Origin of the sequence: uncultured Planococcus sp. (genome assembly GCF_947501725.1) — a bacterium.
GTDB classification, from domain to species: Bacteria; Bacillota; Bacilli; order Bacillales_A; family Planococcaceae; genus Planococcus; species Planococcus donghaensis_C.
This window is the reverse complement of the sequence record NZ_CANMXD010000013.1, coordinates 57672-114508: the sequence shown is the minus strand read 5'-3', so window position 1 is coordinate 114508 and position 56837 is coordinate 57672. Positions and strand designations below refer to the sequence as shown.

The following is a 56837-nucleotide window of genomic DNA, read 5'->3' as shown; positions in this document are numbered from 1 at the left end:
AGGTATGGGGCCGGGTCAATTGCCACCAGACGCGCCATCCGCTGTCTGCCTGTAGTGAATGTGTCATAATCTATCTCTCCTTTAATTCTTTCCACTCTTCATTGTACTTCAAAATAGATGGGAATACAGCAAATGATGTGCTGATTTTAGCAGAAAAGAGTATGATAGAGGGTAGAGATTAAAAAGTAAAACAGTTACTGGAATAAACGAGACTATGGTCTTAAAACGGAGGTAATCAGGTGAATTCAGAATCGTCTTCATCGACCCAGCAATTTGCGGCAGGCCCATACGAAGGCTACCGCTTTTATACTGAAACAATTGAAGTGACACGCATGTCGGCATTGGCATTTTTTGAAGCCGGTGGAGAGGGCTACGCAGGAAAGCGCATGTTTTGGCAAAATCGTGAAAAGACTTTTACATTGGTCGGAATTGGGCATGCCCATGTTCTTTCTACAGACAAAGCGGCAGGCCGCTTTGACAAGATAAAAAATGACTGGAAGAGCTTGTGCAATCAAATCGTCAACGAAGAACATTCAGTTCAGCCTGTCCTATTCGGCGGATTTTCATTTGATCCGTTAAATGACAAACCGAGTGAGTGGACAAGGTTTCCGCAGGCTTATTTTGCGGTGCCGACTTTCCAGTTGATTTTAAAAGGGGAGCAGGCTTTTGTCAGCATCCACTTAATTACGGAGCAGCAAGAGAGTTTTGCGGAATTTGACGCCATGCGAAAAGAACGGGACAAATTGATTCACGCGGCCCAAGTAACCGAAGTGGATAAATACGATAAACCGCGGACAATCGGCCGTGCAGAATTGAGAAAAGAAGAGTACTTGGATTCGATCCAGCGGGTCACCGATATCATTAAAGCAAAAGAAGTGGAAAAAGTCGTCATTGCCCGGGCATTGGAGTTGGAATTTGAGGACAAATTATCCCCATCTTCTGCATTGTACCAAGTATCCAATGAACAGCCTGAGAGCTTCTTGTTCGGCTTAGAGGCGGAAGAGCAGTTTTTCTTTGGGGCGACTCCGGAACGGCTGGTAAAAGTCGAAAGTCAGAAAGCTTTATCCACTTGTTTAGCGGGATCTACTCCACGCGGAAAAACTGTGGAGAAGGATACGGAACTTGGCGAGGCTTTGCTGAAAGATCCGAAAAACCGGGCTGAGCATCAATACGTAGTCAAGATGATCAGTGAAGTGTTTGAAAACTATTGCAGCGGGACAGTGGTGCCCAAATTGCCGAAACTACTGAAAATCAGGGATATCCAGCATTTGTATACTCCTGTTGAAGGGAAATTGAATCCAGGCGCTACTTTATTTGACCTGGTGGAAGTTCTCCACCCGACGCCGGCCCTTGGCGGAGAGCCGAAACTGGAAGCCTTGCATATGATCCGCGAACATGAAGCGATGAACCGTGGCTATTATGCGGCTCCTATCGGCTGGATTGATGCAAAAGGCGACGGCGAATTTGCGGTCGCGATCCGTTCGGCTTTATTGGACGGGGAGAAAGCTTATTTATATGCAGGCGGTGGAATTGTAGCAGATTCCACGCCGGAATCAGAGTATGACGAAACATGGGTTAAATTCAGACCGATGCTTCGGGCATTGGGAGGTCAATTGAGTGACGAGTCGTGAAGCGTTAACAGAATATGTATCTGCATTTACCCATTCGCTTGTGGAACTTGGAGTTGCGGATGCAGTCATCAGTCCGGGATCCCGTTCCACACCGCTTGCCTATGCCTGCATGAAGCAGGAAGGGCTGTCGGTCTACCGGCAGATCGATGAACGCTCAGCGGCTTATTTTGCACTGGGCATGGCGAAGGCTTCCGGCAAACCGGTAATGCTGTTATGTACATCGGGAACGGCGGCAGCCAATTATTTTCCGGCAATTGTCGAAGCATATTATGCACGGGTGCCGCTGATCGTAGTGACGGCAGACCGTCCGCATGAGCTGCGGGAAGTGGGAGCGCCGCAAGCGATCAACCAAGTCAATTTGTTTGGATCACATGTCAAGTGGGCGACGGATCTGCCGATGCCGGAAACGGAAAACCAATTGGCGTTCCTGTCCCGCCATCTGCATCGTTCTGTCCGAAGCGCCAGCAGTGAACCAAAAGGGCCGGTGCATGTCAATGTGCCATTCCGTGAACCACTGCGTATCGATTTTGAACAGGCTTATGAATCGCTTGGGGAAATTGCTCATTTTGGCGGAGAAATGGCATTGTCACCCGCCAGCCGTGAATTTCTGCAGGATCTGTTGAAAAAAGAAAAGGGTTTGCTGATTGTCGGGGAGATGACTTCACCGATGCCAGTTGAATTCTGGGATTTTATCCAGCAACTTGATTGGCCGGTACTGGCAGATCCTTTATCGAATCTGCGGGGCAATGTCCCCCCGGAAGCGCAGCACCTGATCATCGATTCCTATGATGCTTTACTGAAAAATGAAGCATTCAAGGAAGGTGTAATGCCTGAAGCGGTCATTCGGATCGGGCCACAGCCGGTTTCTAAGCCGTTGACTTTGTTTCTGGCTGCAGTGAAGCCGGAAATCTATGCAGTTTTTGATGAAAGTCCGATGCTGCGGGATGCCCAGTCTTTGGCTACGCATCATATTCAGTCATCGGCTAATGCATTATGGCAGTTGCCGTTAGAAATGAAAAAAGTGAATTCCTACCGTGAAAAATGGACGGCAGCTTCAGCCCTCTACTGGGAAGTCGTAAGCCTCCATTGTGAGGAAGAGCTGGATGAAGGCGTCCTGGCGAAAGTGTTTTTCGATAGATTGGAAAACTGCGATTTGATTGTCGGCAGCAGTATGCCGATCCGTGATGTCGATACCTTCTTTAAGGCTGCAGAGCGGGATGTGGTGATCTATGCGAATCGCGGGGCAAACGGTATTGATGGTGTCGTTTCGACAGCATTCGGAGTTCAGGCTGCAAACCAGCGTCCGGCTTATCTGTTTATCGGTGATTTGTCCTTCCTGCATGATATGAACGGGCTGATCGTGTCTAAGATGCAGGCGACGGATTTGACGATTGTCATCATGAATAACGATGGCGGAGGAATATTCTCCTACCTGCCTCAGTCTCAGGAAGAGCGTCATTTTGAAGACTTGTTCGGCACGCCGACAGGGCTGACGTTCGGAGATGCGGCGAAAATGTATGATGCGCAATATGCAGCGGTGGAAACGGCTGAACAATTGGCGGAAGCATTGGATCAGCCGAAAGATAAAGCAGTAAAAATTATTGAAGTGTTCACGGATCGCCAGAACAATGTTACGACACACCGCAAATTATGGAGCCGTTTTAATGAGGAGCTGGCGAAGCAATGAAGCTGGATGTTGATGGAGTGGGTTACCATGTGGAAGTGTTCAACAGCGATAAAGAAGAGACGATTGTCTTTCTGCACGGTTTTACCGGCAGCACGAAAACATGGCAGCCGGTCATTCAATCATGGGATGATTCAAAAATCGTTCTCATCGATTTGATTGGCCATGGCGAAACGGATTGTCCGGAAGCGGTCGAGTGCTATTCGATGGAACGGCAGTTGAAGGATTTGGATGCGTTGTTCGGTCAATTGGATTTAGAAAATATGACGCTTGTCGGCTATTCGATGGGCGGACGCACAGCGCTGGCTTATGCCTGCCGTTTTCCAGGTCGGCTTAAAGGGCTGGTGCTGGAAAGCGCTTCTCCCGGCCTCCAGAGTGAAGCGGAGCGGCAGGAACGCCGTACGCGCGATGAAGGGCTGGCAGACCGGATTATTGCTGGCGGGATAAAAAATTTTGTTGACCGATGGGAAAACATCCCTTTGTTCGACAGCCAGAAATCCATGCCGGAGCCGGTGAAACGGGCTGTGCGTGAAGAACGGCTGTCACAGGATCCGATCGGCCTTGCGAACAGCCTGAAAGGCATGGGCACGGGTGCGCAGGGCTCCTATTGGGAGCGGCTGAAGGACTTGGACGTGCCGGTTTTATTGGTGACGGGGCAGTCGGATTTGAAGTTTGAGGCAATCGCTAAAGAGATGGTGGAGCTGATGCCGGACGCAGTTCACAAAACTATCGAAGGCGGACATGCGATACATGTGGAAAAACCTGTTGAATTTGCTACAATAGTAAGAGAGTATTCTAGTTTGAACTATCAAGGAGGAAAATCATGACACGCGAGTGGATTACAGAACGTACATATGAAGACATCAAGTATGAAATTTTTAACGGTATTGCCAAAATCACCATCAACCGTCCGGAAGTGCGCAACGCATTCCGTCCGAAAACGGTTCACGAATTGATCGATGCATTTTCCCGTGCACGCGATAATGCAGATGTAGGCGTCATCGTTTTGACTGGAGAAGGCGAAAAGGCTTTCTGTTCAGGTGGAGACCAGTCCGTACGCGGACATGGCGGCTATGTTGGGGAAGATGAGATTCCGCGTTTGAATGTCCTGGACCTTCAGCGTTTGATCCGCGTCATTCCAAAACCGGTCGTTGCAATGGTTGCAGGCTATGCAATCGGCGGCGGACACGTCCTTCACGTAGTATGTGATTTGACGATCGCTGCAGACAACGCACGTTTCGGCCAAACTGGTCCACGCGTCGGTTCGTTTGATGCAGGCTACGGTTCTGGTTATCTGGCACGCATCATCGGACACAAGAAAGCGCGTGAAATCTGGTACCTATGCCGTCAATATGATGCACAGGAAGCATTGGATATGGGCTTAGTCAACACAGTGGTTCCTCTTGAACAGCTGGAAGACGAGACTGTTCAATGGTGCCAGGAAATGCTTGAAATGAGCCCGACTGCACTTCGTTTCGTTAAAGCGGCAATGAATGCTGATACAGATGGCCTTGCTGGATTGCAGCAGATGGCTGGAGACGCAACGCTATTGTATTACACAACGGATGAAGCAAAAGAAGGCCGCGATGCGTTCAAAGAAAAACGCAAACCGGACTTTGGCCAATTTCCACGTTTCCCGTGATCATCGAATAATTGAAAGCTGTCCTCTCAGGGGACAGCTTTTTTTGAAGAAAGGATTTTTTACATGATGTATCCGAACTGGTTGAGCCAGCGGAGTTATTTGAGTGGGGACCGAATGGCCTTATCGTTTGAGGAGCAGCAATGGACATTTTCAGAAATCAATGACTTGGCCCTTGTCTATGCCGGAAAGCTGACAGAGCTTGGTGTAAAGGCGGATTCACGCGTAGCAATCCTTGCCAAATCCAATCCTGAGTCCATCTTTGTGATGTATGGCTGCCTCCATTTAGGGTGCGAGATGGTCATGCTGAACGAACGTTTAGCGAAAGCTGAATTGGCGTATCAAATCGACGATTCCGAAGTGGATCATATCTTGGTGGCTGATGTACTAAAGGGAAAACTGGATTCTTCCAATAGGATTCTGTTCAGTGAAATAGAAAGTGTGGCTCCTGCTGAATTCGAACCGCAAAAGCAGTGGCGGCAGGATCGCACCATTTCAATCATGTATACATCCGGAACCACAGGAAATCCGAAAGGGGTGCGGCAGACAGCGGAAAACCATTTTTCGAGTGCTGTTTCTTCCGCCCTCAATATCGGCATTTCACCGGATGATGTCTGGCTTTGTTCGGTGCCCTTGTTCCATATCAGCGGATTTTCGATTTTGATGCGTTCGCTAATCTATGGCATGGGGGTACGGCTCTATGAGAAATTTGATGCCGAGCGCAGTGCAGAGGAAATCTGCAGCGGGAAGGTGACACATATGTCGATGGTAGGTGTGATGCTGGAGCGGGTTTTGACCAATGTGGAAGAAACTTCCATGCAGGCTTCCCCACGATTTAAGGCCGTTTTGGCAGGAGGCGGCCCCATTCCAGTTGCTTATATCAAGCGCGCAGAAGATTGTGGCATTCCGGTGCTGCAGACTTATGGCATGACAGAAACGTCCTCACAGACCACCACTCTGCAGTCGGCGGACGCAGAACGGAAAATCGGTTCTTCCGGCAAGCCGCTGTTTTTGTACCAGGTGAAAATAGACGGGACTGAAAAGCCCGGAGAAAATGGGGAAATCCTTATCCATGGGCCACAAGTGACGCCAGGTTATATTGGGGCATTTGCAGAGCGCAGCGTTCAGGAAGACGGCTGGCTCCATACGGGAGACGTCGGTTATTTGGATGACGAAGGGTTTTTATTCGTCGTGGACCGCCGTTCAGACTTGATCGTTTCCGGCGGGGAAAATATTTACCCCGCTGAAATCGAGAAGGTCTTGCTGGCCCATCCGGCAGTTCGTGAAGCGGGTGTCTGCGGTGCAGCCAGCGACAAATGGGGCGAGGTTCCCGTTGCGTTCGTGGTGTTGAACAAAGAGGCAGCGGCGGATGAATTGCTGGCGTACTGCCGCGAACAGATTGCATCCTATAAGGTGCCGAAGCAGCTATTTTTTGTCGAGGAGCTGCCGCGAAACGCATCGAACAAGCTGTTGAGAAGAGAGCTGAGAACATGGCTGTGAAGGTCAGGGGCATCCAATTGACAACGGTCCGGCAGCCGCTGAAGAATCCATTCAAGACGGTGCTGCAGCAGGTAGAAGAACGTGAAGTGATTGTAGTTGCGGTCACAGGTGACACTGGACTTATCGGCTACGGGGAATGTGTGGCATTCGAGACGCCGTGGTACACGGAAGAAACCATTACAGGCTGCCGTTTTGTACTGGAACAGGTATTAGTGCCTTTGCTTGCGAATAAAACCATCGAAAATCCACAAGACGTCTGGGAACTGTTCGGAGCTGTCAAAGGCAATCGGATGGCCAAAGCCGCTGTTGAGATGGCAGTATGGGATTTGTTTGCTAAGCAGCAAGAAATGCCGTTGTGGAAGTTTGTCGGGGGTTCAGGAGATCAGATTCCAGCAGGCGTCGTCGTAGCGGCAGCCCCTTCAAAAATTGCAGAACAAGTGTCGTGGGCCGCTGAATCCGGCTACCGGCGCGTCAAAATAAAAATACAGCCGGATATGGAGATCGCCTTGCTGAAATCAGTGGTGGCTGCCTATCCCGGACTGCAGTTTTTTGCTGACGCCAACGGCAGCTTTCAGGCATATGGTGTTGAACGCTTAAAGGCATTTGATGAAGTCGGCTTCACGCTGATTGAACAGCCTTTCAGTGAACGGCAATGGACTTTGCATACGCAGGCCACAAAAGAGCTGAGCACCAAAATCTGCCTGGACGAAAGCATCGCCTGTGTGGAAGATGTGCAGCAGATGATCGACTCACGGGCAGGTGATATCATCGTGTTGAAAATGAGCCGGTTAGGTGGATGGACCGAAACCTTGAAAGTGGTTGAACTGTGCCAGGCGCATTCCATTGGCATGTGGGTCGGCGGGATGATTGAATTCGGCGTTTCCAAAGCCCATAATCTGGCCTTGGCTTCCTTGCCTGGTATTGTGTATCCCGGCGATCTTTCAGCTTCCCGGCATTTCTGGGAAAAAGACATCATTGAGCCTGAAATCATCGTGGAAAGCGGCGAAATCGTTTTGAGCGACCGATCGGGAATTGGATATAGAGTGGTCTGAATCGATCAGGATTCAGGCTTTTTTCGTAAAATGAAATAAAATTGGAGTTTATGTTTTCAGTTGAGAGATATTGTGAGACAATGAATAAAAATTAACTATTATGAATAACTATAAATTTATATATATGTTTCATTTAAATTGGATAGAGTACAGCCGTATACTGTTTGTTCCGATAAAGTACGAATGAATGCGAAGGAGGTGAGCCGGTGTTTTTGAATCGAATCAGTTTATTGAAAGAGGATATTGAGGATTTCGGGGAGTATCCATTTTCTGTTCCTTCGATCGGCAATATGGAACAAGTGGATTTGACCAATCCAATCACTTTTTTCGTTGGGGAAAACGGCTCCGGCAAGTCTACGCTCCTTGAAGCGATCGCGGATAAATGCGGTTTCAATACAGCCGGCGGCGGCCGCAACAACACGTATGAAGTGCATGCGGCACAAGCGGTATTGGGCGATTACATCCGTCTTTCCTGGATGCCGAAAGTGACGAATGGGTTCTTCATGCGGGCAGAATCGTTTTACCATTTCGCCACTCATCTCGAAGATGTCGACGAAGATGGGTTTCGGTCTTATGGAGGCCGTTCCCTGCATGAACAATCGCATGGGGAGTCGTTCCTATCCTTGTTCCTGAACCGCTTTAACGGCCGTGCCTTGTACCTGTTGGATGAGCCGGAGGCGGCGTTGTCTCCACAGCGGCAATTGACGTTTCTCAGGATATTGAAGGACTTGACAACCGAGGAGAATTGCCAGTTCATCATCGCGACCCATTCGCCTATTCTCCTGGGCTATCCGGACGCCAAAATCTTAAGTTTCGATGGAGGCTCCATCGAAGAAATCGATTATGAAATGACAGACCATTACCGGATCACCAAATATTTTCTGGATCACCGGGAAAAGTTTTTGAAAGAGATACTGGAAGATTGACGTGGAGCTGTATACTAAAGAAAACGGAATCAGCGGTTTTATTCTGACTGAAAATAAGGTGGGGTGGCATGTGAAGAATTCCGAGAAGGCGATCATAAAAAACTTTGCTGTCGGTTTGCCGGAAAAGTTGGCTTATGGAAACGGCAAGGAAATGGAATCAGCTATTCGAAAACAACCGGTGCAGGAAGCGTATTTAACCAAGGACGGATTTGAAGGGGATGGCGTTGCGGATCTAAAACACCACGGAGGGCCGGAAAGAGCCGTGTGCATCTATCCTTATGAACATTATGCTTATTGGAATGATTTATTTGATACCCAATTGCCCCGTGCTGCTTTTGGGGAGAATCTGACGGTGACGAATATGCTGGAGCGGGAAATATGCATCGGCGACATTTTCCAAATAGGTGAGGCGGTCATCCAGGTTACACAGGGAAGAGTGCCTTGCAACGTCATCGATAGAAGGCTTGATATGAAGCCGTTGTTGAAGGAAATGGTCAAGACCGGTTATACAGGCTATCTTTGCCGGGTGTTGGAAGAAGGGATGGTCCGGGCGGATTCGACCATCCGTACTGTAGCGAAAGATTCTCAGCAAGTATCGGTTCTCTATGCCAATGAAGTGAATTACCACCGTCCGAAAGATATAGATGGAATCGTCAAAGTATTGGAAGCGGAAGAATTGGCCGATGAATGGCGGCAGTTTTTGACTAAGCGGTTAATCAAATTGACAGCCGGTGGCTAAACCGGTTATTTTCTTTTCAAAAAAAAGCACTGCAGCGAACGCTCGCTGCAGTGCTTTTCTCATGCTTTTCTTACTTCAAGATCGTTTCCAGCACCTGAAGGTTTTTTTCCATCAATGTGAAGTAGGTTTCTTCATTGTCGATGTTTTCCTGCGTTAACACACCAAGGTTATGCATCTCAATCGCTTCAGCACCCACTTCGTTCTGGATGACTTCCGTCAGATTCGACGAAACGTTCTGCTCAAAGACGATATACTGAATCTCTTTTTCTTTTGCCAAATCAACGATTTCCGTCAACTCTTTTTGGGAAGGCTCGTCCTGGCTGTTCAACCCTGCAATGGCCACTTGTTCAAAGCCGTATGGCTCAGAAAGGTAGCTGAAAGCAGCGTGGGATACGAAGAACGTATCTTTGCTGACGCGTTCAGACAAGTCTTCGAACGACCGATCCAGCATTTCCAGCTCCACAACCAATTCCGTGTAATTGCTTTCGTAGGTTTCCGCATTTTCAGGATCGGCTTCCGTCAATGAAACCTTGATGGACTCTGCCAGTTTTTCACTTAGAACCGGAGACATCCAGACATGCGGATCGGTTGAACCATGGTCATGGCCATCGTGGCTCCCGGCTTCCTCAGCGTGTGTTTCTTCTTCATGAGCATCTTCACTGTGGCCTTCCTCATCATGAGCATCTTCTTCATGACCAAGTTCTTCTTCATGTCCAAGTGCTTCTTCCAATTCTTCGTCTGAAATGTTATCAGCAGTGGCGGTAAATTTGACATTTTCGTCCTGCAAAGTCTTTTTGGCACTGTCAATGAATCCTTCCAGGCCGAGGCCGATGGAGAACATCAAATCTGCGTCTGCCAGCTTGATCATCTCTTGCTGCGTCGGTTCAAAGGTATGTTCGTTTGAACCGGCAGGATAGATCGATTGCACATCAACCAAATCACCGGCGATGCGTTCAGTGAAATAAGTCAATGGATAAACCGTCGTGTAGACCTGTAATTTTTCCGGGTCTTGATCGATACTTTGTGCTTCTTCACTGGATTGTCCGCAGGCGGCTAATAGTAATAAGGGCATCAATAATAGAATCTTCTTCATGTTCAACCTCCAAAATGTAACGATTACGTTTTAATAACTATTAGAATACTACAGGATGCTCTTAAAAAACACAAGAAAAACCACCAATTATTTTTTTGGTGGCCATTCTTCCGGAACAAAATCGATTCCGCCTTTATGGAAAGGATGACAGCTTAAGATGCGCTTTGCCGCTAGATATCCGCCTTTCAATGCGCCATGCTTCTCGACCGCTTCGATGCCGTAATGGGAACAGGTCGGATAGAAACGGCAGCTCGGCGGAGATAAAGGCGAGATGAACCGCTGGTAAAAGCGGAAAATCTTCAGTAAAACGGTCTTCATGGTCATTCAGCTCTTTTCGGGGAAATACTTCATATGTTTATTGTAGGGGCATTAGAGGTATAAATAAAGTATAAGAACTTATCAAACTAATTGGAGAGTGATTGGAAATGTCTAACGAACTAAATCAGGAACTAAACGTGCAAGTGGCTACATGGTCTGTAGCTTATACGAAATTACATAATTTTCATTGGTACGTAAAAGGGCCTTCGTTCTTTACATTACATGTAAAATTCGAAGAGTTATACAACGAAGCAACCCTCCATATGGATGAAATCGCAGAACGCTTGCTTGCATTGGGTGGAAAACCTGTCGCTACAATGAAAGAGCAGCTGGAGCTGTCAGTGATTGAAGAAGCGAGCAGCAAAGAATCGGCTGAAGAAATGGTCGATACAGTTGTCAGCGATTATGACAAAATCATGAAATCCTTGAAAAAAGGCATGGAATTGGCTGCTAAAGACGGCGATGACATGACAGAAGACATGTTGAACGCCATCCACCAGAACCTTGAAAAACATTCTTGGATGTTATCAGCATTCTTGGGCGAAAAGAAGTAAAATAGGATTATACAAGCGTACACTGAATTCTAGTGTACGCTTTTCTTATGGCATCGAGGTGGAGAAATGCAGTATCAGGATCTGAACGGATATCCATGTGAACTATCATTCGAAAAAAATACATTTACTTATACAAGCAGACACGTACTGGTGATTTGCCGATACCAGGGGAAATGGGTTCTGACCCTGCATACTGAGCGGGGCCTTGAATTTCCAGGCGGGAAAGTGGAAGCCGGTGAAAGTTTACAGGAGGCTGCAAAGCGGGAAGTCTATGAAGAAACAGGTGCTCACGCCAAAGAGTTGGAATGGTTTGCTGAATATGTAGTTTATTCGGAAAAGCCATTCTGCAAAACGGTTTTTATCGGGACAGTGGACAGGGTGGATCCGATTCCGCTTCTTGAAACACGAGGAATCGTTTTGCGGAAGGAATTGGAGTTGGGCGATGGTTTCAGTTTTTTGATGAAGGACGCTGGAATGCGTAAAATAATAGAGAAGGTGAAGCAGCTTGGAAAATGGGACGATTGAAACGAAAAAACCTTATCCTTCACCGAATCCCCATGTCCAATTAACGGAAATCGTTTATTGGTCGGAGGGATTGCGGGTGAAAGGCATGCTGGCGGAACCGAAAAAGCCAGGCACCTATAGCGGCATCCTGTATTTAAGGGGAGGCATCCAGTCGATCGGGATGGTGCGCCCTGCACGGATCGCTCAATTTGCAGCACAGGGCTTTGTGGTATTCGCACCTTATTACAGGGGAAATCGAGGCGGAGAAGGCCGGGACGAATTTGCCGGAGCGGACCGCTGGGATGCAGTCAATGCGGTAGACGTGCTGAAGAAATTCAGCAATGGGAAAGTGCACCTGCTGGCGTTTTCAAGAGGAGGCATCATGGCCTTGTGGACAGCTATTCTGCGGAGTGATGTCACGTCGCTCGTTACGTGGGCAGGGGTTACGGATACGGTGCTGACCTATAAAGAGCGCCCTGATATGCGGCGCATGATGAAACGGCTCTACGGAGGTACACCGAATACCGCTTTGACGGAATACGAAGAACGCAATCCGTTGCTGCGGATCGAAGAAAGCAGTGCGCCTATTCTGATTATCCATGGGTTGAAAGATGAAAATGTCTATCCGGCACAAGCTTATTTGCTGGAAGAGGCACTGAAGCTGAATGGCCAGAGGCACGAAACCTGGTACTTCCCAGAATATACACATTTTTTTCCTCCTGCAGCCAACCGCAATACAGTTAAAGCGGTCTGCAACTGGATGAGAGATCAGGAAGAAGGATAGCGAGCTCTGAAGATCAGCATATTATGCTGAAATATGGCTGGTTAAGTTTGATCATCATATACAAAAAAACCCGTTCGGATTCTACTCCGAACGGGTTTTAACGAATGCTTATTTTTGAAGCGGACCGCCAAGTGTCGTGATTTCAGGTGCGACAGTGCCGAACTTCTGGAAGTTTTTCTGGAATTCCTGTGCCAATTCCAATGCTTTTTGATCGTAGGCTTCTTTGTCTGCCCATGCGTTGCGCGGGTTCAACACTTCTGTTGGAACTCCTGGTACTTCCACCGGAATCTCAAGGCCGAAGAATGCTTCTTTTTCAGTCGGAACATCGTTCAATTCACCTTTGATGGCAGCGCGAACCATTGTCCGTGTGTAAGAAAGCTTCATGCGGCTTCCGACTCCGTATACGCCGCCAGTCCAGCCAGTGTTGACAAGGAAAACTTGAACGCCGTGCTCATCGATTTTATTGCCGAGCATTTCAGCGTACACCGTTGCATGCAATGGAAGGAACGGTGATCCGAAGCAAGTCGAGAACGTTGCTTCAGGAGACGTGATGCCGCGTTCTGTACCAGCCAATTTCGATGTGTAGCCACTTAGGAAATGGTACATTGCCTGCTCTTTTGTCAGTTTGCTGATAGGAGGCAGGACGCCGAAAGCATCAGCTGTCAGGAAGACGATCGTTTTCGGATGTCCCGCAACTGAAGGATCGACGATATTGTCGATTGCCTGCATCGGGTATGCAGCACGTGTGTTTTCCGTCAATGAATCATCATCGTAATTCGGGATGCGTGTATCAGGATCGACTACGACGTTTTCAAGAACCGAACCGAAACGGATGGCGTCATAGATTTGTGGTTCGTTTTCACGCGACAGGTTGATGGTTTTTGCGTAGCAGCCGCCTTCGATATTGAAGACGCCGTTATCGGACCAGCCGTGCTCGTCATCACCGACCAGTTTACGGTCACCATCAGCCGACAACGTCGTTTTGCCAGTACCGGATAAACCGAAGAACAAGGTGACATCGCCATCTTGTCCAACGTTAGCTGAACAGTGCATCGGAAGGATGCCTCTTTCAGGCAATAGGTAGTTCATGATTGAGAAGATGGATTTCTTCATCTCGCCGGCGTATTCAGTTCCGCCGATCAAAATGATGCGTTGTTCCATCGACACGATGATGAAGGTTTCAGAAGCCGTGCCGTCCACTGCAGGGTCTGCCTTGAATGTAGGTGCGTAGACCACGGTGAATTCAGCATCATGTGTTTTCAATTCTTCAGCCGTCGGGCGGATGAACAATTGGTGGGCGAACAGGTTATGCCACGCGTATTCATTGATTGTTTGGATCGGCACACGTGATTCGTGGTCTGCTCCGGCAAATCCTTTGAATACGAAAAGCGCATCTTTGTCTTTTAGGTGCTTGATGACTTTAGCGTATAGTTTTTCAAACACTTCGCTGGAAATCGGACGGTTCACATTGCCCCAGTCGACTTTGTTTTTAGAACTTTCTTCTTCCACCATGTATTTGTCTTTCGGTGAGCGGCCAGTGTATTTGCCAGTCTCCGCTGTTACAGCGCCTTCCCGAGTCAATACCGCTTCGCCGCGGGATGTTGCTGCCTCCACTAGTTGTGGCACTGATAATTGAACATGTACATTTTGGCCAGTTAAAAGATCCTTCAAATCGTTTGCAAAGTTCACTGAAGTCATATATATGTACCTTCCTTTTCTGTTATTCCCATAGCGATGGGGAGGATGTATATTCGTTCATTAGTATAACACATTAGGTTTATTAGTCTATACTAATCCATTGCAGAATTCAAAAAATATTAAATTAGATTTCTATAATAGGGTGAAATCTGCGGGTGCTAATTTAGGTGAAAGCAGGGATGAAAGCTTTTACGAGCAAATTCTTCTTGTATTTTTAGCTATTTTTAACATGTAAAAAAATAGGTATGAATTTATATTAAGTTGTACTATATAAGAGTTTGTAGACAAAGGAATCTTTAGATTATTACAAGAATGGATATTCATTTCATCATATTTTTACTGAATCCTGCACTTCAGGCGGACGCTTTCCGCGGGCTCGCAGGAAGCGAGTCGGGCTGTGCCTGACTCGTTTGCGACGAAGCTAGCGCAGCGATGCAGGAGCATATCTTTGCCCTTCGCCGCCTTGCGCTCCGGATCCTTGAGTGAAGGGTATATCAAGTTGATTGAGTCTATTTCTTCCTGAAGTAGATTAGTAGGCTTCTCTCTTTGAATGGAGCAACACGCACTAACCAGGCCGGCCAGGCTGTAGTTTCAGAAAAAGGGTGTGGAGGTCTCAGCGCAGCTTGCGCAGGAGCAGTCATCTTTGCTCTACTGAAAGCGAGGGGGGAAAGTTGTTTTTCATTGACTGAATCAAGACTGAAATTATTTTTTTGCGCCAAAAATGTTGACATCCAAGTGCTATTTCCGTATGATGAAAAATTGAACGGATACTCTTATTCCGAGCTGGTGGAGGGGACAGGCCCTATGAAACCCGGCAACCTGCTGCAACCGCAGTGATGGTGCCAAACCTGAAGCAAGGCTCACAGGCCTTGGATGATAAGAGTGAAAGGTGCTTATGATGATTCTCCTTTCCTCATGATGAATGAGTGAAGGGATTTTTTTATGGAATGCCCTTAATCCTCGTGTGAAAGGCCACAAACGGCTTGAAGTTCAATCCGGCTTTTGTCTGGAACGGACTTGACATGGGAAACGAGTACCGTATCAATTTCGAGAGCAATCTCGCAGGATATAAGGAGGAACATTTTTTGAAAAACCGTCGATTATTTACTTCAGAATCAGTAACAGAAGGACATCCGGATAAAATCTGTGACCAAATCTCAGATGCTATTTTGGACGCTATCTTAACCGAGGATCCAAACGCGCGTGTTGCGTGCGAAACGACCGTCACTACAGGACTGGTTCTGGTAGCCGGAGAAATCACCACTTCCACTTATGTGGACATCCCGAAAGTTGTTAGACAAACCGTAAGAGAAATTGGATACACACGAGCTAAATATGGTTTCGACTCAGAAACAAGTGCAGTTCTGACAGCAATCGATGAGCAATCACCGGATATCGCTGCAGGAGTCAACGTAGCACTTGAATCACGTGAAGGCCAAATGACAGATAAAGAAATGGACGATATCGGAGCAGGTGACCAAGGGTTGATGTTCGGATATGCCAACAACGAAACAGAAGAATTGATGCCATTGCCGATTTCATTGGCACATAAATTGGCACGCCGCTTGGCTGAAGTACGGAAAGAAGAAATTCTTCCCTATCTGCGTCCCGATGGCAAAACGCAGGTGACAGTTGAATATGATGAAAACAATAAACCACTTCGCGTGGACACGATTGTCATCTCTACTCAGCATCACCCAGAAGTAACGCTTGAGCAGATTCAACGCAATATCAAAGAATATGTCATCAATGAAGTCGTTCCAGCAAAATGGATCGACGAAGATACCAAATACTTCATCAACCCAACCGGGCGTTTTGTTATTGGCGGACCTCAGGGAGATGCGGGCTTGACTGGCCGCAAAATCATCGTGGATACCTACGGTGGCTATGCTCGCCACGGCGGTGGAGCATTCTCTGGTAAAGACGCGACAAAAGTGGACCGTTCAGCAGCTTATGCGGCCCGTTATGTAGCGAAAAACATCGTAGCGGCCGGACTAGCAGACAAATGCGAAGTGCAATTGGCTTATGCAATCGGTGTGGCACATCCTGTATCCATCGCTTTTGATACATTCGGCACCGGCAAAGTCGATGAAGACAAATTGGACGATTTGGTACGCGCGAACTTCGATTTGCGTCCTGCCGGAATCATCAAAATGCTTGATCTTCGCCGCCCGATCTACAAGCAGACTGCAGCTTACGGACATTTTGGCCGTACGGATGTCGATCTTCCTTGGGAGCGTACAGATAAAGCCGCTATCCTGAAAGAACAAGCTGGCGTTCAAGCCGGCATTTAAAACATCATCGAATGAAAAAGGACGATTGAGCCACTAGCGCTCAATCGTCCTTTTTACGTTCTTAGTCTTTTTGAAGAGATTTGTAATAAGCTCCTTTTTCCGCATATTCGCGGATGATCCTCTCCATGTCGATCTTATCGTCTTCGCGGAGTTCACGAACGACTTTCGCCGGGCGTCCGAGAGCAAGCATGCCTGGCGGAATAACTTTACCGGGCGGCACCAGACTGCCGGCTCCGACGAATGCGCCTTCCCCGACTTCCGCGCCGTCCAGGATGACGGACCCCATTCCGACTAAGGCACCTTTACGGATCGTGCAGCTGTGCAGGGTCACCTGATGGCCGATGGTCACTTCGTCTTCCAGAAGCAATGTCTTGCCTGGGCTTTGGTGGAGCATGCAGAGATCCTGGATATTGACTTTATTGCCGATAATGGTTGGAGATACGTCGCCGCGGATGACCGTGTTGAACCAAACCGATGATTCAGCGCCAATGGTCACATCGCCAGAGATGGTCGTGTAGTCTGCAATAAAAACAGATGGGTCGATTTGGGGAAATTTGTCTTTATATGGATAAATCATGGCAAAGCTCCTTTAAAAAAGATAAGATATTCTATAATCGTAACAAACCAAATCGAAACGTCAAATAGAAAATGCAGCAGCAAGAGTCGGTTGGCAGGGAAAGGAAGTCGGACTATGTGGAAATGGCAGGCAGAAGGAACAGCAAAAGCAGTAGTGGTATTGGTCCATAGCGCGTACGAGCAGCATATGCGCTACGTGTGGCAGATTGAGAAATGGCGGTCGGCGGGATTTCATGTCTATACGGCTGATCTGCCGGGCCATGGCAAGAACGCCGGAGCGGATCATGTCCACCGGGAGTCGTTTGATGAGTATGAATGGGCGGTGAGCGAAATGCTGAAGCTGTCATCGGAAAACGATTTGCCGGTGTTCGTCATTGCGCACGGCCTTGGGGCTACAATCGCCATGAATGTCTTGGGCAACCGGAAATTTAATGTAGTCGGAGCCATCTTTACGTCGCCTTGGCTTCAATTGAAAAAATTCCCCCCTAAAGCACCCAATGCTTTTCCCGGCGTTGCACAGTTGACGGGCCGCAGAAAAATGGATCATGGCATCGAGCTTCGTCACCTGACGAGAGACCAATTTTCCTTTGACCAGAAAACCGAAAACAAGTTGTATCATTCGCTCATCACGGCAGGGTGGTATAAGGAATTGCAGGGCTATATGAAAGAAACAGCGGCGGCTGTCGAACTGTATCCACAGATTCCCACTTATCTGCATACAGCAGAACGGGATATGATCACCGAAGTGGAAGCTTCCCGGCAGTGGCTAATGAAGCAGCAGCTGACCGAATTCAGTTACAAGGAATGGAAATTCTGCTATCATGATATTTTTCAGGAACCTGAAAAAGAAGAAGTCTTTCTGGCGACGCAGGCTTTTATCCACACCGTTTTGCGTTCTGTCGGTTACCTGATCGAAGAAAACGTATAAATTTTTGCTGGAGGGTTCTTCTTAACCCACTGGCTGTAAGAGCGGAACAAAGGAGTAGATCAAAATGACTTTAAACTACAGCATACTGGACCAATCACCGATTTCAGAAGGCAGCTCCCCCCAGGAAGCCCTGAAGCAGACGGCGATCCTTGCACAAAAAGCCGAGCAATGGGGCTATACCCGGTTTTGGGTGTCGGAGCACCACGACGCCACAACTCTTGCCGGCTCTTCTCCGGAAGTGCTGATTGCGCATCTTGGCGCCGTGACCAAAACCATCCGGCTCGGTTCGGGTGGCGTTATGCTGCCGCATTATGCCCCTTTTAAAATTGCGGAAAACTTTAAGCTTTTGGAAGCTCTGTATCCAGATAGAATTGATGCAGGAGTTGGAAGAGCGCCAGGCGGCATGCCGCGGGCTTCCTATGCATTAAACGAAGGCAAGAAGCGTGACACCAGCAAATTTCCAGCACAAATCGACGACCTTCGCATGTACCTGACGGATTCCATACCGGAAGAACATCCGTATTACGGCATGAAGGCGACACCGGTCACGAAGCACAGCCCACCTATTTGGGTGTTGGGTTCGAGTGAAAACTCAGCGCAGCTGGCAGCGGATAAAGGATTGCCTTATATGTTCGCCCATTTCATCAACGGCGAAGGCGGGCAGCAGTTTGCCAAAGAATACCGTGAACGCTTCAAGCCTTATAAGGACAGTAAACCCCATGTCGGTTTTGCTATTTTTGTGGTCTGCCAGGAAACACCGGAACAAGCGGAACGAGTCGCTTCGTCAATGGATCTTTCGCTGTGTATGGGAGCGCAGGGGATGCCTTCAAAAGGGACGCCTCCGCCTGAGAAAGCTATGGCTTACCCCTATTCCAAATTCGAAAAACTGCTGGTTGCCGAAAACCGCCGCCGGATGGTCGTCGGGACACCGGAACAAGTGGTGGACAGGCTGGAAGACCTTGCAGACGAGTACGGAGCAGACGAAGTGATGCTGGTTTCCTCTGCCTATAGCTTTACCGACAAACTAAAAACCTTCCAGCTCATAGCGGAAGAAATGAAGAAGCGCCGATAGGAAATTTCCTTTCGGCGTTTTTTGTGGGAGTGTTGGGCATACCGGAATGGCCAATGATCCTGATGTAGCTTAGTGCATTTCAAAGTAGGTGCTAAAAGAGGCACGAGGAGCCTGAACATATAAATAATGAAGGTCATAGCCGATCTTTTAATCAGTATTTTTATTTCGTGAACCCATCCCATTACTTTGGTGAACTAACCACTCTCTCAAAGTACGGTTAAATTGTTGTGCTTTTTGGACGGGCCAAGCATGTTGGGCATCAGAGATCAACCTGGTTACCGCGGTCGGTATGAACTGCGGGGCTATCTCGATGGATTCCAGAATGCCTCGCGATTCCTGATCCCCCGCAACTATCAGACACGGACTATCGATATGCCCATATGATTCATCCAGACGAAACTGCATGATTTCCTGCCAGATGGTTTCGTATGTTTCTTTGGTCAGTAGCTGATAGTCCGCTATGAACTCAGATGATTTATCGGGAGGCAAATGGTAGTAGCCATGAGCCAGTTTGTTGAGATATCGTTCATTTCTGATGCCTCGTTGAACTATTCGGGATTGTACTTTAAGCAAGAACTGAAAATGCATGGGTTGGACGGTAATACCGCTGATGAATGTGCTGAGAATCTTTTCAGGGTAATGTTTTGCTAATTCTAAAGCAACATGGCCTCCCAACGAAATCCCCACCACATGAATTTTTCGATTTTTGATCACGTGTTGTGCAATAAGATTCGTGGTATCCGCTAAACTTAACCAAGGAGTGGAGACGCTTTTTCCGTGTCCGGGTAAATCTGGCAGAATAACTTGATAATCTGAGAATGCCGGTTCTTGTTGCCACCACATCCAACGGCTCGCACCAAGTCCATGAATAAAGAGAATGGATTCGTTTTCGTTGGATGCGGTCTCTGTATAATCAATCATGTTTGAAATCCCCTAACATTTAGATTTATCACTATTCCTTCAAAAGCAATGTTTGATAAGATTCTGCTCATTAAACTTTTTGGATCAAATTCACTCTATAAAGACTTGATTCTCAGTTTAAATAATTTCTAAACCTCTAAAGATCATTTCGAGGTTACAGTGGCCAGAATATTTGCGGCAGCAGGTTAACGTAGTGATTGGTTTTTAGCAGTTCGCATGAAAAGTCGGTAAAAATCGTAAACGACAATTGAAGCATAAACTTCTAGAGGGGAATGTTAAAATAAATACTAGATTGATGAGGGGAGGAAAAAAATGAACAGTAATTCAGGTACTCCTGCTGAATTCATGAAAGCCGCTGTCTTACATGAATTCGGATCTGAAGGACAGCTGATCACTGAATCCATTCCATTACCTGATGTAGGTGATTCCGAAGTGTTGATAAAAGTGGAATTTGCCGGAATCGGGCAATGGGACATCTTTGAAAGAGAAGGTGGTTACGCGGAGATGCTGGAAATGAATGTGAAGTTCCCTTATGTGCTGGGGTCTGAAGGTTCCGGAACAATCGTTTCGATAGGCAAGGAGGTAAAGGGGCTTGCTGTAGGGGATAAAGTGATGGCGACAGGTTTTCTTAATCCTAAAGGTGGTTTCTATGCAGAGTTTGCCACCATCGACCAAAAATATGTAACGCTTGTTCCACCGTCTATCAGTATTCAAGAAGCGGGCGTTATTTCAGGTGTGGGAATAACGGCCTTGCGTGGTTTGGAAGATGTCCTGCAGCTGAAAAAAGAAGAGTCGATCGTGGTGTTTGGAGCGAGTGGCGGAGTTGGCCATTTGGCCGTTCAGCTCGCTAAGCAGATCGGAGCGAGGGTCTTTGCCATTGCATCAGGAGCTGATGGTGTTGAAATGGTTCGAAAGCTTGGCATTGAGAATGTAGTAGATGGCCATAAGGATGATCTGCTGTCTGCAGCGAAAGCGGTTGAACCGGAAGGATTTGATGCAGCTTTACTGACTGCAGGTGGGGAAGCCATTAAAACGATTGCCCAGATGATGAAAACGGATGGGCGGATCGCCTATCCAAACGGTGTTTTTCCATTGCCGGAAAGTGATGAGGTTAAGGCCGTTTCTTATAACGGAGATCCTGATGCGGATATAATAAGCCGGTTTACCCATTACGTGAAGAGTGGAAATGTCAGAGCGCATATCGATCATTCCTTCCCATTGGAACAAGCGTCTTCAGCTCATCTTGCTTTAAAGGAACATTATATAGGGAAACTAGGATTGAAAATAAGTTAAAACTCTGCGAAACATAGCAGTCAAAAAGAAGCGGAAAAACATTGAGTCATGTTTTTCCGCTTCTTTTAGTGAATAGCTGGATTCAGTCTTAAGAAACCAGCTTCAATCCTACTGCCGCACCGAGCACCATTGCAATAAAGATGATTCGCCTCCAGTCTTTGGATTCATTGTAAAATAACATGCCGATTATAGCTCCGCCAGAAGCGCCGATTCCGGTCCAAATCGCATAGGCTGTTCCCATGGCCAATGTTTCCATGGCGTAAGCCAAAAAGACAAAGCTCGCCCCGAATCCGAAAATCAACAACGCAAGAGATTGCCAATTGCGGTCCTGGTGCAGCTTATTGATCATCGCCACACCGAACATTTCAAATATCCCTGCCAACACTAATGCTGTCCACGCCATTACGCTTCTCCTCCTTCAGAAACCGGATCTTTGGTGACCAGTTTCAACCCGATGACTCCTGCCAGTAAAACACCGACCAGCAGCAGTTTTGGTCCACTGAAGGCTTCGTTGAAAAAAATGATTTCAGATAGCACCGTACCGGCTGTCCCCAGACCGACAAAAACCGCATAGACGGTTCCGACCGGTAACTTTCGGCCCGCCATGATCATGATGGTAAAACTGATGACAATCGCTATGACGGTCACCGTCCAATCCCAAAATCCATCGGCATGTTTCAGGCCAATGACCCAAACCACTTCAAACACCGCCGCCATTATAACTTTCAACCAATTCGAATTCATCTTATCTACCTCCTTATAATGTTCACAGAAACTAAAAAAAGCCTGGGAGAACTGTAAAAACAGTTTCTCCCAGGCTTTTGTCCTTCCGTGACACAGCAGAGCTGTGAGTTTTCTCTCGGACCAGGCCAGCTTGTTTGCTGCGGAACCCTAGAAAACATTTCAGATATGCAATTACTCCGTATTGTATCTGCTTTGCAGGAATCTTTCAATGAAACAGCTTTTGACATCTGTACAGATGAACAGCTCAAGATTCAAAGAGAGTCCGTCGATTTCATGCGCATGACGTCAGCCAGTTGTTTTGAGTTCGGATCCTTTTCTTGCTGCAAGCGGTCGATGATAGTATGGTAATCCGATTCGTTGCGGTTCTGGCTCATTTTATAGGCGGCTTGAACTTCCCTCACCTTAATCTTGAATCCAACGATGCCTTTCAGTTCTTTTTCCAGCAATGAAGAAGAGAGTGTATCCCATAGGACAGGATTTTCACGATGGCCTTCATGTTTTTCCATTAAGCTTGTCAGATCTTGCTTCAGTTCGTCTTCCGTTAAAAGTTGAGCGGTTCCATAGATATGGACAGCCTGATAATTCCATGTCGGAACATTTTCCTGTTCGTACCAGGAAGAAGAGATGTAGGCGTGCGGCCCCTGGAACATGACCAGGACATCTTCACAGGCTTCAAACGTCCGCCACTGTGGATTTCCGTATGCCATATGCCCGGTTATGAAGAACTCTTCGCCTTCTTTTATCAGCTGCAAAGGAAGATGGGTGGCAATAGGCTTCCCTTTTTTGGTGGTAACGAGTGTTCCAAAAGAATTCTGTTGGACAAACTCGCGGATTTCCTCAAAATCGCTGACTTTAAACTGTTTTGGAGTATACATGTCATTCCGCCTTTCAGGATAGAGTTAATGGAGCGGCTTAACCAGGATCAAATCGATTTGTTCATCATCCCCCATGAAGAAGGAATGGGATCCTGTCTGCACAAACCCTTTTTTTCGGTAAAATGCAATCGCGTTGTCGTTTTCTTCCCAAACGCCGAGCCAGATGTTCTTTTTGTTCTGTTCCCTTGCCAGTTCAATCGCTTTATTCATCAAAAGTTTCCCGAAACCATATTTCTGGAAAGCTTTCTTTATATAAATCCGTTCGATTTCGAGGGAGTCATTTCCCATGGACTCTGTCTGTGCATTTTCTGTATTGAGCTTCAGGTATCCGGCCACTTCCTGATCTGAATAAATGAAAAAGAAAGAGGAAGAAGGGATGGCGAGTTCCTGTTCGAGTTTGCCCAGGTCATAGGCCTTGTCCAAATAAGCCTGAAGGTCTTCAGGCGAGTTCTGGTCCTTGAATGTCTCGGTGAATGTCTCAATACTGATGGCTTGAAGTTCATGAAGATCGTCGCGTGTACATTTTTTAATCATCGTTGTCATATGGGTTGCCGCTCCTTCAGTCGATTAATAATCCCGCTTGCTGCCTTTTTTTACAGATTCCCAATCCTTTTCGACGTTCTTTCGGATGCGCTGGAGAAGATCAAAGGCAGTTTCGGCTTCTTCTTCCGACAAGCCGCTTAACGCAATATCGTTGGAATGGACATTTTCCCTTTTGATGATTGGATAGACCGCCTGCGCTTTTTCCGTTGGATAAAGATGTTTGTTTTTTTTATTATGCGGATCGTCTTTTTTTTCAATAAAGCCATTCATTTCAAGTTTTTGGAGTGCACGTGTTGCAGTAGACTTATCCACTTTGATCAATTCCAATAGCTGTGCCTGGATGATTCCAGGATTTTCACAGATCCGAACGACGTATAAATATTGTCCTTTGGTCAGGTCGAACTCTTTAAATTCGATATTGCTGATGGAATCCAATGCCCTTGCTATCATGCCGATTTCACGCAAAATCTCTTTCATAACAATCTCCTCATTCAATAAATTTGCCGATAAATGCGCTGGAAAACGGGATGAATAGAATGTATCATCAATTGGTTGCATTTGCAACAAAAGATATAGATCGAGCAAATGAAAAGCTGTTTGCTGTTTTGAAAGAGATTTCTGGCTCCTTTTCAAGCTTCCTCTCGGATGCTGCAATTACTCCTGGATAAAGACATATGTTACGCTGAAAATAGATAGACTTTGATATGAATAGGAGGAAATAAAATGACAAAAGAATATCAGGAACTGGTAAAAAACCGAATCTTTGTTGGCGGTGCAGCCGATGCAAAAGGGGCATCAGAAGCCGAAAAGATTGATGTGGTCATCGATTTGCGTGCAGAAGCGACAGAAGGGGATTACGACTATGTCCGAGTCCACAGTCCGATAATTGACGATTCCGACGAACAGCAGGATGAATCGATTAAGAAAGCTATTGACCAAGTAGTGGATGCCTATAATGATGGAAAGAAAGTCTATTTCCACTGTGCAGGTGGAAGTAACCGGGCCGGTACTGTAGCGATCGGGACACTTCTAGCACTCGGCAAAGCGGATACAGTCGAGGAAGCGGAAGCTCAGGCTACTGCCATAAGACCGGTCATCATGGTGAAACCACAGTTAAAAGAATCCCTCGAACGTATTTTTTACAAAGACTAGCCTGACTGAATTGGGGTATAGAGTGTAAAAGGCTGCGCAGATTTTTCTTGAAGTGGACAGCCCGGAGGAGGATATTGAATGGACAGTTCCATCAAAGCTTTTGTGTTCGATGTGTATGGTACTTTGTTTGATGTAACGGCGATAAAAAAAGAATGTGAAGAACTTTATCCTGGGTATGGTGAAGAAATCAGCCAATCCTGGAGATCCAAACAAGTCGAGTATTTCATGCTGCGCCAGCTCATGGGCAATTACGCGACACTCCATACGATTACACATCAGGCATTAAAATATGTATTGAAGGAAAATGACCTGCAATCCAACGAAGAAAACGAACAGAAATTGATGGAAGCCTATCTTCATCTGCCGCTTTACGAAGAAGTGGAGGGAGTACTAGCCCAGCTGAAAGACAAAAATTTAACGGTCTTTTCAAACGGCTCCCATGATATGCTCAACCCGTTGATCGAAAATGCGGGATTGACCGGTGCTTTTAAACATATTCTCAGCGTCGATGAGGTCAAGGAGTTTAAGCCGGCACCGGCATCCTATCAATACGCATTGGACAAGCTCGGCCTGGCAAACAACCAAGTCCTGTTTATGTCCTCAAATGGATGGGACATATCAGGTGCTAAAAACTTCGGCTTTCAAACGGCTTGGATCAACCGGAAGAACTTGCCGGTGGAAGAACTGGATTTGGAGCCGGATTATATCTTTGATGATTTAAAAGGCTTATTAAAGTGGAAGTGAGTATTTCTTGAGTGGAGTTGATACCACTTCGACGAAAGAGTAAAATAATTCGCAATTCCGACAAAAATGCTCTTCCCAAAACAACTGGGCCATGCTATTGTATTTATACAACGAAATATACTTTTGACTTCACGTCAAAGGGGAGTAGCTTTAGGGAAACCTATTTCACAATCGTCATTACATGGTTCAACGCCATCGGTTGTGATAGCAGAAATTTGCTTAGCGAGACCTTTGCCTTTAATTAGGCAAGGGTCTTTTTTGTTGTCAAAAATTAGGGGGATGATGGAAGATGGAAGCGATTTTATTGGAGTATGTATGGGTACTGTTGGTTTTAATAGCATTAGAAGGGTTGCTTGCTGCAGATAATGCAGTGGTCATGGCGGTTATGGTGAAGCACTTGCCGAAAGAGCAACAGAAAAAAGCGTTATTTTACGGATTGGTCGGGGCGTTTGTTTTCCGATTTGCTGCATTGTTTATGATCACCTTGCTGGTCGATGTATGGCAGATCCAAGCTTTGGGAGCCGCGTACTTATTGTTTATCGCTTTCAAGCACATTTATGATCAGCGAAAAGGAAAAGAACATTCCATCGAACCGGAAACGACAAAAGGCTCAGGATTCTGGATGACGGTATTGAAAGTGGAACTGGCGGATATAGCTTTTGCAGTTGACTCGATGCTGGCTGCCGTTGCCTTAGCGATTACCCTGCCGCATCTGGGAAGTATGGAAATCGGAGGAATTAATGGCGGGCAATTCGGCGTCATGCTTGCTGGTGGAATCGTTGGCCTCATCGTCATGCGTTTTGCAGCCCATAAATTCGTCAAGCTGCTGGCAAATTATCCGCAATTGGAAACGACTGCTTTTGTGATTGTCGGGTGGGTAGGCGTCAAGTTGACCGTCCTTACGTTGTCACACGAAAAGCTGGGCTATCTGCCATATGACTTTGCGCATTCAACAGAATGGAAACTGATTTTCTGGGCAGTGCTGCTGGGAATTGTGCTGGTAGGCGCTTTAATCAGCATCAAGAAGAAAAGAGAGCAGGCAGCTTAAAGATTGGTTCAGCTGATATACGGCAAAAAAAAGGAAGATCGACTGCCAGCCGGCATCCGATCTTCCTTTTTTCTTATTGTTCTGTACCCAGCAATTGACCGGTTTCTTCATCGTAAAACCTGAGCAGATCGCCATTGATCACTTTTTCTGAATATCCAAGTTCTTCAAATGCACGCTCTGCGAACGGTGCGCATAACTCCTGGTCAATTGCTGCACCAGTTCCATTTTCGTAGCACGTATTGTCGGCATAGACATATTCTTCAGTGATAAATCGTCCGTCACGGAAAATAGCAAATTCTTCATGTTCTTCAGAAAACAGGTCACTTCCGAACTGCATATCCGTATTGGATTCTACACCCATCAAATTGAGGATGGTCGGGCGCATATCGATTTGTCCGCCAATCTCTTCGTTTACATGTCCTTGTCCTGAACCGGGAATATGCACGAAGAAGGGAACCCGTTGAAGCTGTGCCGATTCATAAGGTGTGATTTCTTTACCAAGGTATTGGGCCATGGCTTCGTTATGGTTTTCTGAAATGCCGTAATGGTCACCGTACATGACGATAATCGAATTTTCGTAAAGGCCTTGTTCTTTCAGATCATCAAATAATTCCTTTACAGCTTCGTCCAGGTAACGCGTCGTCTGGAAAAAACGGTTGAGTGTACCTGAATTGGAATCGAACTCATCGATCAGTTTGTCTTGTGGGTCCAAAGTGAAAGGATAGTGATTGGTCAATGTGATCAACCGGCTGTAAAAAGGCTGCGGCATCTCTGCCATATGGGCAACAGACTGTTCGAAAAAGGGGATGTCTTTCATTCCCCAATTGACTGCCTCGCCTTCTCCGACCGTATAGCTTTGGATATCGAGGAATTCGTCCACGCCCAACGACTCATACATCATGTCGCGATTCCAAAAACTTTTGCTGTTGGCATGCTGGACATTGGTTGCATATCCTTGCTTGCCAAGCTTTTCTGCCATCGAGTTGTAGGTGTTGCCGCCATGTGTAAAGAACACGGCTCCTCCGCTCAACGGATAAAGGGAGTTTTCAAGCAGAAATTCGGAATCGGACGTCTTGCCGAGACCCGTCTGATGATAGAAATTAGGGAAATAAACCGTATCCTCGTCTTCCGTCAACTCATTCAGAAACGGTGTGATGGTTTGGCCATTCATTTCCTCATTTATAGTGAAAGTCTGCATGGATTCAAGTGTCACAACGATCAAGTTTTTGCCTTCCGCAATCCCGAACATGTCTTCAGACGGTTCGACTTTATTGGCTCGAACGTAGTTTTGGACATCCGTCAATTCTGACCCATCCGCAAATGCCCGTTGTGCCTGGGACTTGGATTGCACGTATATATCATACAAATGATAATTGTAGATCCCCAGATTCTTCACCAGCATCTCCCGGTCGAAACTGCGGGTCAATAATTGTGGGCGTTCGGCTTCAGCTAAACCAAGGTTCAGGAATAAAATAGCTGCAGAAAGAACGAAATAGGCTTTCCGCGCAGTGGCCTGGGATTTTGTATTTTCTTCTTTGATCTTAAGTAATTTTACGGCAAGCAGTAACAGGATGAAATCACTGAAGTAAAGGATGTCTGTCGGATAGATGCTTGCGGCGGCACTAGTGCCAAGATCTCCAAAGTTCTCGGTCTGAAACAGCACCGGCAAAGTGATGAAGTCGTTGAAGAAACGGTAAAAAGCGATATTGCCATACAAAATAATGGAAGTGACGAGTGTCATCGCCAGCAAATACCGGTTTTTATTTTTGGTCTTCTTGAAGAACAACGATAACCCATACAAGAACAGAAGCAAGCTGAGCGGACTGAGTAACAGAATAGCTTCCTGCATGCCGTTATCGAGCGTAATCGAAAACCCTGTTTGATAGGCGATATAGGTTTTCAGCCAGGTGGCGATGATAGCGATTGCGAGTATGCTGTGTTTTGGCCATTTTTTAGTTAACATCTAAATTCTCCTTTTGAACGTGCGCCAAGCTTTAATTTTCCAAGTAACGATATAAAGTGGATTTGCTGATGCCGGTCTTTTCCTTGATTTCTACTAAACTGTATTTTTTGCTGTTATACATTTCGATTGCCTTTTTGACATTTTCATCTGCTTTTCGAGGACGGCCGGAGACGGCGCCTTTATCTTTAGCCACAGACAAGCCGGCTTTGGTTTTTTCACTGATGGCATCACTTTGAAAATCAGCCAGGCTGTGAAGTATTTTAGTGAAAGGATATTCCATATCGTTTTTGGTTACAATATTTTCATGTATGGAAAGAAGAGACAGGCCTTTTGTTTCAAGCTTATCCAAAAGTTCCACCAAATGACGGGTCGAGTCCGCAAATGTATAAAGTTTTGAAACGACTATTTGCGTGCCGGATTCCGCTTCTTCCAACATCTTAAGAAGTTGTACGCGTTTTTTGGGAGAGGCATGCTCTTCTATATATAGTTCAGTGCAGCCTGCATTTTTCAGGAGCAACAATTGGTTTTGACAATCCGAATCTTCGGCGCTGGGTCTTGCATATCCGATCAACACGTTGAAATCCCCTCACATTACAATTTCTATCCATCATAACACAACTACAATAAAAAAGTCCCAAAAAGGTACTATTTTGGGCAATTAGGTGATACACTAATCCCATTCCTGAAAAAGCACGGCTTTTATGAGAGTTAAAAGCCATCAAAATAAATAGTAAGAGGGGTAAGGTATAGTGTGGAAAAAAGTTAAAATTCAATGGTTCGGAAATGTCCGGGGAGATGTCCTTGCGGGGATAGTCGTCGCTTTGGCATTGATTCCGGAAGCTATCGCCTTTTCCATCATTGCCGGTGTCGACCCGATGGTGGGATTATATGCATCCTTCAGCATCGCGGTGATCATCGCGTTCGTGGGTGGCCGCCCCGGAATGATTTCTGCCGCAACTGGAGCCATGGCTCTATTGATGGTGCCGCTCGTGCGGGACCATGGCCTGGAATACTTGTTGGCAGCCACCATCCTGACGGGCGTCATCCAGATTTTGTTCGGCATCTTTAAAGTGGCGAAAGTGATGAAATTCATCCCTCGTGCTGTCATGATCGGCTTCGTCAATGCGCTCGCCATCCTGATATTCATGGCACAGGTGCCGCATTTTATCGGCATCAATACGCTGACCTATGTATTTGTTGCCATCACATTGGCAATCGTCTACATTGTCCCCCGTTTCTTCAAAGCTGTTCCAGCTCCGTTGATCGCCCTGGTCGTTTTGACAGCAGCCGCCATCTATGCTGGATTCGACCTGCGGACGGTAGGGGATCTGGGCACCATCAGCCAAACTCTACCGACCTTCCTCTTGCCGGATGTGCCGGTAAACCTGGAAACTTTGATGATCATCCTGCCGTACTCACTGGCTTTGGCAGTGGTTGGATTGCTGGAATCATTATTGACCGCCAATATTGTCGATGACATGACAGGCACGACCAGTGACAAAAACAAAGAATCCAGAGGTCAGGGGATTGCCAATTTCGTCACCGGATTTTTCGGCGGAATGGCCGGTTGTGCTATGATTGGACAATCGATCATCAACGTCAAGTCAGGTGGCCGGGGAAGGTTATCGGCGCTGGTTGCCGGTGCTTTCCTGATGTTCCTCATCATTGTCTTAGGGAACGTGGTTGTCCAGATTCCGATGCCGGTTTTGGTCGGTATCATGATTATGGTTTCCATCGGGACCTTTGATTGGTCGTCATTTACGTACTTGAAAAAAGCACCGAAAGCCGATTCGATCGTCATGGTCGCAACCGTCGCGATTGTTGTGTATACACATGACCTTTCCGTCGGGGTATTGGCTGGTGTGCTCTTGAGCGCCATCTTCTTTGCCGCAAAAATCTCGAAGATTAAAGTGAAGAAAAAATTACTCGAAGCTACGCATTATGAGGTGATCGGCCAATTATTCTTCGCCTCGGTTGAAGATTTCCTTGAGAAATTCGATTATGACGCAGAAGGACAGAAAATCATCATTGATTTCACTGAAGCGCATATTTGGGATGATTCCGGTGTCGGTGCCGTCGACCGGGTCGTCTTGAAGTTCAGGGAAAACCGCAATGAAGTGGAGATTGTCGGCTTGGATACAGGCAGCCAAAAGCTGATCGATCAGCTGGCGATCTTTAAAAGCGATAATGCCAAATTGCCAAGCCATTAAAACGTTAAGGAGTGTTGAGAGATGTATAATCGAATATTGCTGGCAGTGGACGGTTCGGAGCACGCAGAACGTGCTGCAAAAGAAGCGGTAAAGTTAGCCTCAGGTTCACCGGAATCTGAAGTGACCATCGTTTTTGTAGCAGACTATGACAACGCCAAATACGAAGTGCTGCATAGCGGCAGTTCCGTTGAACTGGATTTGAAGCGCAGAAAGAAACTTCAACCGATCGAAGAGGCATTGGCAACCGGAAAGATCAATTACAAGCTGGAAATTCTTCACGGTACACCGGGGCCGGCAATCGTCGAATATGCCAATAAAGAAAAATTTGATGTCCTGGTCATCGGCAGCCGCGGGTTGAACTCACTGCAGGAAATGGTTCTTGGCAGTGTCAGCCATAAAGTTGTAAAGCGTGCAAATTGTCCGGTTTTGATTGTGAAATAATAGCAGTATGGAGAAGAGCTCTAAATGAGCTCTTTTTTCTTTGGAAAAAAGCAGAGATGCGAAGAGTCTCTGTTAGAGGGAAGTAACTCTGCACAAAGTATTTCTTTTTGTTTCAGCAATTAAAAAGTACTGATGAAATTTATGAACAGGTGGCAAAAATATCAAGTTTCCAGAAAACAGGAATCTGCACACATTCTCGACAACTCGATTTTATACTAGCATCAAGAACAGTTTGAAACACGAATATTGGTTGAGAGGTGGATTCCATTGGCAAAAACCCAAGAAAATCATCACAATCAGGCAGACCATTCGCATTCCGCTGAAAAACACAGTCATCCTCCAGATAAGGGTCATGACGAATCTACAATCCAGGAAGAACAGGGTCAATCTGGTCCTGAAAAACATGCAGATCACGGGAGTCATGGACATCACGGACATGAAGAGATGGTAGAGGATTTCAAGAAGAGGTTCTTTGTGTCTTTGGTCCTCACCATTCCAATTCTGGCATTGTCACCGATGATTCAGCATTTTATGGGAGTAGATTGGCGTTTTGAGAACGATTTGTATATTTTGTTTGCCTTATCGACTATCGTTTTCTTTTATGGCGGTTGGCCATTTTTAACAGGCGGTATCAGCGAACTGAAAGAAAAGAATCCAGGCATGATGACCTTGATCGCTTTAGCCATCAGTATTGCTTATAGCTATAGTACCTTGGTCGTTTTTGGTTGGGATGGCAACCAGCTTTATTGGGAACTGGCGACACTGGTCGTCATTATGCTGCTTGGCCATTGGATCGAAATGCGTTCAATTATGGGAGCATCGAATGCTTTGGAGCAGTTGGTGAAATTGATGCCGAGTGAAGCGCATAAAATGGATGAACACAACCAAGTCCAGGATATTCCGTTATCCGAAATCCGCAACAAGGACCGGGTACTGGTGAAGCCGGGTGAAAAAATTCCGGTGGATGGGTTGATACTTGAAGGAAAGTCGACAATCGATGAATCGATGCTGACTGGAGAATCTGTCCCCATCGATAAAGCAGAAGGCGATGGCGTCATTGGGGGATCGGTGAACAAAGAAGGTTCCTTGATTATTGAAGTGGAGAAAACAGGGGAAGAATCGTATTTGTCCCAAGTCATCACAATGGTGAAAGAAGCGCAGGAGTCTAAATCCAGAACGCAAGACCTCACGAATCGTGCGGCCAAGTGGTTGTTTTATTTAGCTTTGGTTGCCGGCTTCGTCACATTATTCGCCTGGTTGGCGTTCGGATATACGTTTGATATCGCCATTGAGCGGATGGTTACGGTGATGGTCATCACCTGTCCGCATGCTTTGGGTCTGGCAGCGCCGCTGGTGGTTGCCGTTTCTACATCCATTTCCGCTAAACAGGGGCTGCTAATTCGAAACCGTGCAAATTTTGAAGGAGCACGAAATCTGGATGCAGTGGTTTTTGATAAAACCGGCACATTGACAAAAGGTGAATTCGGTGTGACGGATATCGTCACTGAAAGCAACTATACTGATGAACAGGTGCTGCAGCTGGCAGCAGCAATCGAACAAAACTCGGAGCATCCGATTGCTGCAGGCATCGTTGCATCCGCCAAGGAAAAAGAAATACGGATCGGCCGAGTGAGTGATTTTGAATCGATCACCGGTAAAGGCATCCAAGGGACAGTAGACGGAAAGAAAATCAATGTTGTCAGCCCCGGATATATGAACAGCAACGGCTTGAGCTATCGTGAAGATCAATTTAATGGTCTATCAGAAGATGGGAAGACCGTTGTCTTCGTCCTTATGGAAGATCAGCTTGCCGGCATGATTGCTTTAGCTGACATCGTTCGGGAAACTGCGAAAGAAGCGGTAGCAGCCCTCAAAGAAAAAGGCATCCATTCCATCATGCTGACTGGCGATAACCAAAAGGTGGCGAAGTGGGTAGCAAAACAACTAGGCATTGATGAAGTCTATGCAGAAGTGCTGCCGGATGATAAAGCCAACCAAATCAAAAAGATAAAAGATAAAGGTTGGAGAGTGGCGATGACTGGAGATGGAGTGAATGATGCGCCTGCACTCGCAACCGCTGACCTTGGAATCGCAATCGGAGCTGGAACGGACGTAGCCATGGAAACGGCTGATGTGGTGCTTGTGAGGAGCAATCCGAATGATGTAGTGGCGCTGATCGATCTTTCCAAAAAAACCTATCGGAAATTGGTGCAGAACTTATGGTGGGCGACCGGCTATAATATTTTCGCGATTCCACTTGCTGCAGGTGTACTGGCGCCATGGGGAATTATCATTAGCCCGGCAATCGGAGCGGTTTTCATGAGCCTAAGTACCGTTATTGTCGCGATCAATGCCAAGCTGTTAAAAGCGTGAAAGGTGTACCTCATTATAAATGAAGAAGCCGATTTCCTGCTGTCAAGAGGGAATCGGCTTTTTCTGTCATTTTATCGAATTTGGAAATGATATAGTCTTTAACTGGACATCGGAAAGAAACTATAATTACAAACCATGAATCAATTGCTCGTCTAAAAGAAAAACGCCGAAAGGGACCATGGTCTCTTTCGGCGTTTTCCTTTTGATTCAATGTTTTTTCTCGATCGCCAACAAAAAAGGCGGAGAATGCTGCTGGTTGATGAATTCATACTTTAGGACATCGAATGATTTTTGAGGAAGTGCTGAAACGAATTCCATAACAGCATCTCTCTCTTCGCTGCCGCCTTCATGTCCACTGTACACGACGACCAGCAATAAACCACGGACTGACAGAAGCTCCAGACATTGTTCGAGTGCTGTCAGGGTGCTTTGTGCTTTGGTAATGATACTGTGGTCGCCTTTTGGCAAGTAACCGAGATTGAAGACTGCTGCTGAAATCGGGCTTGTGACGTACTCCTTGATTTTGGCATGGCTGTCATGGACAAGCTCGACATGATGGAAATCCTTGACCCGTTCGCCAGTTGCTCGGATTGCTTCTGCCTGGATATCGAAGGCAAAGACTTTTCCAGTGGCTCCGGTCAATCCGGCGAGGAAATTGGTATCATGGCCATTGCCCGCAGTGCCGTCGACTACCCAGTCTCCCGGGGAGATGGCCTGCTCGAGAAGGAATTTGGTGTAAGGCAAAACACGCTGCAATGTCATAACGTCACACTTCCCGCAGCCAATTTTCCCTGCCAGCTTCCGCGGCGCTCCAGTTCCGCATCTATGCCGTTCAGGACTTCCCATTTATTGGCGCTCCACATCGGCCCGATCATCAAGTCGATGGGACCGTCGCCGGTGATGCGCTGGACCACCATCTCAGGAGGCAGCACTTCGAGCTGGTCGGCCACTAAATTGATGTATTCCTGCTTTTCCAGAAATTCGACCATGCCTTTTTCGAATTGTTTGACCATCGGCGTGCCTTTCAAAAGATGCAACAGGTGGATTTTAATGCCCTGCACATCGAGCTTAGCGACTTCACGCGCAGTCTCCATCATCATATCCCGGTCTTCCAGTGGAAGGCCATTGATGATATGGGTACAGACCCGGATGCCGCGTTTACGCAATTTCGTGACACCTTCCACATATGCTTCAAAATCATGGGCGCGGTTAACCAATAGCGCCGTCCGTTCGTGAACAGTCTGTAGTCCGAGCTCGACCCAAAGATAAGTCCGTCCGTTCAGTTCCGCGAGGTAATCGACAACATCATCCGGCAGACAGTCGGGACGTGTCGCGATGCTTAAACCGATGACATTTTCCTGTTCCAGCGCCGCTTCAAATTTTTCCTTGATGACCGGCAGTGGGGCATGTGTATTGGTGTAGGCTTGGAAATAAGCCATGTATTTGGCATCTTTCCATTTGAGGTGCATCTTTGCTTTGATTTTATCGAACTGGTCGGGTATCGAATCCACGCGGTCGCCGGCGAAATCCCCGGAACCTGCGACGCTGCAGAATGTACAGCCGCCATGGGCGACTGTACCGTCGCGATTCGGGCAGTCAAAGCCTGCATCCAAAGCGATTTTCATGACCTTAAAACCAAAGTGGTCGCGCAGATGGCGATTCCATGTATAGTAGCGTTTTCCATCAGATGAAAAAGGAAATTCTGTATTCACTTAAAAACCACTCCTCTTCTGATATTGTAGCATGTCGGTAAAACAGCCAACAATGCTCTAATAGAGCTTGTTTGATTTTATGAATATTGCGTTTACTTCAATAGTTTGTTTAAATTGGGTATGAAAGCGTTTTATTGATTGGTATTCAGAGAATAGGCAGAGGGGGCACAATGGGATGAAACCGATTTACAGTTCGGCGAAAGAAGCAGTTGAACAAATTCAGGATGGCGCCACAATCATGGTGGGCGGTTTTGGATTAGTGGGGATACCTGAACAATTGATTTTGGCACTGGTCGATAAAGGGGTTACCGACCTCACTGTCATTTCCAATAATTGCGGAGTGGACGAGTGGGGCCTTGGATTATTATTGAAAAATAAGCAGATCAAAAAAATGATCGGTTCTTATGTAGGCGAAAACAAAGAGTTCGAGCGCCAGGTATTATCAGGCGAAATCGAAGTCGAATTGACGCCGCAGGGAACACTTGCTGAAAAGATGCGCGCAGGCGGAGCGGGGATCCCAGCTTTCTTTACACCGGCGGGCGTTGGCACAACGGTTGCTGAAGGCAAGGAAATCCGTGAATTTGATGGCAAAGAATATGTACTTGAGCATGCCTTGAAAGCTGACTTTTCGCTTGTAAGAGCTTATCAAGCAGATAAAATGGGCAATCTGGTTTATAACAAGACAGCCCAGAACTTCAATCCGCTGGCTGCAGCCGCTGGAAAGATCACGATTGCAGAAGTCGAAGAAATCGTGGAAATCGGGGCGATCGATCCGAACCATGTCCAAACGCCAAGCATCTATGTACAAGGCTTGCTTCAAGCTAAACAGGAAAAACGCATTGAACGTCTAACAACGCGCACTGTCTAGGAAAGGGTGGAGAAAATCGTGGACAAACAATTAGTCAGAGAACGCATTGCAAAGCGAGCCGAAAAAGAAATCAAAGACGGCGATTACGTAAACTTGGGAATCGGCATGCCGACCCTGGTCGCTAATTTCATTTCTGAAAACAAGAGTGTGGTTCTTCAATCAGAAAACGGTCTATTGGGAATCGGACCTTATCCGACAGAAGATCAGGTGGATCCGGATCTGATCAATGCCGGAAAAGAAACGGTCACCACTATTCCGGGTTCCGCGTTCTTTACAAGTGCCGAGTCTTTCGCGATGATCCGCGGGGGCCATATCGATGTGGCGATTCTCGGTGGCATGGAAGTCGCTGAAAACGGCGATTTGGCGAACTGGATGATTCCCGGCAAGATGATCAAAGGCATGGGCGGAGCGATGGATCTGGTCCATGGCGCCAAAAAGGTCATTGTCATCATGGATCATGTCTCAAAAGACGGTTCTTCCAAAATCAAGAAGCAATGCGACTTGCCGCTGACAGGCAAAGGCGTGGTCAACAAAATCATCACAGAACGCGCGGTCATCGAAGTGACAGATGCCGGATTGGTGCTGTCAGAGGTGTTCGAGGGCTTTACGGTTCAGGATATCATCGACTCGACCGATGCACCGCTGAATACCGATAACGTTAAAGTCTCGTAGGCTATTGCCAAAAAACGGCCGTTCGTCTAAAATGAAGACAATAGCCAATGACAGCGAAGAGGACTAGTAGTTTGTGTGTTTTCCACAGAGAGCCGGCGGATGGTGCAAGCCGGTAAAACGCACAGCCGAACTCACCTTGGAGTCAGTGTATGTGAAACCAAGTAAGATACACCGTTTTCCGCGTTAAGGAGTCAAGTTGAGCGAGCGATCGCTAATTTGGGTGGTACCGCGGGAAAAACTCCCGTCCCTTATTTATAAGGGACGGGAGTTTTTATTTTGAGGAGGAACAGGAAATGACATTCAAGCACAAGACAGTTGAAAAGAAATGGCAAAAATATTGGCAGGACAACAAAACATTCAAAATGGTGGACGATCCGTCCAAACCGAAATTCTACGCATTGGATATGTTCCCGTATCCATCAGGCGCCGGACTTCACGTAGGCCATCCGGAAGGCTACACGGCGACGGATATTTTGAGCCGCGTGAAACGCATGCAGGGCTATAATGTCCTTCATCCGATGGGCTGGGATGCATTCGGCCTTCCAGCAGAGCAGTATGCATTGGATACCGGAAACGATCCGGCGGAATTCACTGCCAAAAATATCGCGACATTCAAGCGCCAGATCCAGGAACTTGGATTTTCCTATGATTGGGACCGCGAAATCAACACAACGGACCCTTCCTACTATAAATGGACACAATGGATTTTCATCCAACTATACAATAAAGGCCTTGCTTATGTAGACGAAGTGGCAGTCAACTGGTGTCCGGAACTCCGCACAGTTCTGGCCAATGAAGAAGTGATCGACGGCAAATCAGAGCGTGGGGGCCACCCGGTCGAGCGCCGTCCGATGCGCCAATGGGTGCTTCGCATCACTGAGTATGCGGACCGTTTGCTTGAAGACCTGGATGAACTGGATTGGCCTGAAAGCCTGAAAGACATGCAGCGTAACTGGATCGGCAAATCCGAAGGGGCAGAGCTGGAATTCCAGGTTGCCGACACCGATTACTCCTTCCGTGCGTTCACGACACGTCCGGATACGATTTTCGGGGCGACTTATGCAGTATTGGCACCTGAACATAAATTGGTGGCGGCCATCACCACACCCGATCAAAAACAGGCTGTTGAAAAATACATCGATGATGTCAAGACAAAAAGTGATTTGGAACGTACGGATTTGGCGAAAGACAAGTCGGGTGTCTTCACAGGCGCGTATGCAACCAATCCTGCCAGCGGCGAAAAAATGCCGATCTGGATTGCCGATTATGTATTGGCTACTTATGGAACTGGCGCTATCATGGCCGTTCCGGCTCACGACGAGCGCGATTATGAGTTTGCCAAGCAATTCGATTTGCCGATCGTGGAAGTTGTTTCAGGTGGCAACATTGCAGAAGAAGCTTATGCTGGCGACGGCGAATTGATTAATTCCGATTTCCTAAATGGGTTGAATAAAAAAGAAGCTATTGAAAAAGCCATCAATTGGCTGGTCGATAAGCAGGTCGGCGAAAAGAAAATTACGTACCGTCTGCGTGACTGGCTGTTCAGCCGACAGCGTTACTGGGGCGAGCCGATTCCAATCATCCACTGGGAAGACGGCACAATGACACCGGTCGAAGAAAAAGACCTGCCATTGATGCTGCCGGTGACAACGGATATCAAGCCGAGCGGCACCGGTGAATCACCGCTTGCCAACATCGATGAGTGGGTTGATGTCGTCCATCCGGAAACCGGCATGAAAGGGCGCCGTGAAACCAATACGATGCCGCAATGGGCAGGAAGCTGCTGGTATTACCTGCGCTTTATCGATCCAGACAATGATGAAATGCTTGCTGATCCTGAACTTTTGAAACGCTGGCTGCCGGTAGACGTTTATATCGGTGGTGCCGAACACGCCGTACTTCATCTATTGTATGCGCGCTTCTGGCATAAAGTACTTTACGATATCGGTGTGGTATCAACGAAAGAACCATTCCAGAAATTGTTCAACCAAGGCATGATCCTGGGTGAAGGCAACGAGAAAATGTCGAAATCAAAAGGCAATGTCGTCAATCCGGATCAAATCATCGAAAGCCATGGAGCAGACACTTTGCGCATGTACGAAATGTTCATGGGCCCACTGGAAGCATCGATCGCCTGGTCGACAAACGGCTTGGACGGTTCCCGCCGATTCCTTGACCGCGTTTGGCGCCTGTTGATGGACGACGAGCAATTGAGTGCGAAAGTCACCGATGCCAATGACGGCAAGCTGGACAAAGTCTATCATCAAACCGTCAAGAAAGTGACCGACGACTTTGAAGGACTGCGTTTCAATACAGCCATTTCGCAAATGATGGTCTTCATCAATGAAGGCTATAAAGTGGATTCGATTCCGAAAGAATACGTGGAAGGTTTCGTGAAATTGCTGTCGCCGATTGCGCCTCATGTAGCAGAAGAGCTATGGGAGAAATTGGGCCACGAAGGATCGGTCTCTTACGAAAATTGGCCGCAGTACGACGAGACGAAAATGGTCGATGATGAAGTCGAAGTCGTGGTGCAGGTCAATGGCAAAGTGAAAACCAAGTTGACAATCGCCAAAGACAGCACGAAAGAACAGCTGGAGACGGCAGCGCTCGCGGACGAGCAAGTCCAAAAAGCGGCAGATGGCAAACAAGTACGCAAAGTCATCGTCATTCCAGGGAAATTGGTCAATATTGTAGTTGGGTAAAAAGAAAAGCGGAGTCTTCTGGAAATCTTAAAAGACTTTAAACAAATCTTAGAACCTGAATAATAGGAAAGAGGCAGACCAGGAAATTCCTGGTCTGCCTCTTTTGGTTAATATTCTTTAACCTTATGAGTTTTCCTTTTATACACCGTTTCTGCCTCTTTGGGCTGCGCCAGCGCTAGGAGGTGTAGTAATTTTAAATAAACTCGCATGTTTCCGCTGCTCTAATAAAAAGTATGGACAGAAGAAAACTTGTAACAGATTTTTTTAGCAGGCTAGTAAAGTATTAAGAAATAAATAGCCTCATGACCTTTAGAAGAAAGAGTGAAAGGCGGCGACTCCTGCGGGATAGCGAAGTGCCGAAATCCACTCGGACAGTATGGCCGAGTTAGTTCGGCGCAAGCCCGCGGAAAGCGTCCGCCTGGAACGATTTCTTCAAATAGTAGTATCAAATCAACGACGATTGTACATGGACACTTAAACTCCGCTTTCTACCTGGCTTTCCTTAGCGAACCGCGCTGCACTTTGGCCGGCGACGTTGCCGGTCACCAGTGCAGATGTGATGTTGTAGCCACCGGTATAGCCGTGGATATCCAAAATTTCACCGCAGAAATACAAGCCCGGTTTCTTTTTGGAAGCCATCGTCTTCGGTTCGATCTCCTTGATGGACACACCGCCGCCGGTAACAAAAGCTTTCTCAATCGGCTGAGTGCCGTTGACAAACATGCTGAAAGCAGTCAATTGCTGCGCGAATGCACGCACTTTATCGCTGGCAAGTTCCGCGCCGGTCAATTGAGGATCGATATCTGCACGCGCAAGAAGGAATAGCAGCCAGCGCTCCTGGGCAAGGCTTTTCCAGACATTTTTCAGCGATTTTTTCGGTTCGTCCTTCATCATCTTAAAGAGCAGCTGGAAAGCGGACTCCGCATTTTCATCCGGAAGGGTATTGATGCGCATTTCAACAGGCTGGCCGCCGTTTTTCTTCATTTCCTTGACGACATACTGGCTGCAGCGCAACACTGCAGGTCCACTCAATCCGAAATGGGTGAACAGCATATCCATCTGATGTGTCACGAGGACTTTGCCTTTTTTATTTAAGACGGTTACAGCTGCATCACGCAGTGCAAGGCCTTGAAGTTCCTTGCTGACGATAAACGGTTCTTTCGACAGCAACGGCACCTCGGTCGGGTAAAGGTCGGTGACAGTATGCCCCGCTTTTTCCGCCCAAGGGTAGCCATCTCCCGTAGACCCCGTTTGAGGGACCGCTTTTCCGCCTACCGCTACGACGATTGCTTTAGAGGTATACTCTTCGCCGGTGTGCAGACGGACACCTGTCACTTTGTCATCCGTCATCAATAGTTTCTTGACAGGCGAGTCGAGCAGCACGGTGACATTCAGCCGGTCCATTTCCTTGAACATGGCATCGGCCACATCCTGTGCGCGGTTGGAAACCGGGAACATCCGGCCGTGATCTTCTTCCTTTAAAGCGACGCCGAGTCCTTCAAAAAAAGAAATGATGTCTTCGTTATTGAATACGGAAAACGGACTGTGCAGAAAACGGCCGTTTCCTGGAATATGTTTCACAATTTCGTCAAGAGGCAGGCGATTGGTCACGTTGCATCGCCCACCGCCGGAAATGATTAATTTTTTCCCTAACTTTTTACCCTTTTCTATCAATAAAACCTTTTGGTTATTGGAAGCTGCGGCAATCGATGCCATTAAACCGGAGGGACCCCCGCCGATGATTATAACGTCATACATAAAATAAGAACTCGCTTTCGTTTTTCTCTCAGTATACACGATGATGCGAAACTCGTTGAGTAATTTCTTCTATAGGTGTAAACTATCGTGTAGATTGCTTTTATCATGAACAAGTCAGGAAGTGCAAAATGTCGTCATTAATTAAAGGTACAGCCATCTTAACCTTGGGTCTGTTTTTATCGAAAATCCTTGGAGTTATTTATATCATCCCGTTCTACAGCATGGTGGGAGAAGACAATATCGGTCTTTATCAATACGCATACATACCGTATAACCTGATGCTGGCACTGGCCATTTCAGGAGCCCCGATCGCTTTCTCGAAATTCACCGCCAAGTACAATTCCCTCGGAGATTATGAAACCGGAAGGAGATTATTGAAGTCAGGCCTCTTGACCATGATGGTCACCGGCTTTGTTGCTTTCCTCCTGCTTTACCTCTTTGCAGAACCGCTTGCCCGTATCACTATTTCCGAAGATGAAAGAATCTATTCAGTCGGGGATGTTACGGAAGCGATCCGTTGGGTCAGTTTTGCGTTGATCGTCGTACCGTTCATGAGTCTATGGAGAGGGTTTTTCCAAGGCTATAACTACATGATGCCAACGGCGGTTTCACAGCTGGTCGAGCAGATTGTCCGCATCATTTTCCTATTAGGCGGAGCGTTTGCGGTCATCTATATTTTTGGCGGCACACCGAAAACAGCCATTCAATTTGCTGTATTGTCTGCGGCCGTTGGAGCACTTGGCGGAATCGTCACATTAGCTTATTTCTGGAAAAAGAAGAAACCGGAATACAATCGCCTATTGGCCAATTCAGTTGAATCCTACGATGTTAAATTACGGGATATGTACAAGGAAATCGTCATCTATGCGATTCCTGTCATTTTCCTCGGCATCGCCAATCCTTTGTTTCAATTTGTCGATCTGATGACTTTCAACCGGGCGATGAGTTCCGGCGGCAATTTCTCGGAAATCGACCTGCTCGGAATTTTGAACTTGACGGCCCATAAGCTGGTCATGATTCCGGTCATGCTGGCCACTGGATTTTCAATGGCATTGATTCCGTTGATCACCAAGCATTTTACCCGCAATGAGCATCTTCAAGTGTCGCGGACACTGGACCAGTCGATACAGGTCCTGCTGTTCCTGACTTTACCAGCCGTCATCGGCATGACGATGTTATCCGATGAACTGTATCATGTCTTCTATGAAGTCAGTGATGTAGGTTCTGAAATCCTGGCTCATTACTTGCCGGTGGCTATTCTGTTTGCGGCCTTCCCGGTAACAGCCTCAATCCTTCAGGGCATCAACAAACAAAAATGGATCATCATCAACTTGTCTCTCGGTTTATTGTTGAAATGGGTTTTAAACACTCCGCTGATCGAACGTTTTGAAACAGATGGGGCCATCGCAGCGACGATTATCGGCTATTTGATAGCCATCGGCATGAATATGCTGGTCATCGTCAAAACGATGAACTATCGCTCGCAGATGGTCGGAAGACGTGTCATCCTGATCGTTATTTTGAATCTGATCCTGGCCGGTGCGGTTTACCTGATGATGTCAGGTTTGGACCTATTCATCGGGCTGGACAATAAATTCTTGTCAATGCTGCGCATTATCCTGATCGGTGGTGTGGGTGCCATCGTTTACGGCTATCTCGGTTTGAAAACCGGCTTGGCGCAAAAATTGCTGGGTTCGAAAATAACAAGAATTTCCCGGAAATTAGGCTTTTAGGAGTGACAGCATGCGTATAGACAAATACCTTTCCAATATGGGCTTTGGTTCCAGAAAAGAAGTCAAGATCTTGTTGAAGACAAAAGCGGTGGAAGTGAACGGCGAAGTCGTCCGCGACCCGAAAGTCCATGTCGATGAACACGCTGACCAGGTGCTGGTCGGTGGAGAGCCGGTTGCCTATAGCGAGTTCATCTATCTGCTGATGAACAAACCACAGGACGTCATTTCGGCGACAGAGGATAAATACGATCAGACAGTCATTGATCTGCTGGCGGAAGAAGACCGGCATTTTGAACCGTTTCCGGTCGGACGTCTGGATAAGGATACCGAAGGGTTTCTGCTGTTGACCAATGACGGGAAATTGGCACATGAACTATTGTCGCCCAAAAAGCATGTGGACAAAACCTATTATGCGAAGATCGAAGGAATTGTTACAGAAGAAGATACAAAAGCATTCGAGGAGGGCGTGATGCTGGACGACGGTTATGTAACGAAGCCCGCCAGCCTCAACATTCTTGAAAGCGCTGCTTTTTCTGAAATCGAATTGACCATCACAGAAGGCAAGTTCCACCAGGTCAAGCGGATGTTCGAAAGTGTCGGCAAACGTGTGGTTTACCTGAAGCGTTTATCGATGGGGCCATTAAGACTAGATCCGGAGCTTGATCTCGGCGAGTACCGGCATTTGACGGAAGAAGAAGTAAACAGTTTAAAACAAAGAAAATGACCGCATAGCTGCGGTCATTTTCTTTGTTTAGGAAATCTTTTCAGGACGTCATTTTCACTTTCCGTTGCGTCGTTGTCCATTTGCCTCGAGTTGGGCTGGTCACCAAGTCGTTAAAGGCTAACACATTCAAATCCCTTTGAATGGTGCGAGGAGTGATGCCGAATTCGTCGACAAGATCTTGCGTCGTTACAGTCCCATTTTCGAGAATGTACTTATACATATCTTTAATTCGAATGAGCATGCGATCGGTTGTAGGTTTCATAGTAATAGAACCACTCCTTCATCTTTTTTCCCATTGGCAAAGACTAGCGGACGATGTGCTGAGGTTTATACAGCAGGTTTATGATAGATGCCAAAGACAGCCCCTTTTCCTAAAAAGATGTGTCATTCTTACTAGTCTGACAATTAGATTATAGCGGAAAAACATCTCGAATTCTAGGATTTTCCTTTATTTTTACACAAAAATAACATTAGAAAGACAGAATTTTTTATGCGAATTAGAGACAAATTCTTTAAATTACTGAAAAAAGGTGTACAATAGCCATAACAAAAAGGAGTGTGAAACATGGATTGGCTGCTAGAAGCAACAAAACGCAAGGAAACCATGCTGCGCGAATTACAGGAATTAGTGGCGATTCCCAGCGTATTGAGTGACGAAACAACGCCAACAGCTCCTTTTGGAAAAGAAGTTAAGCAGGCATTGGATTGGTTTTTGCAAAAAGGAAGAGAACAAGGGTATGCAGTAAAAAATGTCGCGGATGTCGCAGGGCATCTGGAAATTGGCCAAGGGGAAGAATTACTTGGAATTTTAGGGCACGTGGATGTCGTGCCGGTTGGCGAAGGGTGGACCAAAGACCCGTTCAGTGGAGAAATTCAGGACGGCCGTCTTTATGGCCGCGGTGCCATCGATGATAAAGGGCCGACAATTGCCGCTTGGACCGCATTGAATATGCTGAAAGATGCGGATGTGGAATTTACCAAACGGATCCGGTTGATCATCGGGACCGACGAAGAAAGCGGCTTCCGTTGTGTAGAACGCTATTTCGAGACTGAGGAAATGCCGACAATGGCGTTTGCTCCAGACGCGGATTTTCCCATCATCAATGCGGAAAAAGGCATCGCCGACCTGGTTTTTTCGACTTTCTCTATGTACGAAGACGCCATCCTGGAATCGTTTATCGCTGGATACCGGACCAATATGGTGCCCGATAAGGCGACGGCTATTTTAAATGGCCAGCTGGAGGAGTGGCAGGAAGATTTCAAGGAGTTTTGCAGAGGGCACCAGGTGACAGGGGTGGTCGAACAGCATAATGGTTCAACCGAGTTGACCCTCAACGGAAAAGCAGCGCATGCGATGGAACCGGATACCGGCATCAATGCTGGAATTCTCCTGGCCCTGTTTTTGAAGGATCGGCTGGAAGGTGATGGCCAGAAATTTGTGGCATTCGTTGCAGACACGTTCTATCACGATTCACGGGGGCGCAAGCTCGGACTCGATTTTACGGATGAACAATCGGGAGACACGACATTCAATGCCGGAATTATCCGTTTTGAAAAAAACAAAACCGCCATGATCAATGTCAGCATGCGGTATTCCGTCAGTTACCCATTCGAAGAGAAGATGGCTGCCTACCAGTTAAAGGATTTCGTAGTGGACATTGCGTCCAATTCTCCGCCTCATTATGTGGACGAAAACGATCCGTTCATTAAGACGCTTCAAAACGCGTATGAAAAGCAGACCGGCAGCAAAGCAGAGCTAATCGCTATTGGTGGAGGCACCTATGCGCGTGTTTTGGATAAAGGAGTGGCTTTCGGTATGCTGTTCCCAGGCGAACCGGATGTTGCCCATCAAGCGGATGAATTTGTCGACATCGACAACTTAATTAAAGCGACTGCGATCTACGCGGAAGCGATTTACCAATTAGCTTGTAAAAAATGAGGAAAGAGGGAATGGATATGGATAAGGATATGATATTGCATAATGGAGAGTTTATTCGTGAAGAGGATTTGGTGATTTCGAAGGAAGATCGCGGCTATCAATTTGGAGACGGGATCTATGAAGTGATTCGCGTTTACGACGGCAATCTGTTTACAGCGAAAGAGCATATTGACCGCTTTTATGAAAGCGCCGATAAAATCAAAATCGTCATTCCGCATACAAAAGACGTATTCCATAAAATGATGTACGATTTTGTTGAAATGAACAATATCGATAATGGCCAGGTTTATGTGCAGATCACCCGTGGTGCCGCAGAACGCCAGCACCAGTTTCCGACTCAGGCAACTCCGGTCATCACCGGCAATACCAAAACGGTGGAACGCCCGGTTGCAAGCATGAAATCCGGCGTAACAGCTAAGTTCATCGAAGATATCCGCTGGTTGCGCTGCGATATCAAGAGCTTGAACCTGCTCGGCAATGTGCTGGCTAAGCAGGAAGCTACCGAAGAAGGGTTTTTTGAAGCCATTCTGCATCGTGGTGAAACCGTGACAGAAGGCTGTTCATCGAACATGTATGGATTCAAAGACGGCAATCTATATACCCATCCTGCCAACAACCTCATTTTGAATGGCATTACGAGAAGAGTCATTCTTGAGCTGTGCAAAGAGCTGGACATTCCAGTGGAAGAAACAGCCTTCACGAAAACCCAAGCACTCGAAATGGATGAATTCTTCATGTCTTCCACAACCTCTGAAGTGATGCCGATCGTTGCAATCGGAGACCAAAAAATCGGTCAAGGTGTACCGGGGGAATTGACCCGTAAACTACAGACCGCTTTTGAAGCGCGCGTTGGAGTGGGCGTAAAATTATAAACAGATACAGTTCTTGAGAAAAGTGATTGGCCCCGGCCAATCACTATTTTTTTGTGTCTCGTGGCATGGTAAAATGAAGCCAGGTGATGACAATGAAACCACATTATTTTATTGGGATAAAAATTCCGTCAGCTATTGCGGAGAAGTTGGATGAAGAGCGGCGCTCCTGGAATTTACAGAGCCATAAAAGGCAAACACCGCCGGAGGATATGCATATCACGCTCCTGTTCATCGGCGAAGATGTGCACGATGAAATCGATCAGGCGGAAAAACTGCTTGCAGGGATCGATCAGCAGCCATTCAGTCTGATGGTCGATGGCATCAAGAAATTCGGCAATCCTGCGACTCCCCGGGTGATTTATGCTTCTCTTGAAGACAGCAGGGAATTGGAGGAGCTGCAGCGGCAGATACTCGAAAACCTGAAAACGCTGCAGATACGCCCTGATTCAAAGAAGTTTGTGCCGCATATTACATTGGCCAGCAAATGGGCTGGCGGTGATCCGGAAGAACTGCGTTTTTCAATCGGCCAGATGCAATTCGAAGTGACGGAGTTTTCACTGTTCCGAATAGCGCCAATGGAAAATCCACGCTATCAAAAGATAGCGAATTATCCATTGGATGCCGGCATCTAATACGTCCAAAGGCGAGTGCTTATGAAAACAGTATTTATAATCAATCCGGTCGCGGGAAATGGCAGAGCGCTGAAGAAATGGCGCCACTTTGAAAAAACCATCCAGTTCCCATTCGAACAGCTCGTAACCCGGTTTCCTGGACATGCCACCGAGATAGCGGCCGGCTACCGGGAGCTGCAGCAGCCAGTCCTGTTGATCGGCTTTGGTGGAGATGGAACCTTGCGTGAGATCGTTGTGGGGGCAGCAGGAGCGAAAGAGCTGATGATCGGCTCTGTAGCGGCAGGCTCCGGCAACGATTTTGCGAGAGCCTACGGAACATTTAAAGATGCAAAGGAAATTGAAGAATTTCTCAATCAGTCCTTTTCCCGTAAGGAAGACCTCGGCGAATTCAGCGGTGGCGAGGGCAATCAGTTCGTCAGCAGCTCAGGAATAGGCTTTGATGCGGCGATCTCCATTGCAGTTAACCGGTCGATCATCAAGAAAAAGCTCAACCAGGTCGGACTCGGAAAACTGGTCTATCTGCTTTATGTAATCAGGACGTTCCTGAAGTTCGAGAAATTCACTTTAACCGTGGAAACTGGCGGGGCTCCAGTTGTCTACAAAGATGTTTGGCTGGCGACCATCAGCAACCAACCCTATTTCGGCGGAGGCATGAAAATATCCCCGACATCGAAAACAGATGACGGTTTGCTTGAATTGACGGTCGTCCACCACATTTCGCGTTTGAAACTCTTGCTGGTTTTTGGTACGGTATTCAGCGGAACACATACACGTTTCAAGGAGCTCAGCCAAATGAGCGGACCGGAATTCCGCCTTTCTACCGACAGACCGGTTTGCCGCCATGTGGATGGCGACGATGCCGGTATGAGCCTTCAGAATGAAAAAGTCGTTTATGCGGTCAGCCATAAAAAATGGAATTCAATAAATTAATGGAATAGAAAGAGGATGAAACATGAGATCACGATTTAAACCATGGGCAGCAGATTTAATCGATACACATCCGGAGATCGTCATTCCGGACCCGGAGCAGCAAAAAGGGAAATGGCAGGAAGTATTCGGCAACAAAAATCCACTTCACATTGAAGCAGGAACCGGCAAAGGCCGTTTTATCATCGGTATGGCAAAAGCCAATCCCGATATCAATTATATCGGGATCGAGTTATTCGACAGTGTCATCGTTACGGCGCTCGAGACCATCCTGGAAGAGGAGAATGGTGTTCCCAACCTGCGCCTGTTGAAAGTCAACGCGAAAAACATCGCTGATTATTTTGAAAAAGGGGAAGTGGACAGGCTCTACTTGAACTTCTCGGATCCATGGCCGAAAAAGCGTCATGCCAAGCGCAGATTGACACACGAGTCTTTTTTGAAACTCTATGAAGCGGTATTGCCTAAAAAGGGCGAAGTCCATTTTAAGACCGATAACCGAAAACTTTTCGAATATTCACTTACGAGCATTTCTGAATATGGTATGTTATTAAAGGATGTCTCATTGGATCTTCACGACAATGAACCTGAATGGAATATCATGACGGAGTACGAAGAGAAGTTTTCGAAAAAAGGCCAGCCGATTTACCGGTTGGAAGCACAGTTTTCAGTTAGTTGATCATGACAAGGGGGATAAGGGAATGCAGAAATTTCAATTTCACGAAATGAATCTGACCTGGCTTGATGGGGGAACGACTTTTTTGGATGGCGGCGCGATGTTTGGGGTAGTGCCGAAAGTAGTTTGGTCAAAACGTTATCCGGTCAATGAAAAAAACCAGATCGAATTGCCGACACATCCGATCCTGGTCCAATACGATGGCCACAATATCCTGATTGACAGCGGCCTTGGCGCCGGCAAATTGACGGAGCGCCAAATGCGCAATTTAGGGGTTTCTGAACAGTCGCGTGTTGAAGAGGATTTGGCGGAGCTTGGCTTGACAGCTGAAGACATTGATACGGTTCTGATGACCCATCTGCACGGAGACCATGCAGCAGGATTGACGAAATGGGAGGGGGAAAAGTTGATTTCCGCTTTTCCGAATGCCAAAATCCATGTTTCTGCAGTGGAATGGAATGAAATGCAGCATCCGAATATCCGTTCACGCAACACTTACTGGAAAGAAAATTGGGAGCCGATCGTCGATCAGGTCGAAACCTTTGAAGGCGAAAAAACCTTATTTGGTGCCATTACACTGATCCATACCGGAGGCCATTCCGATGGACATAGTGTCATCAAGATGACCAGCGGCAATGAAACCATCCTTCATATGGCGGATATTATGCCGACGCATGCCCATCAAAATCCGTTATGGGTATTGGCATTTGATGATTATCCGATGGATTCGATCTATGCCAAGGAAAAGCTTATGAAAGAAGCGCTGGAAAACGGCTATTATTTCAGCTTTTATCATGATGCTTATTACCGTATCCTGAAATGGAGTGCGGACGGCAAAGAAATCGTTGAATCACTTGAGCGCAAGGAAAAAGTCATATAAAAAAGGAGCCGATTCGGCTCCTTTTTTTATACCTGTTTGACTTCGATTACTGCGCCTGTAAAAGCATCAGCCAAAAACTCGAACTGCTGGAGTTCGTCTTCTTTATGGCGGGTGATGCCGCCTTTATAGACTTCAGTCGTTAACGCATGCTGCTTATAAGGCTCGGTTTTCATAAAGATCCAAGAACCGTCGATCGGGCCTTCTTCTTTAAATGCAGATTTGACTTCTTTCAGCACATCATCTGCCGGGTATAGTTTTTCCTTGCGGTCAACCACTTCTTTTACCAAATAAGCTGCTGCTACACCTGTAGCGAATCCAATAAGTAAATCACGATTGTTCACTAAAATCCCTCCTCTGCTTACTGGATAAATTGTACCATAAATATTTTGAAGGGCGAAATGAAAGCTTGAATGCCGCTAATCTTTCGAAAAACGAATTATATAACTGGAAATTGTCAGATAGAAGCTCTAAACTTAATAGAGGTAATTTATTTAGGAGGAACTTTGATATGAATGCTGAAACTCGTGAAATGTTTAAAACTTTGACCGAACTGCCGGGAGCCCCCGGAAATGAACATGCAGTCCGGAAGTTTATGCGTCAGGAACTGGAACAAGTATCCGATCGATTGGTCCAGGACAACCTTGGCAGTATCTTTGGCGTAAAAGATGGACAGCAGGATGGACCGAGGATCATGGTTGCGGGCCATATGGATGAAGTAGGATTTATGGTGACGCAAATCACCGATAATGGCATGATCCGGTTCCAGACTCTGGGCGGCTGGTGGAACCAGGTGATGCTGGCGACACGCGTGGATATCATTGCTGGTGAACGCACAATACCAGGTGTCATCGGTTCGATTCCTCCACATCTATTGAGCGAGGAACTACGGAGCAAGCCGATGGATATCAAAAACATGCTGATCGACATCGGGGCAGACGACAAAGAGGATGCCTTGTCGCTAGGTATTCGACCTGGCCAGCAAATTGTTCCATTCAGTCCGTTCACGCCAATGGCCAACGATAAGAAAATTATGGCGAAAGCTTGGGATAACCGCTATGGCTGCGGTCTCGCGATTGAACTTCTAAAAGAATTGAAAGACGAAAAACTTCCGAACCAATTATTTTCCGGCGCGACAGTGATGGAAGAAGTCGGTCTGCGCGGAGCACAAACAGCAGCTGCTATGATCAAACCGGATCTGTTCTTTGCGCTGGATGCCAGTCCGGCGAACGATGCGACTGGCGATAAAAACGAATTTGGCCAGCTGGGCAAAGGTACGTTATTGCGTATATTGGACAAGAGTATGGTGACACACCGCGGCATGCGCGAGTTTATCCTGGACACTGCTGAAACGCATAATATCCCTTATCAATACTTCGTTTCACAGGGAGGAACTGATGCTGGGCGTGTGCATACAGCAAACGAAGGGATTCCAAGTTCTGTTATCGGCATCTGTTCACGTTATATCCATACCTCGTCGTCCATCATTCATACGGATGATTATGCAGCGGCGAAAGAACTGTTGACGAAACTTGTTAAAGCGTCCGACCGTACAACACTTGAAACCATCAAACAAAATGTCTAAAAAGTGCCTTCGGGCTCTTTTTTTTTGAAAGGACTAATGGAAATGAAAAAAATTCGTGCAGCAATAGCTTCAAAAAATCCAGCAAAAATCAATGCCGTGTCCAGCGTCATTGCCAATTTGGAATTGTCCGTCGATTTATCGGCAATAGATGCAGAATCGGAAGTTTCAGCGCAGCCTTTTTCCCAGCAGGAAACACGGCAAGGGGCGGTGAATAGAGCAAGCAACGCTTTAGGTGACTACGATTTCGCCATTGGTCTGGAAGGCGGTGTCTACGAGATGGAAGGCGTTCTCTATTTATGCAATTGGGGTGCTTTAGCAGCTAAGGACGGGCGTCTGTTTACAGCAGCCGGTGCCCAGATTCCATTGCCGGAAGAAATTGCGTCAAAGCTCCACACGGGGATTGAGCTTGGACCGGTCATGGACGACTACGCCAATGAAAGCGGAATCCGCCAGCATAAAGGCGCTATCGGCATCTTAACGGGTGGATTCGTCAATCGTGGGGAAATGTTCAGCCATGTAGTCAAATTATTGATCGGGCAATACCAGCGGGACAGCGATTAAGTTGCATGTGCCTGTAAACACCTTTAAAATAAGGAACAGTAACGTTAGGGGGAATGAGCGTGCCTCGATATAGATTGATTTTTGGAACGCTTTTGCTGTCGGGTATATTGGCCGGCTGCATGGCAACGCCGGAAGAACGGATTGTACAAGGAGTATCGAACGCCCGTGAAGCGTTTGAAGAAGAACCGGAAAGTGCCAATGAGGCAGTGGGTGAAATCGACTTGTACCTGCCTAGCGGCTATGAAATTGAAGAACCTGCCGACGACTTTAACCGGTTAATTACTAGAGGCAGCGAGTCTTTTGCTTTATTCATCAATCCAAATGAAAAAGCCACGAGCACCCTGTTCTATGACCTGCAAAAAGCAGACCCTGAACAGCAATGGGTAGCCGATGAAACTTTCCAGCAAAACGGGCGTTTCGGGTTTGCTGCAGTCAAGGAAATCGCGGAAGACCAGCTGGAACTTGTAGTCAGTGCTGGCGGCGTTAAATTGACGACTATCACAAAAGAAAGTGATATTCCAAAAAATATGGATTGGATGATGAAAACTGTCCGATCCATAGATACCGATGAATAGGAGACGGCCTAGATGAAAAACTTACAATCAACTGAGGAATTTCAAGAATTGACAAAAATACCCGCGGCTATTTTTATGTTTACAGCAGGATGGTGCCCGGATTGCCGCGTCATCGATCCAATACTGCCGGATATTGAAAAAGCGTATCCCGACCATACCTTCGTATCAGTGGATCGCGACCAGTTTATCGACCTGTGCATCGAACAGGATGTCTATGGGATTCCGAGCTTCCTCGCTTATTCAAATGGACAGGAAACCGGACGCTTTGTCAGCAAAGACCGTAAAACACAGGCAGAAATCGAAGGGTTTATTTCGAATCTGCCAAAATAACATTACAGACGGTTCGCCTAGACTTGGCTGAACCGTTTATTTATGAAAGTGAGGCCAAACAACGATGAAATCTACTGAACTTTTTAATATACTTAGAGAGCGGATGCCGAATCCTCAATTGGAATGGCGCTTTGACCGTGAAAAAGAAACTGCACATATCCGCCATCAGGATCTCGGCAAAGGCATGAGCATTTCTTTGCCGCAGGTGATCAACCGATTTGAAGCGAAAGGCGATGCGGCCATCCAGGAAATCGTCTATACGATTACAGAAACCTTCGATGCAATGGAACGCGAAGCAAAAGGCGAAATGAAATCGACCGAACATATTTTTCCGGTCATCCGCTCGACTTCTTTTCCAACAGAATCCAATGAAGGCCATAAGTTCATAACGTCAGAACATACAGCGGAAACGCGCGTTTATTTTGCTTTAGATGTTGGGACTACCTATCGCTTAATTGACGAAAATGTGGTAAATTCATTAAGTCTGACAGAAGAGCAGATTAAGGAAATCGCCAAGTTTCAAGTGAGAAAATTGAAAACCGCTGTAAAAGAAGATCATGTTGCAGGGAATGTCTTTTATTTTCTGAATGAAAACGATGGTTATGATGCATCAAGAATCCTGAATGAGTCTTTCCTAAAAGAAATGAAAACGAAAATTACCGGCGATATGACCGTATCAGTGCCCCATCAGGATGTATTGATCATCGGTGATATCCAAAATGAAACGGGATACGATGTGCTCGCGCAAATGGCCATGCATTTCTTCACCAATGGCAAAGTGCCGATCACTTCCTTATCGTTCATTTATGAAAATGACGAACTGGAGCCGATTTTTATCATGGCGAAAAATAGACCTAACGAGGAGAACGATAAAAAATGAATGTATTTTATAATAAACAGGGAATTGGCGACGTACTGCTGGTTCAACTGCAAACAGAAACTCCAGAAAAAATCCATCCTGAACAATCAGGGGATGTAACATTGATCAAGGATGATGCCGGCAAAATCGCCGGGTTCAACTTATTCAATGCTTCAAGCTATGCTGAATTGCCAGCAGGTGAGCAGGTGGAACTATCAGAAGCGCTTGTTACTTCTTTGCAGAATGCTTTAGCGAAAAACGAGATCGACTTCACTTTGGAAGTGGATTTTTCACCGAAATTTGTGGTCGGCTTTGTAGAGTCGAAGGACAAGCATCCAAATGCCGATAAATTGAATGTATGCAAGGTTACTGTGGGCGACGAGCAATTGCAGATTGTCTGTGGAGCTCCTAATGTAGAACAGGGGCAAAAAGTGGTTGTGGCAAAAGTGGGGGCTGTCATGCCTTCAGGTATGGTCATCCGTGATGCGGAACTTCGGGGAGTGGCATCGTCCGGAATGATCTGTTCAGCAAAAGAACTGGCTTTGCCGGATGCACCTCAGGAAAAAGGGATTCTTGTGCTTCCTGAAGATGCAGAAATCGGTTCAGCTTTCGAAGTAAAGGCGTGACGCATTATGAGCTGGTTTAAAAATGTATGGAATCGTATGTTTACTGATGACACTGAGGAAATTGAAGAAGAGGCAGTTTATGAAGCACCCCCGGCCGAAAAAAAAGAAAAAGCGCCTTTTCGTTTCCCATTGATACCGGATGAAGAAAAAGACGATTTTATCCATGATATAAAACGGGCAGAGAACCGTCCGGAAATGCCTATTTTTGATGAGCAGGAAAGAGAGATTCTTCGTAAGGAATCTCTACCGGCTGCTGAGAAACCGGTCATGGGACCAAAAGAGGCGCCAATCCGCCCAACGGCAGCAAAACGAAAAGCGAAAACGACCGAATTGCCTGCTGCTGCGCGCCGTTTCGAACCAAGCCGCTCAGTTTCATCGGTTTATGGCTATAATACAGCACGTCCTGCGCCTACCCAAAAAATGACGGAAGAAAGAGAAAGCAAGTATAACCGCGAATTGCATGATGAAGCGATTCAGGAAAGAGCCAGAGCCGGCTGGCATAAGCCAAGACCGGTAGTTGAACATGAAATTGCACCGATCTTCGAGGAAGAGCGGACAGAGCAGCCGGTTCATGAAACGATAGCAGAAACACCTAAAGCTGAAGGGGAAGCACCAATGGATTCCCATGCATCTGAAGTATCTGAAGATAAGAAAGTCGTAACATCGGAACTTGTCGAAGAGCAGGCTGTACCCGATGCTGGCCATGTACATACGGAGCCATCGATTGACACCACAGAAGTCAAAGAATCGGCTCCTATTGATGAAGCAGTGCTGGAACTGGAGTCAGAAGCAATCCCGGAACAGGAAGTATATCAAGAGCCGGAACCCGAACTGGAACCGGAAATTCACCAAGAACCAGAATCAGATCAAGATCCACTACCTGAACCGGAGGTTGAGTTAGTGACAGAATCGAACCCGGAATTAGATTTGGCTACAGAAGTAGAGACGGCTCCGGAATTGAAGCAAGATACAGAAACAAAACCACAAGCGGCACCGAAGCGTGAAAAAACCGTGCCATTCAATGTACTGATGCTCAAATCAGATAAAGAACTATTGAAAAATAAGGCGCAATCGCGTCCTATCGTCACACCAAAACTTGAAAATCCAGTTGTGCAAGCGGAAAAAAAAACGGCAGATTCAGCTGAACAGCCAAAGCAAGCACTGAATTCAGTATCTGAAGCTGAATCGAAAGCCTATGAATTTCCATTGCCGGAATATTTAATGCCTCCTGAAAATGACCGGAAAGACGAAGAGTGGATGGAGGAGCAGGGTGAACGCTTGATTGAAGCTTTATCTTATTTCCAGATTAAAGCTGAAATTTTGAGCACTGTCCAAGGGCCTGCCGTCACACAGTTCGAGCTGAAGGTCGCCCAAGGGATTAAGGTCAGCAAAATCCGCAATTTAGCAGATGATTTGAAATTGGCATTGGCTGCCAGGGATATCCGGATTCAAGCGCCTATTCCCGGCAAGAGCTCCATCGGCATCGAAATACCGAACCGGACAAGCCGAGCGGTACGTATTTCGGAGATTATCGGCAGCCCGGTTTTCGAGGAGTCGGATTCTCCGCTGGAAGCGGCACTTGGATTGGATTTGACAGGCAAGCCGGTCACATTGGATTTGCGAAAAATGCCACATGGTCTGATTGCTGGGGCTACGGGCTCCGGTAAATCCGTCTGCATTAATTCACTGTTGGTCAGCTTGCTCTATAAATCCTCGCCAAGAGATCTGAAACTGCTGTTGATCGATCCGAAGATGGTTGAGCTGGCACCATATAATCATATTCCGCATCTTGTCAGCCCGGTCATTACAGATGTCAAAGCTGCGACCGCTTCGCTGAAATGGGCAGTGGAAGAAATGGAACGCCGCTACCAATTGTTTGCCCACAGTGGCGTCCGTGACATCAGCCGTTACAATAAGCTGGTGAAAGAAAAAGGGGATTATGCGCAGCATCTGCCCTATATCCTGATTGTCATCGACGAGTTGGCAGACTTGATGATGATGTCTCCATCAGACGTAGAGGATTCAATTTGCCGGATTGCACAGAAAGCGCGTGCCTGCGGAATCCATTTGGTGATCGCAACGCAACGCCCATCTGTGGACGTTATTACTGGGTTGATCAAATCCAATATCCCGACACGCATTGCTTTCTCAGTTTCTTCACAAGTGGACAGCCGCACGATCCTCGATTCCCAGGGAGCGGAGCGACTTCTTGGAAGAGGGGACATGCTGTATCTTGGAAATGGCATGTCGGCACCAAGCCGCCTGCAAGGAACGTTCGTCACCGACGACGAGATTGAAAAAGTCATCGAGCATGTGAGGTTGCAGGGGAAACCCGAATACTTCTTTAAAGAAGAGGAATTGATCAAGCGAAGTGAGTCCCCGGCTGAGCAGGATGATCTCTTTGAAGAGGCCTGCCGTTTTATCATGGCACAGGGGAGTGCTTCGACATCCCTTCTGCAGCGGAAATTCCATATCGGCTATAATCGTGCAGCCCGATTAATGGATTTGATCGAACAGCATGGCTTTATATCCGAGCAGAATGGCAGCAAAGCCCGTTCGGTTTTGATTACTGAAAATGACATTGAAGAAGTATTCCATTAAACCGTTTATCTGCTTTCCGCAAATACTTTGCCATCTAATGAAATAGAAAGAATACTGGCTCATTTCAGCGGATGATAAATTTGTGATATAATTTTGTATTGTGTTTATCCACTTCAGCTATAGAATTCGCTATGCGATTCATGTAGACTAATTTTCAACTCCCACAGGAGGTTCATTTATGACAGTTTTACATTTTACCGGAATCAAAGGTTCCGGTATGAGTCCACTTGCACAAATCATGCATGATATGGGCGAACAAGTACAAGGTTCTGATATCGAGCAGCACTTCTTTACCGAAGACCGTCTTCG

At 46.8% G+C, this 56837-nt stretch carries 59 protein-coding genes, 2 riboswitches and 1 other annotated feature (2 of these 62 cut by a window edge); of the genes, 41 read left to right on the top strand and 18 right to left on the bottom strand.

Annotated elements, in window-relative coordinates:
* On the bottom strand, positions 1-67 hold the 5' end (the start) of the coding sequence (locus tag Q0785_RS17845; RefSeq protein WP_298833214.1) for a 1,4-dihydroxy-2-naphthoate polyprenyltransferase. Its footprint begins 845 nt before the window's first position; the window shows 67 of its 912 coding nt (coding positions 1-67); the start codon lies at positions 65-67; its stop codon lies off the left edge, out of view.
* Between the two features lie 172 nt (positions 68-239).
* Here Q0785_RS17845 and Q0785_RS17840 point away from each other — a divergent pair, with 172 nt between their 5' ends.
* From Q0785_RS17840 to Q0785_RS17805, 8 genes are all read left to right on the top strand, one after another.
* Positions 240-1631: an isochorismate synthase gene (locus tag Q0785_RS17840; protein ID WP_298833212.1), complete on the top strand. Its 1392-nt coding sequence runs from the start codon at positions 240-242 to the stop codon at positions 1629-1631.
* Positions 1618-3318 (top strand): 2-succinyl-5-enolpyruvyl-6-hydroxy-3-cyclohexene-1-carboxylic-acid synthase, encoded by a 1701-nt coding sequence (gene menD, locus Q0785_RS17835; RefSeq protein WP_298833210.1) that lies wholly within the window; start codon positions 1618-1620, stop codon positions 3316-3318. The genes Q0785_RS17840 and menD overlap by 14 nt, the downstream gene beginning before the upstream one ends.
* Entirely contained in the window at positions 3315-4142 is an 828-nt protein-coding gene (gene menH / locus Q0785_RS17830) for a 2-succinyl-6-hydroxy-2,4-cyclohexadiene-1-carboxylate synthase (RefSeq protein WP_298833208.1), read from the top strand. The genes menD and menH overlap by 4 nt, the downstream gene beginning before the upstream one ends.
* Positions 4139-4957, top strand: coding sequence for a 1,4-dihydroxy-2-naphthoyl-CoA synthase (menB, locus tag Q0785_RS17825; protein WP_038703419.1), 819 nt, complete (start codon positions 4139-4141; stop codon positions 4955-4957). Before menH ends, menB begins: the two co-directional genes overlap by 4 nt.
* A gap of 63 nt (positions 4958-5020) precedes the next feature.
* Entirely contained in the window at positions 5021-6454 is a 1434-nt protein-coding gene (locus Q0785_RS17820) for an o-succinylbenzoate--CoA ligase (RefSeq protein ID WP_298833193.1), read from the top strand.
* The gene (gene menC, locus Q0785_RS17815) at positions 6445-7506 is read left to right on the top strand and encodes an o-succinylbenzoate synthase (RefSeq protein ID WP_298833191.1); all 1062 of its coding nucleotides are present in this window, start codon (positions 6445-6447) and stop codon (positions 7504-7506) included. Before Q0785_RS17820 ends, menC begins: the two co-directional genes overlap by 10 nt.
* 206 nt (positions 7507-7712) lie before the next feature.
* Positions 7713-8432 (top strand): AAA family ATPase, encoded by a 720-nt coding sequence (locus tag Q0785_RS17810; RefSeq protein ID WP_298833189.1) that lies wholly within the window; start codon positions 7713-7715, stop codon positions 8430-8432.
* Between the two features lie 70 nt (positions 8433-8502).
* Complete coding sequence (locus Q0785_RS17805; RefSeq protein WP_298833186.1) at positions 8503-9171, top strand: MOSC domain-containing protein; 669 nt, start codon at positions 8503-8505, stop codon at positions 9169-9171.
* 70 nt (positions 9172-9241) lie between these two features.
* Here Q0785_RS17805 and Q0785_RS17800 read toward each other — a convergent pair whose 3' ends face one another.
* Both Q0785_RS17800 and yidD read right to left on the bottom strand, forming a co-directional pair.
* Entirely contained in the window at positions 9242-10264 is a 1023-nt protein-coding gene (locus Q0785_RS17800; RefSeq protein WP_298833183.1) for a zinc ABC transporter substrate-binding protein, read from the bottom strand.
* 87 nt (positions 10265-10351) lie between these two features.
* On the bottom strand, positions 10352-10582 hold the full coding sequence (yidD, locus tag Q0785_RS17795; protein WP_191716661.1) for a membrane protein insertion efficiency factor YidD: 231 nt from the start codon (positions 10580-10582) through the stop codon (positions 10352-10354).
* 107 nt (positions 10583-10689) lie between these two features.
* On the opposite strand from yidD, the gene Q0785_RS17790 reads away from it, so the two are divergent.
* From Q0785_RS17790 to Q0785_RS17780, 3 genes are all read left to right on the top strand, one after another.
* Positions 10690-11136: a DNA starvation/stationary phase protection protein gene (locus Q0785_RS17790; RefSeq protein WP_298833169.1), complete on the top strand. Its 447-nt coding sequence runs from the start codon at positions 10690-10692 to the stop codon at positions 11134-11136.
* Positions 11137-11202: 66 nt separating this feature from the next.
* The gene (gene ytkD, locus Q0785_RS17785; RefSeq protein ID WP_298833166.1) at positions 11203-11661 is read left to right on the top strand and encodes an RNA deprotection pyrophosphohydrolase; all 459 of its coding nucleotides are present in this window, start codon (positions 11203-11205) and stop codon (positions 11659-11661) included.
* Positions 11642-12424 carry a prolyl oligopeptidase family serine peptidase gene (locus Q0785_RS17780; protein WP_298833163.1) on the top strand — a complete coding sequence of 261 codons (783 nt, stop codon included), beginning with the start codon at positions 11642-11644 and terminating at the stop codon, positions 12422-12424. The genes ytkD and Q0785_RS17780 overlap by 20 nt, the downstream gene beginning before the upstream one ends.
* A gap of 108 nt (positions 12425-12532) precedes the next feature.
* Here the strand turns inward: Q0785_RS17780 and pckA are convergent, their stop codons facing one another.
* The gene (pckA, locus tag Q0785_RS17775) at positions 12533-14122 is read right to left on the bottom strand and encodes a phosphoenolpyruvate carboxykinase (ATP) (protein ID WP_298833161.1); all 1590 of its coding nucleotides are present in this window, start codon (positions 14120-14122) and stop codon (positions 12533-12535) included.
* A 770-nt stretch (positions 14123-14892) separates the two neighbouring features.
* Positions 14893-15005, top strand: a riboswitch (SAM riboswitch).
* Between the two features lie 202 nt (positions 15006-15207).
* Between pckA and metK the strand changes: the two genes are divergently transcribed.
* Positions 15208-16416, top strand: coding sequence for a methionine adenosyltransferase (gene metK, locus Q0785_RS17770; protein WP_298833158.1), 1209 nt, complete (start codon positions 15208-15210; stop codon positions 16414-16416).
* Positions 16417-16477: 61 nt separating this feature from the next.
* Here metK and Q0785_RS17765 read toward each other — a convergent pair whose 3' ends face one another.
* Positions 16478-16993, bottom strand: coding sequence for a gamma carbonic anhydrase family protein (locus tag Q0785_RS17765; RefSeq protein WP_298833155.1), 516 nt, complete (start codon positions 16991-16993; stop codon positions 16478-16480).
* A gap of 114 nt (positions 16994-17107) precedes the next feature.
* Here Q0785_RS17765 and Q0785_RS17760 point away from each other — a divergent pair, with 114 nt between their 5' ends.
* Both Q0785_RS17760 and Q0785_RS17755 read left to right on the top strand, forming a co-directional pair.
* A complete protein-coding gene (locus tag Q0785_RS17760) occupies positions 17108-17920 on the top strand; it encodes an alpha/beta hydrolase (protein WP_298833152.1) in 813 nt (270 codons plus the stop codon).
* 64 nt (positions 17921-17984) lie between these two features.
* Complete coding sequence (locus Q0785_RS17755; RefSeq protein ID WP_298833150.1) at positions 17985-18992, top strand: LLM class flavin-dependent oxidoreductase; 1008 nt, start codon at positions 17985-17987, stop codon at positions 18990-18992.
* Between the two features lie 147 nt (positions 18993-19139).
* Here the strand turns inward: Q0785_RS17755 and Q0785_RS17750 are convergent, their stop codons facing one another.
* Positions 19140-19913 (bottom strand): alpha/beta hydrolase, encoded by a 774-nt coding sequence (locus tag Q0785_RS17750; protein WP_298833147.1) that lies wholly within the window; start codon positions 19911-19913, stop codon positions 19140-19142.
* Positions 19914-20225: 312 nt separating this feature from the next.
* Here Q0785_RS17750 and Q0785_RS17745 point away from each other — a divergent pair, with 312 nt between their 5' ends.
* Positions 20226-21206 carry an NADP-dependent oxidoreductase gene (locus tag Q0785_RS17745; protein ID WP_298833145.1) on the top strand — a complete coding sequence of 327 codons (981 nt, stop codon included), beginning with the start codon at positions 20226-20228 and terminating at the stop codon, positions 21204-21206.
* Between the two features lie 88 nt (positions 21207-21294).
* Here the strand turns inward: Q0785_RS17745 and Q0785_RS17740 are convergent, their stop codons facing one another.
* The 5 genes from Q0785_RS17740 to Q0785_RS17720 form a co-directional block, all read right to left on the bottom strand.
* Positions 21295-21609, bottom strand: a complete 315-nt coding sequence (locus tag Q0785_RS17740) for a multidrug efflux SMR transporter (protein WP_298833141.1) — start codon at positions 21607-21609, stop codon at positions 21295-21297.
* Positions 21609-21950 (bottom strand): multidrug efflux SMR transporter, encoded by a 342-nt coding sequence (locus tag Q0785_RS17735; protein WP_298833137.1) that lies wholly within the window; start codon positions 21948-21950, stop codon positions 21609-21611. Before Q0785_RS17735 ends, Q0785_RS17740 begins: the two co-directional genes overlap by 1 nt.
* Before the next feature lie 64 nt (positions 21951-22014).
* Positions 22015-22112, bottom strand: a riboswitch (guanidine-I (ykkC/yxkD leader).
* Between the two features lie 89 nt (positions 22113-22201).
* Positions 22202-22825, bottom strand: coding sequence for an FMN-binding negative transcriptional regulator (locus tag Q0785_RS17730; RefSeq protein ID WP_298833134.1), 624 nt, complete (start codon positions 22823-22825; stop codon positions 22202-22204).
* A gap of 24 nt (positions 22826-22849) precedes the next feature.
* Positions 22850-23368, bottom strand: coding sequence for an N-acetyltransferase (locus Q0785_RS17725; RefSeq protein WP_298833131.1), 519 nt, complete (start codon positions 23366-23368; stop codon positions 22850-22852).
* A 24-nt stretch (positions 23369-23392) separates the two neighbouring features.
* Positions 23393-23845 carry a MarR family transcriptional regulator gene (locus tag Q0785_RS17720; protein WP_298833128.1) on the bottom strand — a complete coding sequence of 151 codons (453 nt, stop codon included), beginning with the start codon at positions 23843-23845 and terminating at the stop codon, positions 23393-23395.
* 59 nt (positions 23846-23904) lie between these two features.
* Between Q0785_RS17720 and Q0785_RS17715 the strand changes: the two genes are divergently transcribed.
* The 4 genes from Q0785_RS17715 (at position 23905) to Q0785_RS17700 (ending at position 26312) form a co-directional block, all read left to right on the top strand.
* Complete coding sequence (locus Q0785_RS17715; protein WP_298833125.1) at positions 23905-24036, top strand: hypothetical protein; 132 nt, start codon at positions 23905-23907, stop codon at positions 24034-24036.
* Between the two features lie 55 nt (positions 24037-24091).
* Positions 24092-24520: a dual specificity protein phosphatase family protein gene (locus tag Q0785_RS17710; RefSeq protein WP_298833122.1), complete on the top strand. Its 429-nt coding sequence runs from the start codon at positions 24092-24094 to the stop codon at positions 24518-24520.
* Positions 24521-24598: 78 nt separating this feature from the next.
* Positions 24599-25264, top strand: coding sequence for a haloacid dehalogenase type II (locus Q0785_RS17705; protein WP_298833119.1), 666 nt, complete (start codon positions 24599-24601; stop codon positions 25262-25264).
* Between the two features lie 289 nt (positions 25265-25553).
* Positions 25554-26312 carry a TerC family protein gene (locus Q0785_RS17700; RefSeq protein ID WP_298833116.1) on the top strand — a complete coding sequence of 253 codons (759 nt, stop codon included), beginning with the start codon at positions 25554-25556 and terminating at the stop codon, positions 26310-26312.
* A 73-nt stretch (positions 26313-26385) separates the two neighbouring features.
* Here Q0785_RS17700 and Q0785_RS17695 read toward each other — a convergent pair whose 3' ends face one another.
* The gene (locus Q0785_RS17695; protein ID WP_298833113.1) at positions 26386-28275 is read right to left on the bottom strand and encodes an LTA synthase family protein; all 1890 of its coding nucleotides are present in this window, start codon (positions 28273-28275) and stop codon (positions 26386-26388) included.
* Between the two features lie 31 nt (positions 28276-28306).
* Positions 28307-28849 (bottom strand): recombinase family protein, encoded by a 543-nt coding sequence (locus Q0785_RS17690; RefSeq protein WP_298833111.1) that lies wholly within the window; start codon positions 28847-28849, stop codon positions 28307-28309.
* A 175-nt stretch (positions 28850-29024) separates the two neighbouring features.
* Between Q0785_RS17690 and Q0785_RS17685 the strand changes: the two genes are divergently transcribed.
* From Q0785_RS17685 to Q0785_RS17675, 3 genes are all read left to right on the top strand, one after another.
* Positions 29025-30485 carry a SulP family inorganic anion transporter gene (locus Q0785_RS17685; RefSeq protein WP_298833109.1) on the top strand — a complete coding sequence of 487 codons (1461 nt, stop codon included), beginning with the start codon at positions 29025-29027 and terminating at the stop codon, positions 30483-30485.
* 21 nt (positions 30486-30506) lie between these two features.
* Positions 30507-30926 carry a universal stress protein gene (locus Q0785_RS17680; protein ID WP_298833106.1) on the top strand — a complete coding sequence of 140 codons (420 nt, stop codon included), beginning with the start codon at positions 30507-30509 and terminating at the stop codon, positions 30924-30926.
* Between the two features lie 444 nt (positions 30927-31370).
* A complete protein-coding gene (locus Q0785_RS17675; protein WP_298833225.1) occupies positions 31371-33299 on the top strand; it encodes a heavy metal translocating P-type ATPase in 1929 nt (642 codons plus the stop codon).
* 207 nt (positions 33300-33506) lie between these two features.
* Here Q0785_RS17675 and Q0785_RS17670 read toward each other — a convergent pair whose 3' ends face one another.
* Positions 33507-34061 carry a class I SAM-dependent methyltransferase gene (locus Q0785_RS17670; RefSeq protein WP_298833103.1) on the bottom strand — a complete coding sequence of 185 codons (555 nt, stop codon included), beginning with the start codon at positions 34059-34061 and terminating at the stop codon, positions 33507-33509.
* Entirely contained in the window at positions 34058-35011 is a 954-nt protein-coding gene (locus Q0785_RS17665) for a TIGR01212 family radical SAM protein (protein ID WP_298833100.1), read from the bottom strand. The genes Q0785_RS17670 and Q0785_RS17665 overlap by 4 nt, the downstream gene beginning before the upstream one ends.
* 175 nt (positions 35012-35186) lie before the next feature.
* On the opposite strand from Q0785_RS17665, the gene Q0785_RS17660 reads away from it, so the two are divergent.
* From Q0785_RS17660 to leuS, 3 genes are all read left to right on the top strand, one after another.
* Positions 35187-35879, top strand: a complete 693-nt coding sequence (locus Q0785_RS17660) for a CoA transferase subunit A (RefSeq protein ID WP_298833097.1) — start codon at positions 35187-35189, stop codon at positions 35877-35879.
* A gap of 18 nt (positions 35880-35897) precedes the next feature.
* Positions 35898-36551, top strand: coding sequence for a 3-oxoacid CoA-transferase subunit B (locus tag Q0785_RS17655; protein ID WP_298833094.1), 654 nt, complete (start codon positions 35898-35900; stop codon positions 36549-36551).
* Positions 36552-36595: 44 nt separating this feature from the next.
* Positions 36596-36803 (top strand) — a binding site (T-box leader).
* Positions 36804-36844: 41 nt separating this feature from the next.
* On the top strand, positions 36845-39256 hold the full coding sequence (gene leuS / locus Q0785_RS17650) for a leucine--tRNA ligase (RefSeq protein WP_298833091.1): 2412 nt from the start codon (positions 36845-36847) through the stop codon (positions 39254-39256).
* Between the two features lie 474 nt (positions 39257-39730).
* On the opposite strand, the gene Q0785_RS17645 is transcribed toward leuS, so the two are convergent.
* Entirely contained in the window at positions 39731-41014 is a 1284-nt protein-coding gene (locus tag Q0785_RS17645) for an NAD(P)/FAD-dependent oxidoreductase (protein ID WP_298833088.1), read from the bottom strand.
* Positions 41015-41142: 128 nt separating this feature from the next.
* Here Q0785_RS17645 and Q0785_RS17640 point away from each other — a divergent pair, with 128 nt between their 5' ends.
* Together Q0785_RS17640 and Q0785_RS17635 are read left to right on the top strand one after the other, a co-directional pair.
* Positions 41143-42747 carry a polysaccharide biosynthesis protein gene (locus tag Q0785_RS17640; protein ID WP_298833085.1) on the top strand — a complete coding sequence of 535 codons (1605 nt, stop codon included), beginning with the start codon at positions 41143-41145 and terminating at the stop codon, positions 42745-42747.
* Positions 42748-42757: 10 nt separating this feature from the next.
* On the top strand, positions 42758-43471 hold the full coding sequence (locus Q0785_RS17635) for a pseudouridine synthase (RefSeq protein ID WP_298833083.1): 714 nt from the start codon (positions 42758-42760) through the stop codon (positions 43469-43471).
* Positions 43472-43511: 40 nt separating this feature from the next.
* Here the strand turns inward: Q0785_RS17635 and Q0785_RS17630 are convergent, their stop codons facing one another.
* Complete coding sequence (locus Q0785_RS17630) at positions 43512-43733, bottom strand: DeoR family transcriptional regulator (RefSeq protein ID WP_142829443.1); 222 nt, start codon at positions 43731-43733, stop codon at positions 43512-43514.
* A gap of 303 nt (positions 43734-44036) precedes the next feature.
* On the opposite strand from Q0785_RS17630, the gene pepV reads away from it, so the two are divergent.
* The 6 genes from pepV to Q0785_RS17600 all read left to right on the top strand — a co-directional run bounded on the left by pepV (position 44037) and on the right by Q0785_RS17600 (position 49394).
* The gene (gene pepV, locus Q0785_RS17625; RefSeq protein ID WP_298833074.1) at positions 44037-45410 is read left to right on the top strand and encodes a dipeptidase PepV; all 1374 of its coding nucleotides are present in this window, start codon (positions 44037-44039) and stop codon (positions 45408-45410) included.
* Positions 45411-45427: 17 nt separating this feature from the next.
* Positions 45428-46282, top strand: coding sequence for a D-amino-acid transaminase (gene dat / locus Q0785_RS17620; protein ID WP_298833071.1), 855 nt, complete (start codon positions 45428-45430; stop codon positions 46280-46282).
* Between the two features lie 86 nt (positions 46283-46368).
* Positions 46369-46914: an RNA 2',3'-cyclic phosphodiesterase gene (gene thpR, locus Q0785_RS17615; protein ID WP_298833068.1), complete on the top strand. Its 546-nt coding sequence runs from the start codon at positions 46369-46371 to the stop codon at positions 46912-46914.
* A 21-nt stretch (positions 46915-46935) separates the two neighbouring features.
* The gene (locus Q0785_RS17610; RefSeq protein ID WP_298833065.1) at positions 46936-47844 is read left to right on the top strand and encodes a diacylglycerol kinase family protein; all 909 of its coding nucleotides are present in this window, start codon (positions 46936-46938) and stop codon (positions 47842-47844) included.
* A 22-nt stretch (positions 47845-47866) separates the two neighbouring features.
* Positions 47867-48517 (top strand): tRNA (guanosine(46)-N7)-methyltransferase TrmB, encoded by a 651-nt coding sequence (gene trmB / locus Q0785_RS17605; RefSeq protein WP_298833063.1) that lies wholly within the window; start codon positions 47867-47869, stop codon positions 48515-48517.
* A 22-nt stretch (positions 48518-48539) separates the two neighbouring features.
* Entirely contained in the window at positions 48540-49394 is an 855-nt protein-coding gene (locus tag Q0785_RS17600) for an MBL fold metallo-hydrolase (protein WP_298833060.1), read from the top strand.
* Between the two features lie 26 nt (positions 49395-49420).
* Here Q0785_RS17600 and Q0785_RS17595 read toward each other — a convergent pair whose 3' ends face one another.
* Entirely contained in the window at positions 49421-49735 is a 315-nt protein-coding gene (locus Q0785_RS17595) for a PepSY domain-containing protein (protein WP_223642155.1), read from the bottom strand.
* 167 nt (positions 49736-49902) lie between these two features.
* Between Q0785_RS17595 and Q0785_RS17590 the strand changes: the two genes are divergently transcribed.
* The 8 genes from Q0785_RS17590 to murC form a co-directional block, all read left to right on the top strand.
* A complete protein-coding gene (locus tag Q0785_RS17590; protein WP_298833056.1) occupies positions 49903-50976 on the top strand; it encodes a M42 family metallopeptidase in 1074 nt (357 codons plus the stop codon).
* Between the two features lie 42 nt (positions 50977-51018).
* Positions 51019-51537, top strand: a complete 519-nt coding sequence (locus tag Q0785_RS17585) for a DUF84 family protein (RefSeq protein ID WP_298833053.1) — start codon at positions 51019-51021, stop codon at positions 51535-51537.
* A 59-nt stretch (positions 51538-51596) separates the two neighbouring features.
* Positions 51597-52112: a hypothetical protein gene (locus tag Q0785_RS17580; protein WP_298833050.1), complete on the top strand. Its 516-nt coding sequence runs from the start codon at positions 51597-51599 to the stop codon at positions 52110-52112.
* 12 nt (positions 52113-52124) lie between these two features.
* The gene (locus tag Q0785_RS17575; protein ID WP_298833047.1) at positions 52125-52442 is read left to right on the top strand and encodes a thioredoxin family protein; all 318 of its coding nucleotides are present in this window, start codon (positions 52125-52127) and stop codon (positions 52440-52442) included.
* Positions 52443-52506: 64 nt separating this feature from the next.
* On the top strand, positions 52507-53322 hold the full coding sequence (locus Q0785_RS17570; protein WP_298833044.1) for a DUF1444 family protein: 816 nt from the start codon (positions 52507-52509) through the stop codon (positions 53320-53322).
* Positions 53319-53927, top strand: coding sequence for a YtpR family tRNA-binding protein (gene ytpR / locus Q0785_RS17565; protein ID WP_298833041.1), 609 nt, complete (start codon positions 53319-53321; stop codon positions 53925-53927). Before Q0785_RS17570 ends, ytpR begins: the two co-directional genes overlap by 4 nt.
* Positions 53928-53933: 6 nt before the next feature.
* A complete protein-coding gene (locus Q0785_RS17560) occupies positions 53934-56528 on the top strand; it encodes a DNA translocase FtsK (RefSeq protein ID WP_298833038.1) in 2595 nt (864 codons plus the stop codon).
* A gap of 178 nt (positions 56529-56706) precedes the next feature.
* On the top strand, positions 56707-56837 hold the 5' portion of the coding sequence (murC, locus tag Q0785_RS17555) for a UDP-N-acetylmuramate--L-alanine ligase (protein WP_298833036.1). 1183 nt of this gene lie beyond the right edge of the window; the window shows 131 of its 1314 coding nt (coding positions 1-131); it begins with the start codon at positions 56707-56709; the stop codon falls past the right edge of the window.

Bases quoted from the DNA above. Each gene is read 5' to 3' on its own strand.
- menH (WP_298833208.1), top strand. From the start codon at position 3,315: ATGAAGCTGGATGTTGATGGAGTGGGTTACCATGTGGAAGTGTTCAAC.
- menB (WP_038703419.1), top strand. From the start codon at position 4,139: ATGACACGCGAGTGGATTACAGAACGTACATATGAAGACATCAAGTAT.
- Q0785_RS17820 (WP_298833193.1), top strand. From the start codon at position 5,021: ATGATGTATCCGAACTGGTTGAGCCAGCGGAGTTATTTGAGTGGGGAC.
- menC (WP_298833191.1), top strand. From the start codon at position 6,445: ATGGCTGTGAAGGTCAGGGGCATCCAATTGACAACGGTCCGGCAGCCG.
- Q0785_RS17800 (WP_298833183.1), bottom strand. From the start codon at position 10,264: ATGAAGAAGATTCTATTATTGATGCCCTTATTACTATTAGCCGCCTGC.
- yidD (WP_191716661.1), bottom strand. From the start codon at position 10,582: ATGAAGACCGTTTTACTGAAGATTTTCCGCTTTTACCAGCGGTTCATC.
- Q0785_RS17790 (WP_298833169.1), top strand. From the start codon at position 10,690: ATGTCTAACGAACTAAATCAGGAACTAAACGTGCAAGTGGCTACATGG.
- ytkD (WP_298833166.1), top strand. From the start codon at position 11,203: ATGCAGTATCAGGATCTGAACGGATATCCATGTGAACTATCATTCGAA.
- pckA (WP_298833161.1), bottom strand. From the start codon at position 14,122: ATGACTTCAGTGAACTTTGCAAACGATTTGAAGGATCTTTTAACTGGC.
- Q0785_RS17765 (WP_298833155.1), bottom strand. From the start codon at position 16,993: ATGATTTATCCATATAAAGACAAATTTCCCCAAATCGACCCATCTGTT.
- Q0785_RS17760 (WP_298833152.1), top strand. From the start codon at position 17,108: ATGTGGAAATGGCAGGCAGAAGGAACAGCAAAAGCAGTAGTGGTATTG.
- Q0785_RS17755 (WP_298833150.1), top strand. From the start codon at position 17,985: ATGACTTTAAACTACAGCATACTGGACCAATCACCGATTTCAGAAGGC.
- Q0785_RS17750 (WP_298833147.1), bottom strand. From the start codon at position 19,913: ATGATTGATTATACAGAGACCGCATCCAACGAAAACGAATCCATTCTC.
- Q0785_RS17745 (WP_298833145.1), top strand. From the start codon at position 20,226: ATGAACAGTAATTCAGGTACTCCTGCTGAATTCATGAAAGCCGCTGTC.
- Q0785_RS17740 (WP_298833141.1), bottom strand. From the start codon at position 21,609: ATGGCGTGGACAGCATTAGTGTTGGCAGGGATATTTGAAATGTTCGGT.
- Q0785_RS17735 (WP_298833137.1), bottom strand. From the start codon at position 21,950: ATGAATTCGAATTGGTTGAAAGTTATAATGGCGGCGGTGTTTGAAGTG.
- Q0785_RS17730 (WP_298833134.1), bottom strand. From the start codon at position 22,825: ATGTATACTCCAAAACAGTTTAAAGTCAGCGATTTTGAGGAAATCCGC.
- Q0785_RS17725 (WP_298833131.1), bottom strand. From the start codon at position 23,368: ATGACAACGATGATTAAAAAATGTACACGCGACGATCTTCATGAACTT.
- Q0785_RS17720 (WP_298833128.1), bottom strand. From the start codon at position 23,845: ATGAAAGAGATTTTGCGTGAAATCGGCATGATAGCAAGGGCATTGGAT.
- Q0785_RS17715 (WP_298833125.1), top strand. From the start codon at position 23,905: ATGTATCATCAATTGGTTGCATTTGCAACAAAAGATATAGATCGAGCA.
- Q0785_RS17710 (WP_298833122.1), top strand. From the start codon at position 24,092: ATGACAAAAGAATATCAGGAACTGGTAAAAAACCGAATCTTTGTTGGC.
- Q0785_RS17705 (WP_298833119.1), top strand. From the start codon at position 24,599: ATGGACAGTTCCATCAAAGCTTTTGTGTTCGATGTGTATGGTACTTTG.
- Q0785_RS17700 (WP_298833116.1), top strand. From the start codon at position 25,554: ATGGAAGCGATTTTATTGGAGTATGTATGGGTACTGTTGGTTTTAATA.
- Q0785_RS17695 (WP_298833113.1), bottom strand. From the start codon at position 28,275: ATGTTAACTAAAAAATGGCCAAAACACAGCATACTCGCAATCGCTATC.
- Q0785_RS17680 (WP_298833106.1), top strand. From the start codon at position 30,507: ATGTATAATCGAATATTGCTGGCAGTGGACGGTTCGGAGCACGCAGAA.
- Q0785_RS17675 (WP_298833225.1), top strand. From the start codon at position 31,371: ATGGTAGAGGATTTCAAGAAGAGGTTCTTTGTGTCTTTGGTCCTCACC.
- Q0785_RS17670 (WP_298833103.1), bottom strand. From the start codon at position 34,061: ATGACATTGCAGCGTGTTTTGCCTTACACCAAATTCCTTCTCGAGCAG.
- Q0785_RS17660 (WP_298833097.1), top strand. From the start codon at position 35,187: ATGAAACCGATTTACAGTTCGGCGAAAGAAGCAGTTGAACAAATTCAG.
- leuS (WP_298833091.1), top strand. From the start codon at position 36,845: ATGACATTCAAGCACAAGACAGTTGAAAAGAAATGGCAAAAATATTGG.
- Q0785_RS17645 (WP_298833088.1), bottom strand. From the start codon at position 41,014: ATGTATGACGTTATAATCATCGGCGGGGGTCCCTCCGGTTTAATGGCA.
- Q0785_RS17640 (WP_298833085.1), top strand. From the start codon at position 41,143: ATGTCGTCATTAATTAAAGGTACAGCCATCTTAACCTTGGGTCTGTTT.
- Q0785_RS17635 (WP_298833083.1), top strand. From the start codon at position 42,758: ATGCGTATAGACAAATACCTTTCCAATATGGGCTTTGGTTCCAGAAAA.
- Q0785_RS17630 (WP_142829443.1), bottom strand. From the start codon at position 43,733: ATGAAACCTACAACCGATCGCATGCTCATTCGAATTAAAGATATGTAT.
- pepV (WP_298833074.1), top strand. From the start codon at position 44,037: ATGGATTGGCTGCTAGAAGCAACAAAACGCAAGGAAACCATGCTGCGC.
- dat (WP_298833071.1), top strand. From the start codon at position 45,428: ATGGATAAGGATATGATATTGCATAATGGAGAGTTTATTCGTGAAGAG.
- thpR (WP_298833068.1), top strand. From the start codon at position 46,369: ATGACAATGAAACCACATTATTTTATTGGGATAAAAATTCCGTCAGCT.
- Q0785_RS17610 (WP_298833065.1), top strand. From the start codon at position 46,936: ATGAAAACAGTATTTATAATCAATCCGGTCGCGGGAAATGGCAGAGCG.
- trmB (WP_298833063.1), top strand. From the start codon at position 47,867: ATGAGATCACGATTTAAACCATGGGCAGCAGATTTAATCGATACACAT.
- Q0785_RS17600 (WP_298833060.1), top strand. From the start codon at position 48,540: ATGCAGAAATTTCAATTTCACGAAATGAATCTGACCTGGCTTGATGGG.
- Q0785_RS17590 (WP_298833056.1), top strand. From the start codon at position 49,903: ATGAATGCTGAAACTCGTGAAATGTTTAAAACTTTGACCGAACTGCCG.
- Q0785_RS17585 (WP_298833053.1), top strand. From the start codon at position 51,019: ATGAAAAAAATTCGTGCAGCAATAGCTTCAAAAAATCCAGCAAAAATC.
- Q0785_RS17575 (WP_298833047.1), top strand. From the start codon at position 52,125: ATGAAAAACTTACAATCAACTGAGGAATTTCAAGAATTGACAAAAATA.
- Q0785_RS17570 (WP_298833044.1), top strand. From the start codon at position 52,507: ATGAAATCTACTGAACTTTTTAATATACTTAGAGAGCGGATGCCGAAT.
- ytpR (WP_298833041.1), top strand. From the start codon at position 53,319: ATGAATGTATTTTATAATAAACAGGGAATTGGCGACGTACTGCTGGTT.
- Q0785_RS17560 (WP_298833038.1), top strand. From the start codon at position 53,934: ATGAGCTGGTTTAAAAATGTATGGAATCGTATGTTTACTGATGACACT.